This is a genomic window from Mycobacteroides sp. CBMA 271 (assembly GCF_009729205.1).
Classification (GTDB): Bacteria; Actinomycetota; Actinomycetes; order Mycobacteriales; family Mycobacteriaceae; genus Mycobacterium.
In genome coordinates this window covers 57,672-113,926 of sequence record NZ_VTHB01000005.1, presented here as the reverse complement: position 1 = coordinate 113,926, position 56,255 = coordinate 57,672, and the positions used below count along the sequence as shown (strand labels likewise).

58 protein-coding genes (2 of these 58 cut by a window edge) are annotated in these 56,255 nt (G+C 64.0%); 20 read left to right on the top strand and 38 right to left on the bottom strand.

The genetic code is table 11. The features are described from left to right. The 4 genes from FZI91_RS14310 to FZI91_RS14295 all read right to left on the bottom strand — a co-directional run. Positions 1–1,074: the 5' portion of a cytosine permease gene (locus tag FZI91_RS14310; protein WP_162526460.1), read on the bottom strand. 618 nt of this gene lie to the left of the window's left edge; the window shows 1,074 of its 1,692 coding nt (coding positions 1–1,074); its start codon is at positions 1,072–1,074; the stop codon falls past the left edge of the window. 56 nt (positions 1,075–1,130) lie between these two features. Next, positions 1,131–2,531 (bottom strand): bifunctional lysylphosphatidylglycerol flippase/synthetase MprF, encoded by a 1,401-nt coding sequence (locus tag FZI91_RS14305; protein ID WP_155939674.1) that lies wholly within the window; start codon positions 2,529–2,531, stop codon positions 1,131–1,133. Positions 2,532–2,593: 62 nt separating this feature from the next. Then, positions 2,594–2,779 carry a PLD nuclease N-terminal domain-containing protein gene (locus FZI91_RS14300; protein WP_155939673.1) on the bottom strand — a complete coding sequence of 62 codons (186 nt, stop codon included), beginning with the start codon at positions 2,777–2,779 and terminating at the stop codon, positions 2,594–2,596. Further along, the gene (locus tag FZI91_RS14295) at positions 2,776–3,606 is read right to left on the bottom strand and encodes an acyl-CoA thioesterase II (RefSeq protein WP_203448859.1); all 831 of its coding nucleotides are present in this window, start codon (positions 3,604–3,606) and stop codon (positions 2,776–2,778) included. Before FZI91_RS14295 ends, FZI91_RS14300 begins: the two co-directional genes overlap by 4 nt. Here FZI91_RS14295 and FZI91_RS23705 point away from each other — a divergent pair. Next, entirely contained in the window at positions 3,562–3,702 is a 141-nt protein-coding gene (locus FZI91_RS23705) for a hypothetical protein (RefSeq protein ID WP_162526458.1), read from the top strand. The two genes, FZI91_RS14295 and FZI91_RS23705, sit on opposite strands and share 45 nt — an antisense overlap. Here the strand turns inward: FZI91_RS23705 and pyk are convergent. From pyk to FZI91_RS14245, 10 genes are all read right to left on the bottom strand, one after another. Further along, entirely contained in the window at positions 3,699–5,117 is a 1,419-nt protein-coding gene (pyk, locus tag FZI91_RS14290; protein ID WP_162526461.1) for a pyruvate kinase, read from the bottom strand. The two genes, FZI91_RS23705 and pyk, sit on opposite strands and share 4 nt — an antisense overlap. 87 nt (positions 5,118–5,204) lie before the next feature. After that, on the bottom strand, positions 5,205–5,519 hold the full coding sequence (gene sugE / locus FZI91_RS14285; protein WP_155939672.1) for a quaternary ammonium compound efflux SMR transporter SugE: 315 nt from the start codon (positions 5,517–5,519) through the stop codon (positions 5,205–5,207). 107 nt (positions 5,520–5,626) lie between these two features. After that, the gene (locus tag FZI91_RS14280) at positions 5,627–5,998 is read right to left on the bottom strand and encodes an NINE protein (protein WP_155939671.1); all 372 of its coding nucleotides are present in this window, start codon (positions 5,996–5,998) and stop codon (positions 5,627–5,629) included. Positions 5,999–6,016: 18 nt separating this feature from the next. Further along, on the bottom strand, positions 6,017–7,099 hold the full coding sequence (gene lgt / locus FZI91_RS14275; protein WP_309224167.1) for a prolipoprotein diacylglyceryl transferase: 1,083 nt from the start codon (positions 7,097–7,099) through the stop codon (positions 6,017–6,019). Beyond that, a complete protein-coding gene (gene trpA / locus FZI91_RS14270; RefSeq protein ID WP_155939670.1) occupies positions 7,096–7,896 on the bottom strand; it encodes a tryptophan synthase subunit alpha in 801 nt (266 codons plus the stop codon). Before trpA ends, lgt begins: the two co-directional genes overlap by 4 nt. After that, entirely contained in the window at positions 7,896–9,152 is a 1,257-nt protein-coding gene (gene trpB / locus FZI91_RS14265) for a tryptophan synthase subunit beta (protein WP_155939669.1), read from the bottom strand. Before trpB ends, trpA begins: the two co-directional genes overlap by 1 nt. Before the next feature lie 39 nt (positions 9,153–9,191). After that, complete coding sequence (gene trpC, locus FZI91_RS14260; protein ID WP_155939668.1) at positions 9,192–10,010, bottom strand: indole-3-glycerol phosphate synthase TrpC; 819 nt, start codon at positions 10,008–10,010, stop codon at positions 9,192–9,194. 120 nt (positions 10,011–10,130) lie between these two features. After that, positions 10,131–10,724, bottom strand: a complete 594-nt coding sequence (locus tag FZI91_RS14255) for a TIGR02234 family membrane protein (protein ID WP_155939667.1) — start codon at positions 10,722–10,724, stop codon at positions 10,131–10,133. Beyond that, positions 10,717–12,252, bottom strand: coding sequence for an anthranilate synthase component I (locus FZI91_RS14250; protein WP_155939666.1), 1,536 nt, complete (start codon positions 12,250–12,252; stop codon positions 10,717–10,719). Before FZI91_RS14250 ends, FZI91_RS14255 begins: the two co-directional genes overlap by 8 nt. 71 nt (positions 12,253–12,323) lie before the next feature. Beyond that, entirely contained in the window at positions 12,324–12,815 is a 492-nt protein-coding gene (locus tag FZI91_RS14245) for a MarR family winged helix-turn-helix transcriptional regulator (RefSeq protein ID WP_155939665.1), read from the bottom strand. A gap of 393 nt (positions 12,816–13,208) precedes the next feature. On the opposite strand from FZI91_RS14245, the gene FZI91_RS14240 reads away from it, so the two are divergent. From FZI91_RS14240 to FZI91_RS14225, 4 genes are all read left to right on the top strand, one after another. Continuing rightward, positions 13,209–13,652, top strand: a complete 444-nt coding sequence (locus FZI91_RS14240; RefSeq protein WP_155939664.1) for an MmpS family transport accessory protein — start codon at positions 13,209–13,211, stop codon at positions 13,650–13,652. Further along, on the top strand, positions 13,649–16,462 hold the full coding sequence (locus FZI91_RS14235) for an RND family transporter (protein WP_155939663.1): 2,814 nt from the start codon (positions 13,649–13,651) through the stop codon (positions 16,460–16,462). The genes FZI91_RS14240 and FZI91_RS14235 overlap by 4 nt, the downstream gene beginning before the upstream one ends. A gap of 328 nt (positions 16,463–16,790) precedes the next feature. Next, on the top strand, positions 16,791–17,219 hold the full coding sequence (locus FZI91_RS14230; RefSeq protein WP_162526462.1) for an HIT family protein: 429 nt from the start codon (positions 16,791–16,793) through the stop codon (positions 17,217–17,219). Between the two features lie 10 nt (positions 17,220–17,229). Next, positions 17,230–17,688 carry a peroxiredoxin gene (locus FZI91_RS14225; RefSeq protein ID WP_155939662.1) on the top strand — a complete coding sequence of 153 codons (459 nt, stop codon included), beginning with the start codon at positions 17,230–17,232 and terminating at the stop codon, positions 17,686–17,688. Here the strand turns inward: FZI91_RS14225 and hisI are convergent. The 8 genes from hisI to hisD are packed head-to-tail and all read right to left on the bottom strand — an operon-like array spanning position 17,662 to position 24,058. Next, positions 17,662–18,018: a phosphoribosyl-AMP cyclohydrolase gene (gene hisI / locus FZI91_RS14220; RefSeq protein WP_155939661.1), complete on the bottom strand. Its 357-nt coding sequence runs from the start codon at positions 18,016–18,018 to the stop codon at positions 17,662–17,664. The genes FZI91_RS14225 and hisI overlap by 27 nt on opposite strands. Beyond that, the gene (hisF, locus tag FZI91_RS14215) at positions 18,015–18,788 is read right to left on the bottom strand and encodes an imidazole glycerol phosphate synthase subunit HisF (RefSeq protein ID WP_155939660.1); all 774 of its coding nucleotides are present in this window, start codon (positions 18,786–18,788) and stop codon (positions 18,015–18,017) included. The genes hisI and hisF overlap by 4 nt, the downstream gene beginning before the upstream one ends. Next, the gene (locus tag FZI91_RS14210; protein ID WP_155939659.1) at positions 18,785–19,600 is read right to left on the bottom strand and encodes an inositol monophosphatase; all 816 of its coding nucleotides are present in this window, start codon (positions 19,598–19,600) and stop codon (positions 18,785–18,787) included. Before FZI91_RS14210 ends, hisF begins: the two co-directional genes overlap by 4 nt. A gap of 1 nt (position 19,601) precedes the next feature. Then, positions 19,602–20,333, bottom strand: coding sequence for a bifunctional 1-(5-phosphoribosyl)-5-((5-phosphoribosylamino)methylideneamino)imidazole-4-carboxamide isomerase/phosphoribosylanthranilate isomerase PriA (gene priA / locus FZI91_RS14205; protein ID WP_155939658.1), 732 nt, complete (start codon positions 20,331–20,333; stop codon positions 19,602–19,604). Continuing rightward, the gene (gene hisH, locus FZI91_RS14200) at positions 20,330–20,980 is read right to left on the bottom strand and encodes an imidazole glycerol phosphate synthase subunit HisH (RefSeq protein WP_162526463.1); all 651 of its coding nucleotides are present in this window, start codon (positions 20,978–20,980) and stop codon (positions 20,330–20,332) included. Before hisH ends, priA begins: the two co-directional genes overlap by 4 nt. Beyond that, a complete protein-coding gene (gene hisB, locus FZI91_RS14195; RefSeq protein WP_155939657.1) occupies positions 20,977–21,588 on the bottom strand; it encodes an imidazoleglycerol-phosphate dehydratase HisB in 612 nt (203 codons plus the stop codon). The genes hisH and hisB overlap by 4 nt, the downstream gene beginning before the upstream one ends. Further along, positions 21,585–22,712 carry a histidinol-phosphate transaminase gene (locus FZI91_RS14190; protein ID WP_155939656.1) on the bottom strand — a complete coding sequence of 376 codons (1,128 nt, stop codon included), beginning with the start codon at positions 22,710–22,712 and terminating at the stop codon, positions 21,585–21,587. The genes hisB and FZI91_RS14190 overlap by 4 nt, the downstream gene beginning before the upstream one ends. Next, on the bottom strand, positions 22,709–24,058 hold the full coding sequence (gene hisD, locus FZI91_RS14185) for a histidinol dehydrogenase (protein WP_155939655.1): 1,350 nt from the start codon (positions 24,056–24,058) through the stop codon (positions 22,709–22,711). Before hisD ends, FZI91_RS14190 begins: the two co-directional genes overlap by 4 nt. Positions 24,059–24,201: 143 nt before the next feature. Here hisD and FZI91_RS14180 point away from each other — a divergent pair, with 143 nt between their 5' ends. Next, positions 24,202–24,576: a nitroreductase family deazaflavin-dependent oxidoreductase gene (locus tag FZI91_RS14180; RefSeq protein WP_155940076.1), complete on the top strand. Its 375-nt coding sequence runs from the start codon at positions 24,202–24,204 to the stop codon at positions 24,574–24,576. A 49-nt stretch (positions 24,577–24,625) separates the two neighbouring features. After that, positions 24,626–25,273, top strand: coding sequence for a nitroreductase (locus tag FZI91_RS14175; protein WP_155939654.1), 648 nt, complete (start codon positions 24,626–24,628; stop codon positions 25,271–25,273). On the opposite strand, the gene FZI91_RS14170 is transcribed toward FZI91_RS14175, so the two are convergent. Both FZI91_RS14170 and FZI91_RS14165 read right to left on the bottom strand, forming a co-directional pair. Further along, positions 25,257–25,925, bottom strand: a complete 669-nt coding sequence (locus FZI91_RS14170; RefSeq protein ID WP_155939653.1) for a response regulator — start codon at positions 25,923–25,925, stop codon at positions 25,257–25,259. The two genes, FZI91_RS14175 and FZI91_RS14170, sit on opposite strands and share 17 nt — an antisense overlap. Then, positions 25,918–27,603: a sensor histidine kinase gene (locus tag FZI91_RS14165; RefSeq protein WP_239001879.1), complete on the bottom strand. Its 1,686-nt coding sequence runs from the start codon at positions 27,601–27,603 to the stop codon at positions 25,918–25,920. Before FZI91_RS14165 ends, FZI91_RS14170 begins: the two co-directional genes overlap by 8 nt. 141 nt (positions 27,604–27,744) lie before the next feature. Here FZI91_RS14165 and FZI91_RS14160 point away from each other — a divergent pair, with 141 nt between their 5' ends. The 3 genes from FZI91_RS14160 to FZI91_RS14150 are packed head-to-tail and all read left to right on the top strand — an operon-like array spanning position 27,745 to position 30,456. Then, positions 27,745–28,554 (top strand): ABC transporter ATP-binding protein, encoded by an 810-nt coding sequence (locus FZI91_RS14160; protein WP_155939652.1) that lies wholly within the window; start codon positions 27,745–27,747, stop codon positions 28,552–28,554. Further along, the gene (locus tag FZI91_RS14155) at positions 28,544–29,419 is read left to right on the top strand and encodes an ABC transporter permease (RefSeq protein ID WP_155939651.1); all 876 of its coding nucleotides are present in this window, start codon (positions 28,544–28,546) and stop codon (positions 29,417–29,419) included. Before FZI91_RS14160 ends, FZI91_RS14155 begins: the two co-directional genes overlap by 11 nt. A gap of 2 nt (positions 29,420–29,421) precedes the next feature. Then, positions 29,422–30,456 carry an ABC transporter substrate-binding protein gene (locus tag FZI91_RS14150; RefSeq protein ID WP_155939650.1) on the top strand — a complete coding sequence of 345 codons (1,035 nt, stop codon included), beginning with the start codon at positions 29,422–29,424 and terminating at the stop codon, positions 30,454–30,456. Positions 30,457–30,458: 2 nt separating this feature from the next. On the opposite strand, the gene nadC is transcribed toward FZI91_RS14150, so the two are convergent. From nadC to nadA, 3 genes are read right to left on the bottom strand one after another with little or no spacing between them, the layout of a single operon-like run. Beyond that, positions 30,459–31,325, bottom strand: coding sequence for a carboxylating nicotinate-nucleotide diphosphorylase (nadC, locus tag FZI91_RS14145; protein WP_162526464.1), 867 nt, complete (start codon positions 31,323–31,325; stop codon positions 30,459–30,461). Beyond that, positions 31,319–32,890: an L-aspartate oxidase gene (locus FZI91_RS14140; protein WP_155939648.1), complete on the bottom strand. Its 1,572-nt coding sequence runs from the start codon at positions 32,888–32,890 to the stop codon at positions 31,319–31,321. Before FZI91_RS14140 ends, nadC begins: the two co-directional genes overlap by 7 nt. Before the next feature lie 7 nt (positions 32,891–32,897). Continuing rightward, positions 32,898–33,926: a quinolinate synthase NadA gene (gene nadA / locus FZI91_RS14135; RefSeq protein ID WP_155939647.1), complete on the bottom strand. Its 1,029-nt coding sequence runs from the start codon at positions 33,924–33,926 to the stop codon at positions 32,898–32,900. An 82-nt stretch (positions 33,927–34,008) separates the two neighbouring features. Here nadA and FZI91_RS14130 point away from each other — a divergent pair, with 82 nt between their 5' ends. Then, the gene (locus FZI91_RS14130) at positions 34,009–34,713 is read left to right on the top strand and encodes an NrtR DNA-binding winged helix domain-containing protein (protein ID WP_155939646.1); all 705 of its coding nucleotides are present in this window, start codon (positions 34,009–34,011) and stop codon (positions 34,711–34,713) included. Positions 34,714–34,768: 55 nt separating this feature from the next. After that, a complete protein-coding gene (locus FZI91_RS14125) occupies positions 34,769–36,091 on the top strand; it encodes a lipase family protein (protein WP_162526465.1) in 1,323 nt (440 codons plus the stop codon). A 7-nt stretch (positions 36,092–36,098) separates the two neighbouring features. Here FZI91_RS14125 and FZI91_RS14120 read toward each other — a convergent pair whose 3' ends face one another. Beyond that, positions 36,099–36,626, bottom strand: a complete 528-nt coding sequence (locus tag FZI91_RS14120) for a TetR/AcrR family transcriptional regulator (protein WP_155939644.1) — start codon at positions 36,624–36,626, stop codon at positions 36,099–36,101. Between the two features lie 81 nt (positions 36,627–36,707). On the opposite strand from FZI91_RS14120, the gene FZI91_RS14115 reads away from it, so the two are divergent. Together FZI91_RS14115 and FZI91_RS14110 are read left to right on the top strand one after the other, a co-directional pair. After that, positions 36,708–37,931: an FAD-dependent monooxygenase gene (locus FZI91_RS14115; RefSeq protein WP_155939643.1), complete on the top strand. Its 1,224-nt coding sequence runs from the start codon at positions 36,708–36,710 to the stop codon at positions 37,929–37,931. A gap of 159 nt (positions 37,932–38,090) precedes the next feature. Beyond that, the gene (locus FZI91_RS14110; RefSeq protein WP_155939642.1) at positions 38,091–39,740 is read left to right on the top strand and encodes a hypothetical protein; all 1,650 of its coding nucleotides are present in this window, start codon (positions 38,091–38,093) and stop codon (positions 39,738–39,740) included. On the opposite strand, the gene FZI91_RS14105 is transcribed toward FZI91_RS14110, so the two are convergent. Beyond that, positions 39,737–40,648 (bottom strand): LysR family transcriptional regulator, encoded by a 912-nt coding sequence (locus tag FZI91_RS14105; RefSeq protein ID WP_155939641.1) that lies wholly within the window; start codon positions 40,646–40,648, stop codon positions 39,737–39,739. The two genes, FZI91_RS14110 and FZI91_RS14105, sit on opposite strands and share 4 nt — an antisense overlap. 66 nt (positions 40,649–40,714) lie before the next feature. On the opposite strand from FZI91_RS14105, the gene FZI91_RS14100 reads away from it, so the two are divergent. Then, entirely contained in the window at positions 40,715–42,196 is a 1,482-nt protein-coding gene (locus FZI91_RS14100) for a malate:quinone oxidoreductase (protein ID WP_155939640.1), read from the top strand. On the opposite strand, the gene FZI91_RS14095 is transcribed toward FZI91_RS14100, so the two are convergent. The 3 genes from FZI91_RS14095 to bioB are packed head-to-tail and all read right to left on the bottom strand — an operon-like array spanning position 42,193 to position 44,170. Next, the gene (locus tag FZI91_RS14095) at positions 42,193–42,897 is read right to left on the bottom strand and encodes a DUF2567 domain-containing protein (protein ID WP_155939639.1); all 705 of its coding nucleotides are present in this window, start codon (positions 42,895–42,897) and stop codon (positions 42,193–42,195) included. The two genes, FZI91_RS14100 and FZI91_RS14095, sit on opposite strands and share 4 nt — an antisense overlap. Next, entirely contained in the window at positions 42,894–43,145 is a 252-nt protein-coding gene (locus FZI91_RS14090; protein ID WP_162526466.1) for a hypothetical protein, read from the bottom strand. The genes FZI91_RS14095 and FZI91_RS14090 overlap by 4 nt, the downstream gene beginning before the upstream one ends. Next, positions 43,142–44,170, bottom strand: coding sequence for a biotin synthase BioB (gene bioB, locus FZI91_RS14085; protein WP_162526467.1), 1,029 nt, complete (start codon positions 44,168–44,170; stop codon positions 43,142–43,144). Before bioB ends, FZI91_RS14090 begins: the two co-directional genes overlap by 4 nt. Positions 44,171–44,248: 78 nt before the next feature. On the opposite strand from bioB, the gene FZI91_RS14080 reads away from it, so the two are divergent. Then, on the top strand, positions 44,249–44,899 hold the full coding sequence (locus FZI91_RS14080; protein ID WP_155939638.1) for a TetR/AcrR family transcriptional regulator C-terminal domain-containing protein: 651 nt from the start codon (positions 44,249–44,251) through the stop codon (positions 44,897–44,899). Here FZI91_RS14080 and bioD read toward each other — a convergent pair. From bioD to FZI91_RS14065, 3 genes are read right to left on the bottom strand one after another with little or no spacing between them, the layout of a single operon-like run. Further along, entirely contained in the window at positions 44,892–45,575 is a 684-nt protein-coding gene (bioD, locus tag FZI91_RS14075; protein ID WP_162526468.1) for a dethiobiotin synthase, read from the bottom strand. The two genes, FZI91_RS14080 and bioD, sit on opposite strands and share 8 nt — an antisense overlap. Further along, positions 45,572–46,714, bottom strand: a complete 1,143-nt coding sequence (locus FZI91_RS14070; protein ID WP_162526469.1) for an 8-amino-7-oxononanoate synthase — start codon at positions 46,712–46,714, stop codon at positions 45,572–45,574. Before FZI91_RS14070 ends, bioD begins: the two co-directional genes overlap by 4 nt. Positions 46,715–46,744: 30 nt before the next feature. Then, entirely contained in the window at positions 46,745–48,055 is a 1,311-nt protein-coding gene (locus FZI91_RS14065) for an adenosylmethionine--8-amino-7-oxononanoate transaminase (RefSeq protein WP_203448860.1), read from the bottom strand. A 122-nt stretch (positions 48,056–48,177) separates the two neighbouring features. Between FZI91_RS14065 and FZI91_RS14060 the strand changes: the two genes are divergently transcribed. Beyond that, positions 48,178–50,358, top strand: a complete 2,181-nt coding sequence (locus FZI91_RS14060; protein ID WP_155940070.1) for an acyltransferase family protein — start codon at positions 48,178–48,180, stop codon at positions 50,356–50,358. A 38-nt stretch (positions 50,359–50,396) separates the two neighbouring features. Next, entirely contained in the window at positions 50,397–52,538 is a 2,142-nt protein-coding gene (gene glgX / locus FZI91_RS14055) for a glycogen debranching protein GlgX (protein ID WP_155939637.1), read from the top strand. Between the two features lie 110 nt (positions 52,539–52,648). On the opposite strand, the gene ilvA is transcribed toward glgX, so the two are convergent. The 3 genes from ilvA to FZI91_RS14040 are packed head-to-tail and all read right to left on the bottom strand — an operon-like array spanning position 52,649 to position 55,504. Beyond that, complete coding sequence (gene ilvA / locus FZI91_RS14050; protein ID WP_162526475.1) at positions 52,649–53,890, bottom strand: threonine ammonia-lyase IlvA; 1,242 nt, start codon at positions 53,888–53,890, stop codon at positions 52,649–52,651. 17 nt (positions 53,891–53,907) lie between these two features. Further along, a complete protein-coding gene (locus FZI91_RS14045) occupies positions 53,908–54,345 on the bottom strand; it encodes a nitroreductase family deazaflavin-dependent oxidoreductase (protein WP_155939635.1) in 438 nt (145 codons plus the stop codon). Positions 54,346–54,367: 22 nt separating this feature from the next. Continuing rightward, a complete protein-coding gene (locus FZI91_RS14040; protein ID WP_162526470.1) occupies positions 54,368–55,504 on the bottom strand; it encodes a hypothetical protein in 1,137 nt (378 codons plus the stop codon). Positions 55,505–55,588: 84 nt separating this feature from the next. On the opposite strand from FZI91_RS14040, the gene FZI91_RS14035 reads away from it, so the two are divergent. Together FZI91_RS14035 and FZI91_RS14030 are read left to right on the top strand one after the other, a co-directional pair. Continuing rightward, the gene (locus FZI91_RS14035) at positions 55,589–55,795 is read left to right on the top strand and encodes a hypothetical protein (protein ID WP_155939633.1); all 207 of its coding nucleotides are present in this window, start codon (positions 55,589–55,591) and stop codon (positions 55,793–55,795) included. A gap of 87 nt (positions 55,796–55,882) precedes the next feature. Next, positions 55,883–56,255, top strand: the 5' portion of a protein-coding gene (locus FZI91_RS14030; protein ID WP_239001884.1) for a hypothetical protein. It continues 317 nt past the right edge of the window; only the first 373 of its 690 coding nucleotides appear in the window; its start codon is at positions 55,883–55,885; the stop codon falls past the right edge of the window.

Here is a 56,255-nt window from a genome sequence, read left to right as displayed (position 1 = left end):
GGTTATACGCGTAAACGAGTTGGTCCAGGCCAGCGACCCCGAGTAGGCGTTAGTGACGTTGATCTTGACTTGGCTGATCACCACCAGAATCACCGCGAGAGTGATGGCGAGCCAGTGCGGCATCATGTTCTGGTAGATCTCCAGGAACTGATGCACCGGCTGGTTGGCGACCGCGGCGCCGCCGGCCACATTCGCGATGAGATACACCGCAAGGAAGAGTCCGAGCACCTGCTTGATGGCTCCGAAGAGCACCCAGCCCGGTCCGGCAAGCAGCATCGCGGTCCACCAGCGCCGACTGTTCTCTGGAGTCTTGGGCGGCATGAACCGCAGGTAGTCGATCTGCTCGGCGATCTGCGCGATCAGCGACAAACACACGCCCGCGGCCAGCATGATGGAACCCAGGTTTACTCCCTGCGCATCCTTGCCGCCATACGCGAAGAAGGTTCCGACTGAATCGGGATGGCGTACAACGAGATAGACGAATGGGATCACCATCATTACGAGCCACAACGGGGTCGTCCACACCTGGAGCACCGACAGCGCCTTCATCCCGTAGATGACCAGCGGGATGATCATGATGGTGGACACCGCATAACCGACGGGAAGCGGTACGCCGAGGCCTAGTTTGAGCCCCTGGGCCATGATCGAGCCCTCGAGTGCAAAGAATATGAACGTGAATGTCGCGTAGATGATGTTCGTGACGATGCTGCCGTAATACCCGAAGCCACTACCGCGCGTGATCAAGTCAAGATCAATGTTGTACCGGGCCGCATAGTAGGACACCGGGATTCCGGTAAGGATGACGATGATCGCGAAAACCCCGATACCCCACAAGGCGTTTCCGGTGCCGTACGAGATGCCGATGTTGGCGCCGATCGCGAAGTCCGCCAGGTAGGCAATGCCGCCCAGCGCGGTCACGCCCACGACGGCGGGACTCCACCTCCGAAACTGCCGGGGTGCGAACCGGAGGGTGTAGTCCTCCAATGTCTCCCGCAGTGCCGCACTCTCGGTGGCATCGTGGGCAGAAGAAGCAGGAATGCGCGTGGGAGCCGCCGTGTCGAGGGTGTCGGTCACGCCCACAGACTGGCGAGCGCCCAATTCGTGCGCGTTTTCCCGACGTTAATGTCCTGTTACGCCGCTGGTTCCTTCGGACGCAGCCGCGGCGTGAATTCCAGGCTCAGCAACGCGAACGCGACCAACGGCACAGTGGACATCTGCACGAGAACGTAGCGTCGATCGCCCAACGCGTGGAACTTGCGAAGGTACCGGTACAAGGACTCCAAGGCGATCAACGGGTCGAGCACGTGAATCGCCGAGTAACAGGCCTCCTGTACCCGGCTGCGGTCCCTTTCTGCAAAAATCTCCGGAAACGCTGCGAACGCCAGCGATAACCGTCGGGCGCCTTCGTTCTTGACCAGCGTGATCATGTCGATTGTCAGTCGCTCGTCGATGCCATTGGGCGCACCGGGGCGCCGCCACGGGACGTCGAGCGAGATGTCTGTCCCTCGCCCGGTGCTGGCGTAGCGGTGAAACCCTTGCACCACACCGGAATCATCCCGGGCAATGATGAGGCGGATGTCCGGATACCGACCGAGCAGAGCACCGTCGAGGATCATCGAGAATCCCCGCTCGAATCTGCCTCCGTGCGAAAGTTCCATCACCTGTTGAAGTTCTGCACGCACCGCCCCGTCCAAACCTCGCTCGTCGACGACCTCGGTGGACATCCCCGCGTTGCGGGTGCGCTGCACCCCCTGGCGCAGGTTCCGATACTTGCGCCCCACCATGTCGAAGGTCTGTACATCGATGACGACGTCGCGGCCGACCGCTATGGCGCGCAACGGATGACCGATGACGCGGGCGTCGCTCCACAAGGACAGACGGCGTTCACCACAGCCCAGGATCGCGATACGCCAACCATGCGAGCGGCACATGGCGGAAAAATTGCGTACCAACAATGGGTACTGGGATTGGTCGCCGACCGGATCACCGCCGACCACAGCGAAACCCGCACGCGTGCGATAGGCGATTGCCGCGGAGCGGTCCGCGTTGAAGTAGTAGGACTTCAACGAGTGCATGGCGAATGCCGCCAGTGGGTCGTCACCGGTGTTGGCGACGAGCGCGGCGACTTCTGCCAGCGCCTCGGGCTGCGCCGGCGCCGAGGTGGGCCACATCAGAATGAGTCCGGCAGCCACTACGAGCGCGTCACCGGTGCGCTCGAACTGCAGCACCCCTGCTCCGAGCGCGACCAGGACGGCCGTCCATGCCCACGCCGCATGACCGTAGGTCACCGGCCGGCCCAGGAAGATACCGCGAGCGATGAACCCGACACACAGCAGAACGGTGAGCGGCCAAAGGATTTCGTTGACTTCGGGCTGGGGCGGATAGCCGGAATGGGCGACCAGCATCACCAGCCATCCCGCCGACAGCAATACCGCGGCGGCGGTGATGAACCGCGCAAGCCGTGAATCACTCTGGATTGCAACGCGTTCGGCGATACGCACGTGAGCGGTGGCCGCTGGCGGTTCTAGCATTCAGCCACCTCCCGCAGCCGCTGAAACCTATCGTTGACCTCTATTGCAGGATACTCCCGCAACTACCAACGGTCGGCAGGACCGCTCTTCCCGATGGCAAACCACAAGATCGGTCCGAAGATCGGGAAAACCAGCACGATGACGGCCCACGGCAGCTTCTCGCCATTGGGCTTCGCCGGATCTTGGATGATGGAAATGATGGTGATCACGGTGAGAACCACCACCAGCAGAGAAAGAATGCGAATCATGACCGCCCCGGGAAGTATTTGACAATGCCTTCCTGGATAGTACTGGCCAGCAACCTTCCTTCGCGATCGAAATACCGTCCTGATCCCATGCCGCGCCCTGCCGAGGCAACCGGCGACTCGGTGGCGTAGAGCACCCAGTCATCGAAGCGCAGCGGACGGTGGAACCACACGCTGTGGTTGATGGTGGCGGCGAAGATTCGGTCGTAACCCCAGGACAATCCGTGGGTGGTGATAATCGAATCCAGCACCGTGGTGTCCGAGGAGTAGACCAGTGCGGCACTATGCAGCACCGGGTCGTCGGGCAAGGCCGCGTGCGTCTTCATCCAGACCCGATTATGTTCCAGCCGTTGAGATTTTGCCTTGAGCACCCATGCTGGGTCATTGTCATAGCGCCACTCAATGGGTTTGAGAGCGGCCACGAACATCGGCACGGTTTCCTCATAGCCGACGAGATGCTCGTCGATGGTCGGCAATGTCTCCGGATCGGCGACCGTTGGCGCCGCCGCCGCGTGTTCCAGCCCGGGGGAATCCTTGAGATACGACACCAGGGCCGAGGACAACAACAAGTCGCCCTGGACCGCATCCACTCGGCGATTGGCGAAGCTGCGCTCGTCCCGCAACCGCAGTACCCGGAATTCGATGTCCCGTTCCGGGTCGCCGCCGTTGATGAAATGGGTTGAGATGGCGGCCAGCGAGAGCTTCTCGGGCACGGTACGACCGGAGGCCACCACCGACTGTGCCATCAACTGGCCGCCGAAGGTACGCGGGGGGTTGACCGTGGGATGACCGCCGATGAACAGGTCGGTCTCGGGGTTCTTCAGCTCCAGGAGAGAGAGGAGCTGTTCAAAATCCGCCTGGCCCGATTCTCTTCGCGCAAGCGGCTCATCGATGCTGATGCTGAATCTCCTCGAGTGATCGTCTAGTGGTCGTCCTCGCCGATCCGATGCACGTGGATCAGATTGGTCGAGCCTACTGTTCCCGGAGGAGCGCCCGCGACGATCACCACGAGATCTCCCCGCTGGTAGCGCTCCATCGCTAGCAATGCCGTATCCACCTGTTGGATCATGCCGTCGGTGGTATCCATCACCGGGACGATGAACGTTTCCGTTCCCCACGTGAGCGCCAGCTGGCTACGAACCTCGGGCAGCGGAGTGAACGCCAGCACCGGTAGCGGGGTGTGCAGCCGGGCCAGGCGCCGCACCGTATCCCCGGACTGAGTGAAGGCGACGAGGGCCTTGGCGTTCAGGCGTTCACCGATATCACGGGCGGCATACGAAATGACACCGCGTTTCGTACGCGGCACGTGCGTCAATGGCGGCGCACTCACCGAATGGCTCTCTACCGCCGACACGATGCGGGCCATCGTCCGCACTGCTTCCATGGGGTGCTTGCCGACCGAGGTCTCCCCCGACAACATCACGGCATCCGCGCCATCGAGAACTGCGTTGGCGACGTCGGAGGCCTCGGCACGGGTGGGCCGCGAGTTCTCGATCATCGACTCGAGCATCTGGGTCGCCACGATGACCGGACGGGCGTTCTCTCGCGCGATCTGGATGGCCCGCTTCTGCACGATGGGCACATCTTCGAGCGGCAGCTCGACTCCGAGGTCACCACGGGCGACCATGATCGCGTCGAAGGCCAGCACAATGGCTTCAAGGTTGGCGACGGCCTCGGGCTTCTCCAGCTTGGCGATCACCGGCACGCGCCGTCCGACGCGGTCCATGATGGCGTGCACCAGTTCCACGTCGCTGGGTGAGCGCACGAAAGACAGCGCGATGAGGTCTACCCCGAGTCGCAGCGCGAATTCGAGGTCGGCGATGTCCTTCTCGGACAGCGCGGGCACCGAGACGTTCATCCCCGGCAACGACAAGCCCTTGTTGTTGCTGACGGGGCCGCCCTCGGTGACCCGGCAGACCACGTCGTTGTTCTCGACGGCCTCCACCGTGAGACCTACCTTGCCGTCGTCGACTAGGAGCCGGTCCCCTACGGACGCATCGGCGGCCAACTGCTTGTATGTGGTGGACACCCGGTCCGGGGTGCCCACCACATCGTCGACAGTGATCCTGATCTGCTCGCCCGTCGCCCACACGGTCGAGCCGGTGGCGAACCGGCCGAGCCGGATCTTGGGACCCTGCAGGTCCGCGAGGACACCAACCGCGCGCCCGGAGTCGTCGGATGCCTTGCGCACCCAGCGGTAGTTCTGCTCATGGTCGGCATGCTCACCGTGGCTGAAGTTGAGTCGTGCCACGTCCATGCCGGAATCGACGAGCTCACGCACCAACTCGGCAGAACCGGTCGCAGGGCCAAGAGTGCAAACAATCTTTCCGCGTCTCGTCACGACTTTTGAGCATAGTCGCGGTCACATCTACTCACGAGTCAGTGCGGGCACGATTCACCCATCGGTTACCTTCGCCGGTTTACGTTGTCAGGAAGCCAGTTTCAGACCGATGATGCCGGCGACGATTAGTACCAGGCTGAGCAGTCGCCAGATGTTGGCGGAATCCCCGAACAACACGATGCCCAGGATCGCCGTACCGACAGCGCCCACCCCCACCCAGATCGCATAGGCGGTGCCGACCGGCAGGCTCTTCATCGCGATGCCAAGCAGTCCGAGACTGATGATCATCGATCCGACGGTGCCCACGGTCGGCCACAGTCGAGTGAATCCTTCGGTGTATTTGAGGCCGATAGCCCAACCCACCTCCAGCAGACCCGCAAGGATGAGAAGCAGCCAAACCATGAGAGATACCTCCGAATTTCGGTGAGGCCGTCCCCTGGCGAAGAATTACCGGGCCGTCCCGGTCAACTCCATTCTCGCACACCCTTGGAAGGCGGATCAGTCACCGATCAGTCTCTAAGCTCCCTGCCGTCTTTGTCGCGGACCTTGCCGCCGAAAATCAGAATCGCATCGATGATCGCCCAGATGATTGCCCCCACCGTGAAGGTCGCCAATCCGACCACCAGCTGGATGACGCCGAGCAGGGTTTGCCCTAGGTAGATACGGCCGAATCCCACGAATCCAACCAGGCCTAGGAGTTGCAACAGGCCAGCGACAAGCTTCGATTTATCCGAGTAGGGCTGACCGGTGGCCGGGTTCCGTCCAAACGGGGCGGCAGGATCAACGGGAGGTCCTGCGTACCCGGGCGGCGGCGGGTAAGGGACTCCGGCCGGCGGCACGGGAGGAGGCGTTCCGAAGGGGGGCGGAGTGCTCGCGGTCATTTCTCCACCATGCCAGATCTACGAGAGGGTCGGGGAATCTGTTTCGGGCTTGGCTGGGACCTCGACGGCCTGGTCGGACTCGACGTCGTCGACGTCCTGGTCGGCCTCCATCGCGTCGGCACCCGATTCCACCGCAGCGGTGGGCTGGTCCGTGGCGGCATCGGCGACGTCTTCGGTCGCATTCGCGGTCTCTCCGCGCTCCGGGTCTGTCTCTACCTCCGCCGCCTCTGCCTGATTGCCGGCAAGAGATTCAGGATCCTCACGCCCCTTGGGGGCCAACAGGATGTAGGCGACAGCGCCCAGGAACACCAGCGTCGAGGTGAACGAATTCACGCGGATGCCACCGAATTGGGTCGCGGGGTCCACGCGCATCAGCTCTACGCAGAACCTGCCCACGCAGTACCCGGCCACGTACAACGCGAACAGTCGCCCGTGTCCGATCTTGAAGCGGCGATCCACAAAGATCAGTAGCGCGAAAATGAGGACGTTCCATAGCAATTCGTACAGGAAGGTTGGGTGAACGACTTGTGCCACTTCGCCGGTCGACACGCCGTTGAGATTCAGAATGTCAACCGCGCCGTCAGCGGAGCGCCGGTAGAACAGTTCCAGCCCCCACGGCAACGTGGTGGGTCCACCCGTGAGTTCCTGGTTGAAGTAGTTGCCCAACCGGCCGATTGCCTGGGCCAGCACGATGCCTGGGGCAATCGCGTCGCCGAATGCGGGAAGCGGAATTCCGCGACGGCGACACGCAATCCAGGCTCCGACGCCACCGAGGGCGACGGCGCCCCAGATGCCGAGACCGCCCTCCCAGACCGCAATTGCCTTCGCTATGCCCTTGCCGTGCGGTCCGAAGTAGGTCTGCCAATCGGTCATCACGTGGTAGAGACGCCCGCCGACCAGTCCGAAAGGTACTGCCCACAATGCGATGTCGTAGATGACGCCGCGCTCACCGCCGCGCTCTTCCCATCGCCGATCGCCGATAACCAGCGCGACGATGATGCCCGCGATGATGCACAGTGCATAGGCGCGGATCGGGATTGGCCCCAGATGCCAGACTCCTTGGGGCGGGCTGGGGATGTATGCCAGATTCACGACTGTCACGGTGTGGTTGTGCCCTTCCGGACTCCGACGGCCAATTCTTCAGCCAGGGTACGCACCGCCGCGGTGCCTTGTGGGGCCGCGGCCACTAATGCCGAGCCGACGATGACGCCGTCCGCGTACGCCGCAATCTCGGCGGCCTGCGGACCGGATCGCACGCCCAGGCCGACACCGACCGCGATATCGGAGACTTCGCGCACCCGGCTCACCAATGCCGGGGCCGCGTTCGACACCGCATCGCGCGCACCGGTGACGCCCATCGTGGATGCCGCGTACACGAATCCCCGGCATGCGCCGACGGTCATCTCCAGCCGTTCCGATGTGGAGGACGGCGCGACGAGGAAGACGCGATCCAGGTCGTACGCGTCGGAGGCGGCAATCCAGTCTTCGGCTTCATCCGGGATCAGGTCGGGGGTGATGATGCCGAGGCCTCCGGCGACCGCCAGATCGCGCGCGAAGGCGTCAACCCCATACCGCAGCACCGGGTTCCAATAGGACATGACGACGGCGTGCCCGCCAGCATCGGTGATGGCGCGCACCGTGGTGAAGACATCTGCCACCCGAACGCCGTTGGCGAGCGCGGTTTCCGCGGCCGCCGCGATCATCGGGCCGTCCATCATCGGGTCCGAGTACGCGATGCCCACCTCGACGATGTCGCACCCGCCCTGGACCAGGGTGGTCATGAGTTCGATCGAGGTGTCCAAGTCCGGGTAACCGTTGGGCAGATAGCCGATCAGTGCCGCGCGATCCTCGCTGCGGCACTTGTCGAAGACCTCGGTGAGACGGCCGGGCTGCGTCATCACTTGCCGCCGTTCTTGTCCAACAGGTCGAACCATTTGGCGGCGGTCTCGACATCTTTGTCACCGCGGCCCGACAGGTTCACCACGATGACCTTGCCCTCCCCCAACTCCGCCCCCAGTTTGAGTGCGCCCGCAACGGCGTGCGCCGATTCGATGGCCGGGATGATGCCCTCGGCGCGGGAGAGCAGCAGAAAGGCGTCCATGGCCTCGCTGTCGGTGATAGGCCGGTAGTCGGCTCGTCCGGATTCACGCAGCCAAGCGTGTTCGGGTCCCACCCCCGGGTAATCCAAACCCGCTGAGATCGAATGGGATTCGATGGTCTGGCCGTCTTCGTCCTGCAGTAGGTACGAGTAGGAGCCCTGGAACGCGCCGGGTGTCCCGCCGGTGAAAGTGGCTGCATGCCTACCGGTTTCGACACCGTCACCGGCGGCCTCGTACCCGACCAACCGCACTGCCGAATCGTCGATAAAGGCATGGAACAGACCGATCGCATTGGATCCGCCGCCGACGCAGGCGACGACCGCATCCGGCAACCTGCCCACCTGATCCAGCACCTGGACCCGCGCCTCCATGCCGATGATGCGCTGGAAATCGCGCACCATCACCGGGAAGGGGTGGGGGCCAGCGGCGGTACCGAAGCAGTAGTAGGTGTTGTGCGCATTGGTCACCCAGTCGCGCATGGCATCGTTGATGGCGTCCTTGAGGGTCTTCGACCCCGACTCCACCGACACGACGGTCGATCCCAGCAGTCGCATGCGGGCGACGTTGAGCGCCTGCCGCGCGGTATCGACGGCGCCCATATAGATCACGCATTCGATGCCCAGCAGCGCGCACGCGGTGGCGGTGGCGACTCCGTGCTGTCCCGCACCGGTTTCGGCAATGACCCGGGTCTTGCCCATTTGCTTGGCCAGGAGAACCTGACCGAGGACGTTGTTGATTTTGTGAGAACCGGTGTGGTTCAGATCTTCTCGTTTGAGCAGAATGCGTGCGCCACCGGCGTGGGCGCTGAGCCGTTCGGCCTCGTATAACGGTGATGGACGGCCCACATAGTGCGTCTGCAGCCGGTCAAGCTCATCGAGAAAGGAGCGATCGGATCTGACCTTCTCGTAAGCGGCGGTGACTTCTTCGATGACCGCCATGAGTGCCTCGGCAACGTAGCGGCCGCCATACGGGCCGAAATGTCCGCGGGCATCTGGTTCATGCGCGGTGGACTCGGCGACGGCAGCGCTCATCTGCGGTAGGCCGGTGTTCTTCATGATTGATGAGACGCTTGCGCGAGGACCTTCGGGCATCGTCTAGCGAGCCGGTTTGGGGCAGGACGGATGCGTACCCGCCGTCACCAAATCCGCGACGGCACTCCGGGGATCACCACTGGTGACCAGTCCCTCGCCAACCAGTACCGCGTCGGCCCCGGCGCCGGCGTACGCCAGCAGGTCGGCGGTTCCACGGATACCGGATTCGGCGATTCGGATCACGCCGCTGGGCAGTCCTGGCGCGATCCGGGAGAAGCAATCCCGATCGATCTCAAGAGTTTTCAGGTCACGCGCATTGACACCGATGACCGATGCACCGGCGGACAGCGCGCGATCGGCCTCTTCCTCGGTGTGCACTTCCACCAGCGCGGTCATGCCCAGTGACTCGGTGCGATCAAGCAGCGATACCAACGCGGTCTGTTCGAGCGCCGCGACGATCAGCAGGATGAGGTCTGCACCGTGCGCGCGCGCCTCGTGAATCTGATACGGGCCCACCACAAAGTCCTTGCGCAACACCGGAACTGAAACCGCGGCGCGCACCGAGTCGAGGTCGTCGAGGCTGCCGTTGAATCGGCGCCCCTCGGTGAGCACGCTGATGATCCGCGCTCCCCCGTCCTCGTACGCCTTCGCAAGCTTGGCGGGATCACTGATATCGGCGAGCGCACCACGCGACGGGCTCGCCCTCTTGACTTCGGCGATCACCGCGATGCCCGGTTCGCGCAGGGCAGCCATCACATCGAGCGGTTTGGGTGCCGCTTTAGCGGCCGCTTTGACGCTGGCGAGATCCACAATGGCTTCGCGGGCCGCGACATCAGCGCGCACACCATCGAGGATCGAATCGAGTACGGTTCCCGAACTCATGACCTCGACGATTCCCTTCTTGCGGCGCCCCCGCGCCTACGCATTCGAACTTCTCAGAAGGGTAGCCGTTCACGGGCTACACACATAAACCGGGTCAGGTAGGGCTCGAATGGGAGCTGACTAGGCCTCAGTAGGGCCGGCGGTGGGGTCGTGCCCGCCGTCCAGGCTGTCCCACATCACCCGCTCGCTCTGGCTCGTATCTGCGCTTTCAGAGCGTCTGGCGGCGGGGTTCTGGTACTTGGTGGCGACGGCTCCGCGTGCGGCGCGCAGCAGCGACATGGCGGCCACTACCGCCACCACTGCGGCGAGAACCGCGGCCGTCGCGCCGCCGGAGAGCCTATCGGCGCCCACCAGAGTGGATATCGGTATGTGCGTGACGTCCGCGGCACGCGGTCCGACGTCGCGGACCGCCCAGAGGCTGACGCCTAGGTAGGCCGCGCCGGCACCGATGACCGCCACTAGAACAGCCAAGATCCGTAAGGCCCAGCCGCGGATCGCGAGGGTGGCGATGGCGGACGCGATCAACGCCACCGCCAGCGGAACCAGGGCCGCCGACCAGTCGGCACCGGACACCAGGATCGTGCGGGGGTCACCAAGACCGTCGAAGGAGCGCACACGCACCCAGGTGAACTTCGAGGCCGCCCACAGCGCAGCCGCCGCGATCACGAGCAACCCGGCACCCGTAAGTAGTTTTCTGCGAGCGGGGTTAGACATCCGCAGCGCCGGTGAGGGTTTCGGCAGCGGCGATGGCATTGAGCACGGCGGTGGCCTTGTTCCGGGCCTCGTTGAACTCGTACTCTCCGGTGGAGTCGGCTACCACACCACCGCCGGCCTGAACATAGGCGCGACCGCCCTTGAACAGTGCCGTGCGGATCGCGATGGCGAAATCGGCGTTCCCGGCGAAGTCCAGGTAACCGAGCACTCCCCCGTACAGTCCCCGCCGGGTGAGTTCGACCTCTTCGATGAGTTCCATGGCGCGCACCTTCGGGGCCCCCGACAGCGTTCCGGCCGGGAAGCACGCGGTAATCGCGTCCAGCGCCGTCTTGCCGCCGGCAAGCGACCCGGAAACGGTAGACACCAGGTGCATCACGTGGCTGTAGCGCTCGATGTGGCTGTAATCGCTGACCTTCACGGTGCCCGGGGTACAGACCCGTCCGAGATCGTTGCGGCCGAGGTCGACCAGCATTAGGTGCTCCGAGAGTTCCTTCTCGTCGTTGAGTAGATCCTTGGCGAGCAGGCTGTCTTCCTCGTCAGTCGCCCCGCGCCAGCGGGTGCCCGCGATGGGATGGGTAGTGGCCACCCCGTCCTTGACGGTGACCAGCGCCTCCGGGCTCGATCCGACGATCGAAAAGGCCGTTCCACCATCGGAGTCCGGCGCATGCAGCAGGTACATGTACGGGCTGGGGTTGGTGACGCGCAGGATGCGGTAGACGTCGAGCGGGTCGACATCGGTCTCCATTTCGAAGCGCATGCTCGGCACCACCTGGAATGCCTCACCGGCCTCGATATCGCCGACCAGCTTGTCGACTATCGCGCTGTACTCCTGGACGGTGCGCTGGTTGCTGTACGTCGGTTTCGGACGGTCGAAGTGGGCGACCGCGGAGGGCAGCGGCTGGCTCAACGCCGCGGTCATCACTTCCAGCCGCGCCACGGCGTCGTCGTACGCCTCTGCAACCCGCTGCGGGGTGTCGTCCCAGTTGACGGCGTTGGCGATGAGCGTGATGGTGCCCTCGTGGTGATCAACGGCCGCCATATCGGTGGCGAGCAGCAGCAGCAGATCCGGCAGCCCGAGGTCATCGGTGGTCGTCTCGGGCAGCCGCTCCAGGCGTCGCACGATGTCGTACGCCAGGAAGCCGACCATCCCGCCGGACAGCGGCGGCAGATCCGTGAGCGACTCGCCGGCCAGCAGATCCATGGTGGCCCGCAGCGCAGCGAGAGGGTCGCCGCCGACTGGGGCGCCCTCCGGCGTCGCGCCCAGCCAGGCGGCTTGCCCGTCGCGGACGGTCAACGCCGACGGCGATCCGGCACCGATGAACGACCAGCGCGACCACGAGCGACCGTTCTCCGCCGATTCCAGCAGGAAGGTGCCCGGACGGTTGGCGCCCAACTTCCGGTACGCAGAGAGTGGGGTCTCGCTGTCTGCCAGGACTTTTCGCGTGACCGGCACCACCCGATGGATCGCCGCCAGGGCGTTGAACTGTTCCCTGGTTGTCGTGGCGGCGCCGCTGACGGTGCTATGCATGGCTGCCATTCTCCCAGACACACGCCAGCCGATTTGGCTATACCACCAGCAGCGGGGTGCCGACCGCGCGCCTAACCCTCATACGCCTTCAGGGCCTCGACAAGTCGCTTCAAACTCGCCACCACCGAGTCCCGCTCGTCCCCAAGCCCGGCAAGCGCCGCACTTTCCACACTCAACTTTTCGGGGAAGGACTCATCGACGACTCTGCGCCCGCTGGCGGTCATGCTGATGATGGCGGCCCGCCGGTCGTTGGCGTTCGCCTCCCGACGGACGTATCCGCGTTCTTCGAGCCGACGCAGCGTCCTGCTTATCCATGCCTGCGACACGCCGAGCTCTTCCGCGATGTGGCGTGCGATCACGGGACCCTTGCGGTGGCGCAGCACGACAAGAATGTCGTGTTCGGGCTCTGCGATGGGGATTGACGCATTGAGGGGCTCGACGACCCTCGCGAGCAGGCCCGATGCCCGCTTCAACAAGCCGATCATCTCCATCGAGGAGGTGTCGAGGTCCGGCCGGTGCTGCGTCCAGTCTCGTACGGTAATCGAGCTCTCGTGGACGGCCATTGTGCCCCTTCTTCGACCCTCTCGCACCGAGGGATACCAGGTAAAACGCGTGCTGGCCTCAGGCTATCGGACCTTTGACGCTGTCACCGAGAGCTCGGCCGTATCCCACGGCCGGAGCCGGCGCAGCTTAGCCGAATTCGCCGCCACTCCCCCTGAGATGAGGATCTCATTCGAGAGATAGACACCTAATACATAACTTGTATAGTATCTGTCACGCATAAGCTGCGATGTAGCCAGCGCATCCACGGGCGTCCGACGCAGATCGGGTATCGAGCTTGCGTACGTCATCGCTGACGACCATGTTTTCGCAGCACCTTCGGTGTGGCGACATGAACCGACTCCTCAACCCGCACGTGCGGGACGAGTGGGCCTAGAACATCGAAAGGTGTCGCTATGAGCGTTTCCAGGAGCCGTCGCGTGGTCAACAAGATCTGGTTGCCCACGCTGACCGTGGTTGTGCTGCTCACGGCGGGACTTGCTATCAAATTCGCGCACGGGATCTTCGGCTCGCAGGACATGACCCGCAGCCCCGGGGGCAATTTCGCCGTCGTGCAATTCAATCCCAAGAACATCGTGTACGAGGTGTTCGGTGACTACGGCGGCTGGGCGCGGGTGAGCTACTGGGACACCAACAACAGACCGGTCGACGTCCAGCCCACCGCATTGCCCTGGACGCACACCGAGACAACCGTCCTGACCACCGCGACGGGTGACATCACGGCGCAGGTGGCAGGCCAGAATGTCGGCTGCCGCATCACGGTGGACGGATTGGTCCGTTCAGAGCACACGGCAACCGGCGAGCACGCCGGCGTCTGGTGCCAGGTGCTGTCCGCATGAGCACGCACGCGGCCCGAAAGCCATTCTTCGCGAAGGCAATTCGCACGTTTTCCCCGCTGGTGATCCTGGCCTGGCTCGCACTGGCCGTCCTGGTCAACGTCATCGTCCCGCAGCTGGAGCCCGTGACCGACGCCAATCAGGGTCCGCTGGTGCCGCTGGACGCACCGTCGTCCACCGCACTGATACATATCGGCGAATCGTTCAAAGAATCCGATAGCAACAGCCTGGTGATGGTGATTCTCGAGGGTGACCACAAGCTGAACGACGCCGATCACAAGTTCTACGACGTGCTGGCGAGCAAGCTGGAGAACGACAAGAAGCACGTCCAGTACGTCATGAACCTCTGGGGTCAGGGCACGACTGCCGCGGGTGTGCAGAGCGCCGACGGAATGGCGGCATACACGCTCGTGCGCGTTGCCGGCGACCAGGGCTCGACGGTCTCCGATGACTCGATCCGAGCCGTGCGCGAGTTGATCTCCGAGGTTCAACCACCCCAGGGCCTCAAGGTTTACGTTTCCGGCTCCGCACCGCTGTCCTCGGACATGCTCAAAGTGGGCAACGAAAGCATGATCACGATGATGTACGTGACGATCGCCATCATCGCGGTGATGCTGCTGATCGTCTACCGGTCGATCTCCACAGCATTGCTGACGCTGCTCGTGGTCATGGTCGAGCTGACGTGCGGTCGCGGCGTCGTGGCGTTCCTGGCCTATCACAAGCTGATTGGCATCTCCGTCTTCGCGTCCAACATCCTCGTTGCGCTGATCCTCGGCGCCGGAACCGACTATGCGATCTTCCTGATCGGCCGGTATCAAGAGGCCCGTCATGCGGGCGAGGACCGCGAGGCGGCCTATTACTCGGCTGTCCGGGGCGTATCCCACGTCATCCTGGGATCGGGCCTGGCGATCGCCGGCGCGACATTCTGCCTTCAGTTCACCCGCCTCAACTACTTCAACACGATGGGGATCCCGTGCGCGGTAGCAACGCTCATGGCTGTCGCGGCATCCCTCACATTCGGGCCGGCCGTGCTGGCATTGGGCAGTCGCTTCGGCGCCTTCGAGCCGAAAGTCAAAGCAAGCGCGGGCATTTGGCGAAAGGTCGGCACGGTGGTCGTACGCTGGCCCGGTCGCATCCTGGTGGTAAGCAGCGTCGTGGTGCTCATAGGGTCGATCACCCTTCCGACCTATCGGCCGAACTACAATGACCGGATATACGTGTCGGCAGATACTCCCGCCAATCAGGGATATGCGGCCGCGGATCGACACTTCCCAGTAAGCAAGCTCAACAGCGACATGTTGATGGTCGAATCCGATCACGACATGCGCAATTCGACGGACATGATCGCACTGGACAAGGTGGCGCGCGAGGTGTTTCACACCCCCGGCGTCGCGATGATCCAAAGTGTCACCAGACCATTGGGCACGCCGTTGGAGCATTCATCGTTCACCTACACGATGGGGACGATGGGAACCAAGATCAACGAATTGATCCCGTTCCTCACCGATCTCACCGACCGATTCACCCAGATGGCCGATATCACCGATCGAATGGCCACCCTGATGCGCCAACAGCAGGAACTCACCGGCCAGCAGGCCGGTGCGGCACGTATTTCCGTCAAGGGCGCGCAGGAGATGAAGGACACCACCGTCGCCATGCGCGACACACTGGCCAATTTCGACGACCAGTTCCGGCCGCTGCGAAACTACTTCTACTGGGAGCCGCACTGCGCCGACATCCCGATGTGCTGGGCGCTGAGGTCACTGTTCGACATGACCGATCAGGTCGACTCGATGACCGATGCGGCGGACGACACCCTCAAGGCAGCGCTCATACAGGACGCGGTCACACCGCAGCTTGTCGATGTGATCGGTAAGAGCGCCGCCGAATTGGACAACATGAGGAAGGTGGTGCTGACCGAGCAGAGCACCATGCGGCCGATGCTGACCCAGATGAAGGAGTTGGGCCGCCAAATGATGGATCTCGGGTACGCCTTCGACAGTTCCAAGAACGATGAGTTCTTCTATTTGCCGCCGGAGGCCTTCGACAATCCGTACTTCCAGATCGACCTCAAATACTTCATCTCGCCGGACGGCAAATCGGCCCGCTACATGATTTACCACGATGGCGAGGCACTCAGCCCCGAAGGCGTAGCCCAAGCAAAGGCCTATCTGCCTGCCGCCAAGGAGGCGCTCAAGGGCACGACGCTGGCCGGGTCACGGGTCTATTTGGGAGGTGCGGCGGCGACGTACTGGGACATCCAGGACGCCACCAAGATTGATCTGTTGATCGCTGCCATCGCGGCATTCGCCTTGATTTTCCTGGTGATGCTACTGATCACCAGGAGCGTGGTGGCGGCGCTCGTCATCGTCGGCACCGTCGCGTTCTCCTACTCCGGAGCATTCGGCTTATCGGTGTTGGTCTGGCAGCACTTCCTAGGCATACCGCTGAGCTGGCTGAACCTGCCCATCACCTTCATCATCCTGGTGGCGGTCGGATCGGACTACAACCTTCTGCTGATCTCCCGCTACCTCGAGGAAAGCAAGGCCGGACTCAACACCGGCCTGATCAGAGCGGTGGCCAACTCCGGCAAGGTGGTCACCACCGCGGGCATCGTGTTCGCGACCACGATGATGGCGATGCTCTCCAGTGACCTGCTGTCCGTGGGCCAGTTGGGCTCCATCATCGGACTTGGTCTACTGCTCGACACGCTCATCGTGCGTTCGTTCATCACTCCGGCGATAGCTCGGCTGCTCGGGCCGCTGTTCTGGTGGCCGCGACTGATCCGGTCCCGCCCGCTACCCGCCCGCTGATGTATCGGCACGCCCGGGATCGCATATGAGTCTCGGGCGTGCCCGGCCGTTGTGACGACGGGCCGGCCCGGGAACCCGCACTGCAGCTCCCGGCACTCGGGTGTTCGCATGAGGAAGATCGCCGAGAGTGCCGCGGAAACATAGCGCGCCAGCGCAATTCGCAGTGAAACTCCCACACCGCACCGCCGGGCAGAAACACCGTCACGTTCGTCGATGGCACGTCGCACCTCATCATGTCGAGCCGATATGCGGGCCTGTTCGGCCACATCTCACGAGTCTCATGCTATGGAATGTATGTTCGACAGATCAATGCCTTTAGCGTAGGGCCGTGGCCGATGACTGCTTGTTTTGCGGAATCGTTTCCGGTGCAGTACCCGGTGTACGCGTCGCTGAGGACGCCAAAACGTACGCCTTCATGGATATCAACCCCGGCTCAGACGGACACCTCCTGGTGGTTCCGAAGCAGCACAGCAAGGATCTGCTCGAGATACCGACCGATGATCTGAGCGCCGTCACGTTGACCGCCCAGCGGATAGCCAAAGCAGTCGTTACTGAACTCGGGGCCGATGGAGTGAACCTCCTGAACTGCTGCGGCGCGCACGCATGGCAGACGGAGTTTCATTTTCACCTCCACGTGATTCCCCGGTATGTCAACAAGACCAAAGACCGGCTGGGACTGCCGTGGGCACCCGGTGTCCGTGGTGACATGCAGACAATCACCGCCCTGGGAAACCGACTGTCTCACGCCCTGGCGTAGCGTGCGACTCATGAAACCTGGTGATCGTGTCGCCGACTTCGAACTTCCGGACCAGACCGGAACCACTCGCAGCCTCTCCACGCTCCTGGCTGACGGACCGGTCGTGCTGTTTTTCTACCCGGCGGCCAACACCCCCGGCTGCACTGCCGAGGCTTGCCATTTCCGTGATCTGGCAAGCGAATTCAAGGAAGTGGGCGCCGCCCGCGTCGGTATCAGCGTCGACTCGGTGGAGAAGCAGGCCGACTTCGCCGACAAGCGCAAGTTTGACTACCCGCTGCTCTCGGATACCGGCGGCAAGGTCTCAAGTGCATTCGGCGTCAAGCGCGGACTACTGGGCAAGCTGGCTCCGGTCAAGCGGACCACGTTCATCATCGACACCGACAAGACGGTCCTCGAGGTGTTCTCCAGCGAGCTCAACATGAACGCGCATGCGGACAAGGCGCTAGAGTTCCTCCGCGCGCGCAAGTAACTCATCGCGATCGAAGCAACTGTGCGCCCCAGTGTGGCAGGCCGGCCCGGTCTGTTCGACTTCGAGGACGAGCGTGTCACCGTCGCAATCCAGCCGCACCGAGTGCACGTATTGGGTGTGGCCCGACGTCTCACCCTTGACCCATAGGCGCTGACGCGACCGCGAGAAGTAGGTGCCGCGCCGCGTCGCCAGGGTCTGCGCCAAGGCTTCGTCATTCATCCACGCCACCATCAGGACCGTGCCGGTGCCGTGTTCCTGCACCACGGCCGTCACCAGGCCGGCGGCGTCACGCTTCAATCGGCTGGCGATCGCCGGATCCAGCTCGGTCATCGCACCGTGATCCCTGCTGCCGCCATGGCCGCCTTCACCTGGCCGATGGTGAGTTCCCGGAAGTGAAAGACACTGGCCGCCAACACCGCATCCGCACCGGCCTGCACGGCGGGCGCGAAATGTTCGATGGCGCCGGCTCCGCCGCTGGCGATGACGGGCACGTCCACCGCCGCGCGGGCGGCCGCGATCATCGGAAGGTCGAATCCGGCCTTGGTGCCGTCGGCGTCCATGGAGTTAAGCAAGATCTCCCCTACCCCCAACTCTGCACCGCGCTGGGTCCATTCGATCGCGTCGATGCCGGTGCCCTTGCGCCCGCCGTGGGTGGTGACTTCCCATCCGGACGCGGTGGGCGCATCGGATTCACGGACCCGGCGCGCGTCGACGCTCAGCACGATGCACTGCGATCCGAACCGCTGTGCCAGCTCGGCCAGCAGGTCCGGGCGTGCAATAGCCGCGGTGTTGACGCCCACCTTGTCGGCCCCGGCCCGCAGCAGCACGTCTACGTCTTCCACCGCGCGCACGCCGCCACCGACGGTCAGTGGAATGAAGACCTGCTCAGCGGTCCGGCGCACCACATCCAGCATGGTGGCCCGGCCCGACGAGGATGCGGTGACGTCAAGGAAGGTGAGTTCGTCCACGCCCTCGGCGTCGTACGCGGCGGCCAATTCGACCGGATCGCCAGCGTCACGCAGGTTTTCGAAGTTCACACCCTTAACCACGCGACCGTCGTCGACGTCAAGGCAGGCGATGACACGGGTGGCAACACTCATCGGTAGTCCTCCGGATCCCCGACCTCGGCCAGCACTTCCAGGATCTGTTCATGCACGCCGGGCGCCGCCACCAGCAACGACGGCGAATCGGGCGTCCAGGGATCACCACGCAGATCGGTCGCGTGCCCGCCCGCCGACTGCACCAACGCGATACCGGCGGCATGATCCCACACGTGCGCACCGAAACTCACTGCACCGCCCAGTATTCCGCCTGCGGTGAACGCCAAGTCGATACCGGTGCTCCCGTGCATCCGCAGCCGGGAGGTGATCCGGCTCAGCTTCTCCAGGACGGTCAGCCGGTAGCGGCCCGGCACGCGTCCCTTCCAGTCGACGTTGAAGGTGCCCAAACCGACGGCGACATCGGCCAGATCGGTTACTGGCAACGGGGGCATCGCAACGCCGTTGCGCAGTAACGGGCCCCCAGTAACGGCGGTGTACTTCTCCCGCATGAAGGGCAGCCAGGTCAAGCCGGCGACCGGTACTCCGTCCAGGAGCAGCCCCAAGAGGATCGCGGCCATGGGGGAACCCGCCGCGTAGTTCACGGTGCCGTCGATGGGGTCCACCACCCACACCAGCCCGGAATCCACGGCCGGGCCGCCGAATTCCTCACCGTGCACGGCGATCCCGGTGCGCTCGGTAAGTGCCTCGACCACCATCCGTTCGATGGCCAGATCCTCTTCGGTGGCGAAATCCTTGCCGCCTTTGAACACCACGCCATCGGCGCCGTGTCCGGCCACAAAGCGCTGCGCCGCCACGTCCAGGATCGTGGACGCCTCTGAAACTAGCGCTACCAGCTCCGCGGTTGTGGGCATGTCAGGAAACGGCAGCCAATGCGTCGGGCAAAGTGAAACGGCCTGCGTAGAGAGCCTTTCCGACGATCGCACCCTCAATGCCTGCGCCGGTCAACTCCGCGATGGCACGCAGATCGTCCAGGCTCGACACTCCCCCGGAGGCGATGACGGGAGCATTCGCGACGCCCGCGACCTGCGCCAGCAGTTCCAGGTTCGGGCCGGTGAGAGTGCCGTCCTTCGTCACGTCGGTGACGACGTAACGCGTACACCCTTGGGAACGCAGCCGTTCCAGTACCTCCCACAGGTCGCCGCCGTCGCTGACCCAGCCGCGACCGCGCAGACGGTGCTCACCGTCGATGATCTCCACATCGAGGCCGACGGCCACCCGCTCGCCGTGCCGGGCGATCGCCGAGGCACACCAATCGGGATCCTCCAGCGCAGCGGTGCCGAGATTGACTCGGGCGCAACCGGTTGCGAGCGCAGCCGTCAGCGAATCGTCATCTCGGATGCCGCCGGAAAGCTCCACCTTGACATCGAGTTCACCAACCACCTGCGCGAGCAGCTCGCGATTGGAACCGCGACCGAAGGCCGCGTCCAGATCCACCAGGTGCACCCATTCGGCACCGTCGTTCTGCCACGTCAGCGCCGCATCTCGCGGTGAGCCATAAGTGGTTTCGCTGCCTGCCTTGCCCTGCACGAGGCGGACCGCCTGCCCATCGGCGACGTCAACCGCCGGTAATAGAACGAGACTCAAGAGATTCCCTTCACCCAATTGCTCAACAACACGGCCCCCGCATCGCCACTCTTCTCCGGATGGAACTGGGTGGCCGCCAGTGGCCCATTCTCCACCGCGGCGATGAACGGCACATGATGGGTCGCCCAGGTCACCAATGGCTTGGCGATTGGTGACTCGCTGGGCGTTTCCAGCTCCCACTTCTGCACCGCATATGAGTGCACAAAGTAGAAGCGTGTATCGGCGTCCAGCCCGGCGAACAGCGTTGACCCCGGCGCGGAATCGACGGTGTTCCAACCCATATGCGGGATCACCGGGGCGTCGAGGCGGCTGACCACACCTGGCCATTGACCGCAGCCCTCGGTGTCGACGCCGAATTCGACTCCGTGACTGAACAAGATCTGCATGCCCACGCACACACCCAGCACTGGGCGTCCGCCGGACAGCCGCACGTCGATGATGCGCTCACCGTCGATCCTTCGTAGGCCCTCCATGCAGGCCGCGAAAGCACCCACTCCGGGGACCACCAAGCCGTCGGCATTGAGCGCCGCCTCGGCGTCGGCGGTTACCGTGACCTCGGCGCCGACCCGCTCCAGTGCCCGTTGAGCCGACCGGAGGTTGCCCGAACCGTAGTCGAGAACAACGACTTTTGGACCGCCACCGGTCACAGGCTGCCCTTCGTTGACGGCACCCCGGTCACCCGGGGGTCCGGCTCGACAGCCTGGCGCAGCGCCCTGGCCACGGCCTTGTACTGGGCTTCGGTGATGTGGTGCGGGTCGCGACCGTACAGGGTGCGTACATGCAGTGCGATCCGCGCATTGAGAGCCAGCGACTCAAACACGTGCGCGTTGATGACAGTGTGATAGGGCACCGAACTGCCGGCAATCGTCGTGTGCAGCAGGTGCTCCGGCTCTCCGGTGTGAACACAGTACGGACGGCCCGAGACATCGACTGCGGCGTGGGCGAGGGTCTCATCCATGGGAATGAACGCATCACCGAACCGGCGAATGCCCTTCTTGTCCCCCAGTGCCTCGGCAAGTGCCTGCCCCAGGGTGATGGCGGTGTCCTCCACTGTGTGGTGTGCCTCGATCTCGGTGTCACCCTTGGCAGTTATCGTCAGATCGAAACTGGCATGCGTGCCCAGGGCATTGAGCATGTGGTCGAAGAACGGCACGCCGGTGTCGATGTGCACCTGTCCGGTGCCGTCCAGGTTCAGTTCCACCACGATGTCGGACTCACGGGTGGCCCGAGCCACCCGTGCAATGCGATCACTCATGACTCTCCTTCGAGATCCGTCGCAGCCAGGCTCTCGCTGACTTTCAAGAACATGTCATTCTCACTCGCCAACCCGATGGTGACGCGCAGATATCCAGGGATGCCGACATCCCGGATCAGTACTCCGGCATCCAGATACCGCTGCCAGCTCGCCACCGAATCAGCGAACCGGCCGAATAGGATAAAGTTGGCGTCACTGGGTATCACTCGAAATCCACTGGCAGACAATGCCTTTGATACACGAATGCGTTCCGCAACCAACGTCGCAACACTGCCGAGTGTCTCCGCACGGTGTTTGATTGCGGCGCGGGCAGCGGCCTGAGTGAGCACCGACAGGTGATACGGCAGCCGCACCAACAGCAGCGCGTCAATAACCGCCGGCGCGGCCACTAGATATCCGAGCCGTCCACCCGCGAACGCGAAGGCCTTACTCATGGTGCGGCTGACGATCAGCTTCGTCGGGAACTCGTCGACCAGGCTGATCCCGCTGGCGGCCGCCGAGAATTCGCCATAGGCCTCGTCCAGGATCACCACTCCCGGCGCCACATCAAGGATCCGACGCAGATCCTCCAGCGGAACCGATTGCCCCGTCGGATTGTTGGGACTCGTCACGAAAATGACGTCGGGACGGCGATTACGGACCGCCGCGACGGCAGCCTCCACGTCCAGCGAGAAGTCGTCCAAACGCTGGGCCTGCATCCATTCGGTCTGCGTGCCGTCGGAGATGATGGGGTGCATCGAATAGGAGGGTGTGAACCCCAACGCGGTGCGCCCGGGCCCACCGAATGCTTGCAGCAGCTGCTGCAGCACCTCATTAGAACCGTTTGCCGCCCACACGTTCTCCGCGACGACGGGCACACCCGACTGCTCCGTCAGGTACGCGGCCAGATCGGTGCGCAAGGCCACCGCGTCCCGATCCGGGTATCGGTGCAGCTCCGCGGCCACCTCACGAACGGCCGCGGCCACATCGTTAACGAGACCCGCCGAGGGCTCGTGTGGGTTCTCGTTGGTATTCAGCCGCACCGGGACGGTCAATTGCGGTGCACCATAAGGGCTCTTACCGCGCAGGCCGTCCCGCAGTGGCAGATCCTCAAGCCGGGCCGAACCGCCGATCGGATTGCTCATGATCGCTCGAACCTGCGTCGGACCGCCTCCCCGTGCGCGGGCAGGTTCTCGGCGTTGGCGAGGGTGATCACGTGTCCGGACACCTCTTTGAGAGCCGACTCGGTGTAGTCCACGATGTGGATTCCGCGCAGGAATGTCTGCACGGACAGCCCGCTGGAGTGCCGCGCACATCCCGCGGTGGGCAGCACGTGGTTGGACCCGGCGCAGTAGTCACCCAGACTCACCGGTGACCACGGGCCCAGGAAGATCGCGCCGGCACTGCGCACACGCGCCGCGACCGGCACCGGGTCGGCCGTCTGAATTTCTAAGTGCTCGGCCGCATAGGCGTTCACGACCTTGAGTCCCGCGGTGAGATCATCGACGAGGACAATCCCGGACTGAGTGCCGGTCAACGCGGCGGTGACCCTGTCGACATGGACGGTTGTTTTCAATTGTGCTGCAGTCTCTTTCACCACTGCGTCGGCCAACGCCTCGCTCGTGGTGACGAGCACGCTGGCGGCCAGCACGTCATGTTCAGCCTGGCTGATCAAGTCGGCGGCCACATGCACCGGATCGGCCGTCTCATCGGCGAGGATCGCGATCTCGGTGGGACCGGCCTCGGCATCGATGCCCACCAGCGAGCGGCACATCCGCTTTGCCGCAGTCACGTAGATATTGCCGGGCCCGGTGATCATGTCCACCGGGGCGAGCTCGGCGCCATCCGTATCGGTACCGCCGTGCGCCAACAGCGCGACACCCTGCGCACCGCCGACAGCCCAGATCTCCTCCACGCCCAAGAGCTTCGCGGCCGCAAGAATCGTCGGGTGGGGCAGCCCGCCGAACTGGGCCTGGGGCGGAGACGCAATAGCGAGCGATCCCACCCCGGCCGTCTGCGCCGGGACGACGTTCATGATCACGCTCGACGGGTAGACGGCATTGCCACCCGGGACGTACAAACCCACCCGCTCGACGGGCACCCACCGCTCGGTGACGGTGGCACCGTCCGCTACGGAGGTCACGGTGTCCTGACGACGCTGGTCTGCGTGCACGATGCGCGCCCGCAGAATGGCTACCTCAAGCGCATCACGGACCGCGGGATCCAATTCGACGAGGGCGCGATCCAGCTCGGCCGCGGGAACCCGCACCGTCTGGGGCCGGACGCCGTCGAACTGGGCGCAGAATTCCAGTGCGGCCTCCGCGCCGCGGTCCCGGACGGCTTCCACGACGGGCCGCACCGTGGGCAGTACTGCATCCACGTCGGTCCCGCCGCGCGGGAGCGCAGAGCGCAGATGGGCCGGGGACAAGCTCGCACCACGCATGTCGATACGGCGAAGCAGACCTGGTGCGGCGTCATTCACATTTGCCATTGTCCCAGAGCTGTTCAAGGCCATTTACCGCGCAGTCTCCGGTTGCGTGTGACGCCAGTCTCATTAGACTCGCGTCTATTAGATCCCCTTGTTACGCGAAGATCGGAAATCCCATGTCAGCAAATGATCGGCCCGGCGTGCCCATGCTCATGCCCGATTGGCTCGAGCGAGTTCAGATCAAGTACATGAACCCCCTGATGGCACCCATTGCGCGCTTTTTGCCGTCATTCGCAACGGTGACGCACTACGGCCGCACGTCGGGTGCCAAGTACGAGACGACCGTCAACGCGTTTCGCAAGGGCGGCGCCATCTCGATAGGTCTGATCCATGGCAAAACCAACTGGACCAAGAACGTGATCGCCGCCGGCGGCGCCGACATCACGCTGTTCCGCGGCAAGCAGATCCACGTGATCAACCCACGCATCGTGGAACAGGGCCAGGGCGATCCGTCGCTGACCAGATCAACGCGCCAGGTGAACAAGCTCGCGGGCGTCTTCGTCGCCGATATCGCGGAGTAGTTATTCATCAGGTGTTGAAATTATGGGCCGATGGTGCCCATACTGATGCGTGACTGATTTCGACCAGCTGGTCCGCGACCGTTCCTCGATCCGCGACTTCTTGCCGACGCCGGTTCCCCGAGACGTTTTGGTATCTGCACTGGAGACCGCTCAGCGCGCGCCGTCCAACTCGAATATCCAGCCGTGGCGGGTTGTCATCGCGGAGGGAGCAACACGGGAGCGCCTCGTCGAGTCCCTGGTGACATGCGTGCAGACCAACGGCCTGGGCCGCATGGAACTACCCGAGGAGTACAACGCCCATCGGTTCGCGGTGGGCGTCCAGGTCTACGGCGCACTCGGCGTCCGGCGCGACGACCCCGAGACGCGTTTCGAGGCTGGTCTACGAAACTTTAGATTCTTCGGCGCACCCACCGCGGCCATCGTCGGCGTGGACTCGCGCCTGGGCCTTGCCGATGTTGCCGGCGTGGGAATGTATCTGCAGACTCTTGCCCTGGCGTTGCAGTCGCACGGGATCGGTTCCTGCATGCAGGTAGCTCCTGCCATGTTTCCCGAAGCGATCCGCCCGGTGCTCAACCTGCCGGAGAGTCTGAACCTGGTCTGCGCAGTATCGATCGGCTATGCGAACCCCGACGCACCGGTCAATTCGGTACGCGCACCGCGCGACCCGGTCAGTGAGAACGTCACGTTCCTGGAATGAGGAACTCTTGCTCGGGGCGCCCGGTGGTTCCGTACCGCAAGCGCATCTCCAACTCCGAGTTACCCACCAGCGAGGCGAGATAGCGTTGCGCCGTTGCGCGGGAGATGCCCACCGTTACCGCCACTTCCGCAGAAGACATGGGTGCGGACGCATCTCGGACGGCCCGCATGATGGTCTGCTTGGTCGGCGACGTAGCAACCGCCTGGCGTGTCGCACTCACGACCGGCCGCAAGGAATCCAATGCGGCGTCCACCTCGGCGGTGCTGAGCCCGTCGCCGCGAAGTATCTTGCGGTAGCGCGCGTATGCGGTCAGTCGGGACACCAAGGCAACATTCACGAAAGGCTTCACCAAATAGCTGACCGCACCGGCAGCCAATGCCTGCCGGATAACCTTTCCGTCCGCCGCCGCCGATAGGACCATTGCGTCGCAACGCAATTCGCGAATGAAGTCGATCCCGGAACCATCGGGTAGATACACATCGACCAACGCCAGATCGATGTTCGTCGATGCCGACGCGTCACGCGCCACACCCAGGCTGTTCGCGGTCGCCGCCACGGTGAAACCCGGTACCGCCTCAACAATTCCGGCGTGCAAGTTGGCCACCCGGAAGTCGTCATCGACGATCAGAACCAAAAGGTCGGGTTCACTCATCGGGCTTGTTCCCTTCATCTTCCGCCATCACCGTCGGCATCCGCGCGATGAATTCCGCTCCCCGCAGCCCCGGCGCTGCCTCCGACACCGCAGACAACCAGACGTCGCCGCCAAGACCACGAGCGACTTGACGAGCCAACGCCAGACCCACTCCTCGGCCACCCGGAACCCCGCCGACTTCCTTGGTCGAGACGCCTTCTGCGAAAAGCGTTTCGGTCATGGATTCGCCGATACCGTCGCCACTGTCGGCGACAGTGATATGCAGTGTCGTGCCGTCCTGCACCAGCCCGACCTCAACCCGCCGCTGAGGATCTACACCGGTGCGCGCCGCGTCGATGGCGTTGTCGATCAGGTTTCCTAATACCGTCGTGACGTCCACCAGATGCACGAGAGCACCTGATACCCAGGTGTTATCCCCCACTACCAGCGTGACGCCCGCCTCTCGCGCATTGGCCATCTTCGCCGCGACGAAGGCCTGCACATACGGATCACGAAGTGTCTCGATCTCCGGGAGCGCAGCCCCAAGCGGGCCGGTGCCAAGCAGCTCGTCCAGATAGTGCGCGGCCTCGCGGTTCCGGTTTCCGTGTACCAACCCACTCAACAGATGCAGGCGATTCGCGAATTCATGGCGTTGCGCCCGCAGCACAGTACTCATCGACTGCACCGCATCGAGCTGTCGGGTCAATGACTCAACATCTGTTCGATCGCGCACGGTGAGCACCGCGCCCAACGCACGCCCGTCGCGGGTCACCGGGCGTGCGGTCGCCACCACGACTCGCTCACCCACCGTCGCCAGCACCGGCACCGCCGACATCTCGCGAAGCACCGACAGAACCCTTGGGGTCAGGCCAATGCCGTCGACCGGCCGCCCCGCCACTTCGCCCAAACCCAGCAGCCGCCCGGCTTCACCGTTGACGACGGTGGTCTTTCCCTCGGCATCGATCGCCAGCACGCCCTCCCCGATTCCATGCAGGACGGCGGCCTGTTGGCGCACCAGCTCCGCCAGTTCATCGGGCTCCAGCCCAAGGGTGAGGTTGCGCCACCGACGAGCAAGCAGCACCGAGCCCGCGATTCCGAACAAGAACGCCACCCCTACAACCCATCCCGCAACCCACAGGTCAGAGATCAGACGCTCGCGCACCGCCGCTATCGAGACTCCGACGCTAACCTCGCCGACCACGTTCGATGAATCAGGTTGCTGTACTGGAACTTTGGCACGCACCGAGTCGCCCAGCGTGCCTCTTTCCTCTACGACCACATCGCGTCCGGCCAATGCGTCAGACGGGCTGGTACTCACCGGGTGCCCGAGTCTCTCCTCGGTGGGATGGGCCAATCGGACGCCATGTTCATCGGTGATAACCACGAACAAAGCATCACTGCGCTGCTGCACCGCGGTAGCGACGTGTTGCAACTGCCCGTCCGCAAGTTGGTCGGTTAAGCCGGCGCCCGGGGTGAGGGTGCCGCGGGCGTACTCGGCCACCCTGGCACGCACTTCCGGCATGGCCGCGACCGTTCGTGCGATCGCCAGCGCTCGCTGTCCATGTTCCGAGGAAAGCCGCCGATCACCCACCACAGCCAGGACGCCGAAAGCGACACCCAGCGCGAGGAACACAACCGCAACCTGCAAGAGGAGCACCTGGGTGCGCAGTCGCAGCGCAGCACGCTTCCCGGAGCCCATGAGCCAGAGCCTAAGCAGCGCATGCGCAGAATGCGCAAAACTGGGGAAATCGGCGATTTGCGCGGGTAGTGCGCACAAGCAGATAACTGTGACACCCACCACTTATCTTCAGTCCCCAGCGGCTAACGAAGGAGACGTGCGATGGCGCATCCACTCATCGAACTTCGGGGAGCAACCAAACGGTTCCCCTCCAACCGGGACAACGGCATCCATACCGCGGTCCGGGATCTGGACATCAACATCGATGCGGGTGAATTCGTCGCCGTCGTTGGTCCCACCGGGTGCGGAAAATCCACCACCCTGTCGCTGGTCTCCGGTCTGGAGCCCCCGTCGGCAGGTCGTGTCCTGGTACGCGGCAAGGACGTGTCCGGCATCCCATCCGGCATCGGATACATGTTCCAGCAGGACGCGGTGTTGCCGTGGAAGAACGTCATCGACAACGTAGCCCTCGGGCCGATCTATCGTGGTGACGACAGGAAAGACGCCCACGAGAAGGCCGCCCGCTGGGTGCGGACTGTCGGACTAGCGGGGTTCGAGAAGTACTACCCGCATCAACTCTCCGGCGGTATGCGCAAGCGCGTCTCATTGGCGCAGACGCTCGTCAACGAACCCGAAATCCTGCTCATGGACGAGCCGTTCAGCGCCCTCGACGTACAGACCCGACAACTCATGCAGGACGAGTTGCTGCGAGTATGGTCGGGCACCGGTGCCGCCGTCATATTTGTCACCCACGATCTCGAGGAAGCGATAGCGCTGGCCGACCGTGTCCTGGTGATGACCGCCAGCCCTGCGACTGTCTGTGGAGACTTTCCAGTGAAACTCTCAAGACCGCGGGACGTTGAAGAGGTCCGGCTCACGGACGAATTCCGCGCCATCTACCGCGAAATCTGGGAAACCCTGCGCGATCAGGTCGAGGCTGCCCGCGCGAAGGGAGAGTCCAATGTCGCGTGATCTGCTGGATCAGCCGATTCGACCTTTCCCCGAAACCGACGAGCAGATTCTACGGCGGGCGCAGAAGAATCTGCGCCGCAACAAAATCCGAATCTGGGGTCTGCGCACGCTCCTTGTCGTGGTCTGGCTGGCGTCGTGGGAGTTCGCGGCAACGGTATGGCTCGACCCCTTCTTCTACTCCAAGCCCTCCCTGATCTGGGACCGACTCGTCGAGTGGTTCACCATCGGCACCCAGTTCGGCACGGTGTGGCTGCAGATATTCACCACCGTGCAGGAAGCCGTCCTGGGCTTCCTCATCGGAACGGTCGCCGGGGTGACGCTCGGTGTGCTCCTGGGACGCAGCAGGTACTGGTCCGAGGTGCTGGCACCATTCATCAAGGCGCTCAACGCGGTTCCCCGCATTGTGCTGGCTTCCCTATTCATCATCTGGTTCGGCTTGGGGCTGAGCTCCAAGGTCGCCACCGTCGTGGTGCTGGTTTTCTTCGCGGTCTTCTTCAACGCCTTCACCGGCGCACGTGAGGTCGACGGCAATGTGATCAACAATGCCCGAATCCTCGGCGCCAGCCCCACCCGCATCCTGACCTCAATCGTGCTGCCCAGCGCAACCAGCTGGATTCTGTCGAGTCTGCACACTGCGTTCGGGTTCGCCCTCATCGGTGCCGTGGTCGGCGAATACGCCGGCGCGAGCAAGGGATTGGGTCTGCTGATCAGCAATGCCCAGGGCACCTTCGATTCGGCGGGTATTTATGCCGGCATGATCATCATCACGGTGGTCGCCCTGCTCGCCGAGTGGCTGATCGGAATCGCCGAATCTCGGCTGCTGAAATGGCGCCCGTCGCAGGCCGGCTCGGGCCACGGGGTGTGACGATGAGAAAGCTCGCGCTCGCACTCACTCTCGTCCTTGCGATGTTCATCGGCGCCGGATGCCGCGACTCGCGCCACATCCCGATGACCAACGGCAGACCGCAAGTCACCATCATGGTGGGCGGTTTGGAGAAGATCATCTATCTACCGGCCATGCTCACGCAGCAGCTTGGGTACTTCAAGGACAACGACATCGACGTCACCCTCCTCAGCGAGCAGTCCGGTGCCACAGCGGAAACCGCGCTGTTGACCGGTGATGTGCAGGCAGTCGTCGGCTTCTACGACCACACGATCGACCTACAGGCCAAGGAACAGTGCCTCACCTCAGTGGTTCAGATGGCGGACGTTCCGGGCGAGGTGGAGCTCGTGTCCGCCCAGGATGCCGCGGACATCGTCTCCCCCGCCGACTTCCGCGGTAAGAACCTCGGAGTCACCTCCCTCGGTTCTTCCACCGACTTCCTGACGCAGGCCCTGGCAGGACAGGCCGGACTAAATACGGCCGACTACAACCGTGTGAAGGTCGGCGCCGGACAGACATTCATCGCTGGGATGAATCATGACGGCATCGATGCGGGAATGACCACCGATCCCACGGTGGCGCAAATGGTGAACTCCGGTAAAGCGAAGGTCCTCGTCGACATGCGCACCGAATCAGGAACCCGCGAGGCACTGGGCGGTCTGTACCCATCGACTTCCCTCTATATGCGGTGCGACACCGTCACGGCGCATCCGGACATCGTGCACAAGCTCGTCGCCTCCTTCGTGCGGACACTGCAGTGGATCAAGCAACATTCGCCCGATGAGATCGCCGCCAAGATGCCGACCCAGTACTCCGGTGGGAACAAGGAGCTGTATCTCCAGTCAATCGCCGATTCCATTGGGATGTTCAACGGAGACGGAAAGATGAAACCCGAAGGCGCTCAGAATGCGCTGCGCATTCTCGGGATGTACTCCAAGAACGTGGCACCAGTAAAGAATCGGATCGACATCAATGCGACCTACACGACGAAATTCGTGGAAGCCGCGCAGCGAGACTGACGCTACATATCCAAACCGACATCGAGGACCCGCGCAGAGTGGGTCAACGCACCCACCGCGAGGTAGTCGACACCCGTCTTGGCGTATGCAGCAGCGGTTTCCAGCGACAGTCCGCCGGAGGCCTCCAACTTGAGCTGCGGTGCGCGGGCATCGCGGCGCTGCACCGCGACCTGGGTCTGCCAGACGGGGAAGTTGTCGAGGAGCACCAACTCGGCACCTTCGGCCATCACCTCCTCGAGCTGTTCGAGTGAGTCGACCTCGACCTCGCACTCGATGTCCGGTGCGATCTCGCGCACGGCTCGCAGCGCTGCCACCACCGAGCCGGCGGCCACCACGTGGTTGTCCTTGATCAGTGCGGCATCACCGAGGCCGAGGCGATGATTCACCCCGCCGCCCGCGCGGACGGCATATTTCTGTAGCAGACGCAGGCCCGGAAGCGTTTTGCGGGTATCCCGGATCTTCGCGCTCGAACCATCCACCGCGTCAACCCACGCCGCGGTGGTCGTGGCGATCCCCGAAAGATGGCACACCAGGTTGAGCATGGTGCGCTCGGCGGTCAGCAGATCACGTGTAGGCGCGGAAACGGTGAGCAGCGCGGCTCCGGTGCCCACCCGAGCACCGTCGGCGAGACGATTCTCCACGCGGTAATTGCCAGCTCCTACAACCTCATCGAGCACGATGAGCGCGATATCGACTCCGGCGATCACCCCGCCGGCGCGCGTTACCATCGAGGCGGTGCATTCGGCATCGGCGGGCACGGTCGCCTGGCTCGTGATATCCGGCCCATACCGTAGATCTTCCGCGAGGGCGCGCTGCACTACCGAACGTGCCTCGGCGAGTTCGGTTTCCGTCAAAGTTCCAGTCAACATGGCACTCCCGACGGTAGCGCAACTTCGCATCCGTCAGCGTCACGCCGCACCGAAAGACTTACCGCAAAAGCAGGATCGGATTCGGGCCAGTCCGAACGGGCGTGACATCCTCGAGATTCGGTACGCGCCGATGCTGCGGCGACCACGGCCTGGGCAGTGAGGGTCAGCGCGGCATCCTCTACTTCGCGCGGTGTCATCCGATCGGAATGGGCCGGCGCCGCGGTGCACGAACGCAGTTCAGCATCAAGCATGCTGAGCCCGTCGGCGTCGCGAAGTACCGATGCCCACCGGGTCATTGCCGCTTGCAGGGGCTGACGGTCGAGTCGCGGTTGCGCGGGGGGGCGCTCGTCGGTGATGACCGGTCGCTCGGTCACCTGCGCGGCGGCCTCCCCCGCGCGCCTACCCACCACGAGACCCTCCAACAAACTGTTGGAGGCCAACCTGTTTGCGCCGTGCATGCCGGTCCGCGCGACCTCGCCGGCCGCGAACAGGCCGGGCACCGCGGTGCGGCCGTACGCATCGGTGACGACCCCGCCGCAGCTGTAGTGCGCACCCGGCACCACGGGGATGAGCGCTGCCGTCGGATCAATTCCGGCTGCCGCACATGCGGCGGTGATGGTCGGGAATCTGCTGGCGAAGCTGCCGATGGTGCGCGCGTCGAGATAGACACAACGATCTCCGGTCTCGCGCAGCCGCCGGGCGATCGCCCCAGCCACCACATCACGTGGCGCCAAATCACCCATCGGATGTACCCCGTCGGTCACCGAATCCCCATGCGCATCAACCAGAATGGCACCCTCCCCGCGGACCGCCTCACTGATGAGCGGCCTGCATCCCGTGGCCTGCGGCGCATACAGCATGGTCGGGTGAAACTGGATGAACTCGATATCGGCGACCGGCACATTGGCACGCAATGCCAGGGCGATGCCGTCCCCGGTCGACCCCTCCGGATTGGTGGTGGCCGAGTACAGGTGCCCGAGCCCGCCGGTAGCAAGCACCACCGCTCCCGTGTGGATCAGACCTAGACCGTCTGAATTTCCGACAACTACACCACCCACGCCGTCGGGACCAGTAAGGATGTCGTACACGACGTGATTGCGCCGGATGTCCAGCGTTGCCGCGGCGTGATCAAGCGCCCGTTGCACTTCGGCACCGGTTGCATCGCCGCCCGCATGAATGATCCGGCGGGTGCCGTGTCCACCTTCGCGTGTCAACTCCCATTGCCCCGCACGTGTTTCGTCGAATCGGGCGCCATCGGCCACCAGGTCGCGTACCGCCCGATAGCCATCCGACACGATCGACCGCACCGCATCTGCGTCGCACAGACCAGCGCCCGCCGTCAGCGTGTCGCGAACATGGGCCTGGACCGAGTCGTCGGTATCGGGCAGCACCACCGCGATACCGCCTTGCGCAAAATGCGTGGCGGTCGCACCGATCTTGCTCAGCACCACGACCTTCCGGCCGCGTCGATGCGCCGCGAGTGCGGCCGCCAGTCCGGCGACACCCGCACCGACGACGACCACATCTGCATCAAAGCTCCAGCCGGATTCCGCCGACCCTGTCATTTGCCGGTCATTCTCCGCCGCCGGGCTGTCCGATCTCGATCATCCGCTGCACACTGCGCCGCGCCAGTCGCGCGGTGTCCGGGTCTACGTGCACCTCATCGCGCCCCTCAACGAGGCAGCGCAGCATCGCCGCCGGGGTGATCATCTTCATATAGGTGCAGGAGGCCCGGTCGTTGACCGCCAGAAAATTCACGTCGGGTGCGGCCTTGCGCAGCTGGTGCAGCATGCCAACCTCGGTGGCCACCAGCACTTCCCGCGCACGCGTTTCGCGGGCAGCATCGAGCATTCCGCCCGTCGAGAGGATCTTCACCCGGTCATCAGGTACAGCCCCCTCTCCGGCGAGGTACAGGGCCGATGTCGCACAACCGCATTCGGGGTGCACGAACAGCTCGGCATCCGGATGTGAACGAGCCTGATCCGCAAGTTCTTCACCGTTGATTCCGGCGTGCACGTGACACTCGCCCGCCCAGATCTGCAGGTTCTTTCGGCCCGTGACCCGCTTGACATGTGCGCCGAGGAACTGGTCGGGGCAGAACAGCACCTCACGGTCCGGGTCGATCGACGCAACGACCTCGACGGCATTCGAGGATGTGCAGCAGATATCGGTGAGCGCCTTCACGGCCGCGGTGGTGTTGACGTACGAAACCACGACGGCGTCGGGAAACTCGGCCTTCCAGTCCCGCAGGTCCTCGGCGGTGATGGAATCGGCGAGCGAGCACCCGGCGCGCTGATCGGGAATGAGCACGGTCTTGTCCGGGCTGAGAATCTTGGCGGTCTCCGCCATGAAGTGGACACCGCAGAACACAATGGTGTCCTCGGGCGCCTCGGCGGCGATGCGGGACAGCGCCAGGGAGTCGCCGACATGGTCAGCCACGTCCTGGATCTCGGGAAGCTGGTAGTTATGCGCGAGCAGCGTGGCACCGCGTTGATCAGCCAGTCGGCGCACCTGCTCGGCCCAGCGGGCGTCACCCTCGATACCGGTGTATCCGCCGGGGCCGTCGATCATGCCATCCAGTACCACGTCAGCTGCCGTCATGGCCGCCTCCTCGAGCCCTCGGGTCTCGGTCAGCCCTCGGGCTGGTTTGGTCGACCGAGGTTTTCGACTTATGATCGAAAACATGGCCCATACTAGCACCGAACACGAGGTGTTAGCCGTGGTGTTCCAAGTACGTCACTTTGGTGACAGTCAGATGCCCGAACTTGCAGTGTTGCTATGGCAACACGCCCTGGGCCCGCATCGTGGCGCGTGGGCCCTCCCCGGCGGCCAGGTTCGCACCGATGAAGACCTCCCCTCGTCCATCCGGCGACAGCTGGCCGAGAAGGTGGACGTACGTGAGCTGGCACACCTTGAGCAGCTAGCCGTGTTTTCCGAACCGAATCGCGTGCCCGGGCCTCGTACCATCGCCTCGACATTCCTTGGGCTCGTCCCCTTCCCCGCCACTCCCGAACTTCCCGCCGACACCCAGTGGCACCGGATAGGCGATCTGCCCGCAATGGCCTTCGACCACCAGGTAATGGTGGCGCACGCCCATACTCGGCTGGTGGCCAAGATGTCCTACACGAATATTGGATTCGCCTTGGCGCCACAGCAATTCACGCTGTCGACGCTTCGCGACATCTACTGCGCGGCGCTGGGCTACCCGGTGGATGCCACGAACCTGCAACGCGTGTTGGTGCGGCGCGGGGTTCTCACTCCCACCGGAACCACCGCGCGATCGGGCCGCAGCGGAGGCCGCCCCGGCGCCCTGTACCGATTCACCGATGACCGGTACCGCGTCACCGACGAGTTTGCGGCGTTGCGCCCACCCGGCTCACCCCACTAGCCCCTTAGAGTCTTCTTAGGGTATGAATGCCGGGGACCTTGAAGGGAGCGCAGGCATGGCACCCCACGACCTGGCGGCATCTGATGACGTCAAGTGGATCGGCGAGCCGACCCACCAGGCAATCGAGCGCGGCGCGCGCCCTCTCCTGCCCACCGACGACCCGTTCTATCTCCCGCCGCTCGGATTCGAGCATGCCGTACCGGGCACGCTACTGCGGACCCGCGAGGTCGAAATGGCGTTCCTTGGGGTGATTCCCCAGCGATTCACCGCCACACAGCTGCTGTACCGCAGCAACAACCTCAATCGGCAGGCCGATGCCGCGGTGACGACCGTGCTCCTGCCCGAAGGCGTCGATCAGACGGCCCCGATACCCATCGTGTCGTATCAGTGCGCCATCGACGCCGTCACCGACCGCTGCTTCCCCTCCTACGCCCTGCGGCGCGGCGCGCGCGCACTCGGTTCCTTCGCTCAGTTCGAATTGCTGCTGATCGCCGCGCTACTTGCGCAGGGGTGGGCGGTATCCGTACCCGACCATGAGGGCGTTGACGGGATATGGGGCGCTCCAGACGAACCCGGATACCGGACCCTCGACGGAATTCGGGCGGCCCTGAACTGCGAACGGCTCGGACTTTCCCGACAGGCCCCCATCGGGCTGTGGGGCTACTCCGGTGGGGGGCTCGCCACGGCCTGGACTGCGGAAGCCAGCGCCGAGTATGCACCGGAGCTCGAGATCGCGGGTGCCGTCCTCGGTTCTCCCGTGGGCGATCTAGGACATACCTTCCGACGTCTCAATGGTGGGCTATTCGCCGCGCTGCCCGGTCTCGTCGTCGCTGCGCTATCGCACGTCTATCCGGGCCTTGAGCGAGTCATCGAGGAGCATGCGACGCCCAAGGGCAAGGAGTTCCTCGGACGACTCGAAGAGATGCCCACCTTGAGGGCCATCGTGGCCATGGCATTCAAGGATATGGACGATTTGGTGGACCGGCCGCTGGAGCAGCTCCTCGCGACGCCCGAGGTGCAGCACGTCTTCGAGAGCATCAAGCTCGGCAAGACGGTGCCCACCCCACCGATGCTCATCATTCAGGCGGCACACGACGAGATCATCTCGGCGTCGTGCATCGACGAACTCGCCGACACCTACTGCGGGGGTGGTGCCGACGTCACCTATCACCGAGATCTGCTCAACGAACACCTGCTGCTGCACCCCATGTCCGCGCCCATGGCGCTGACTTGGCTGCGCGCGCGGTTCGCCGGCGAACCGCTCCCGACGGGACCGCGGCGGACGAGCTGGCCGCTGGCATTCAGGCTCTCCACCTACTCGGGCTTGCTCAAGCTCGGCTGGATCAGCGCGAAGGTCGTGGGCGGGCGTTCGCTCTAGCGCCCGTTCAGCTGTCCAGTGCTGCGATAGCCGCGTCAACCGCAGCCTTCTTGACTTGCCGCTGCGACCGGTCCGCATACTCGATGGCGCAGTCCGACAGGCCGCCGAGTGCCACCGTGGCCCGGACCATCTGCACCACCGACGGCTTGGCGCCCGCCAGCAGTGCGATCAGCCGGCGTCGCCATTCGATCATCCACCCGCCCAGCTCGAGCTGCCCCAGGGTAGCTAGATCTCGAATGATGATGCTCAGGACGACCCTGTGCGCCCACAAGACGTCGAAGTAGTCCTCAAGCAATTGGCGCCTGTCGCCCGGGGTGCGGGCGGCCAAGAATTCCTCTAAATCGTCCACCATGGGCCGCACGATGCTCCGCACCAGGTCGTCACGAGACGAAAAATGGTAGTACAGAGCCGGTTTGGTGATCTCCAGGCGGGCGGCGATATCCTGCAGGCTGGTGTTGCGTAACCCGCGCTCGGCAAACAGATCTCGCGCGACGTCTTGGATGCGCTCTCTGGTTTTGGTCGCCGCTGGGGCCATCTGGCGATAATAGCCCCTTACTTTCCGGTCGGTAAGCAGTATGCTCGATTTTACTTACCGATCGTTAAGTAAGGGGACATCATGCGGGTACTCATTTCGGGGGCAAGTGTGGCCGGCCCAACGCTTGCCTATTGGTTGGCGCGCTATGGATTTGATGTGACGGTCGTCGAACGCTCGCCGGCCCCGCGCAAATCGGGCGGTCACGCCGTAGACCTGTTTAAGCCGGCAATGGACATCGTCGAGGCGATGGGTGTCCTCGAAGCGATCGAGGCGCACGACGCCGGCACCGACGTCATCTCAATCCATCGTGAGGGCAAGCCCGGCCTCGTAGACCTCCCCCAGGCGCTGATCACCTCGGCCGTGTCGCAACGCCATATAGAGATCATGCGGGACGACCTCAGCGAGATCCTGTACGCGGCCAGTTCCCCCACTGCAGAGTACATTTTCGGCGACTCCATCGCGGCGCTCACGGAGGCGGACGCGGGCGTACGCGTTGCCTTTGAGGCCGGCCCCGAGCGTCGATTCGATCTCGTCATCGGAGCCGACGGGCTGCACTCACATGTCCGAAATCTGGTGTTCGGCCCGGAATCTGGCTATTCACATTGGCTCGGCGAGTATCTCGCGGTCGCATCCATACCGAACTATCTTGATCTCAAGGGCCGCTCGCTGATGTTCCCGCAAGTCAACCGGTTGGCAGGCATGTACAGCGCCACCCAGGTACCGGATGCTCGGGCGTTCTTCCTCTTCCGCACGCGCGAGCCCCTTGAGTACCACCACCGCGACGTGGACAGGCAAAAGGCGTTACTGCGGGAGGTATATGAGGACGTCGGCTGGGAGGTGCCGCGGCTGCTCGCAGAGGTCAGCACAACCGATGCCTTCTACATGGATTCCATTACCCAACTGCGGATGGAAACCTGGTCCAAGGGGCGGATCACCCTAGTCGGCGACGCGGGATACTGCCCCGGCCCGGCGGTCGGCGGAAGTACCAGTCTGGCGGTAGTCGGAGCGTATGTGCTTGCCGGGGAAATCGCATCCGCGGCAGGCGATCACACGCGCGCATACCCCGCCTGCGAAGCTGCCATGCGCGATTACGTACATCGCAGTCGCCAACTGGCACTCACCGCGTCCGACACTCTGGTGCCCAAGACTCGGCTCGGCCTCGGGGCTCTGATTCACGGCGCGCGAATCCTCGGGCATTTGCCGCCGCCCTTTGCGCGCACCGCGTCCCGGCTCGTCGCGGCACGTCGTCTGAATATCCACGACGTCTTCACCGTCCGCGACTACCAGGGACTGATCCGCCGCTAGCACACTCGTGGCAATCCGGATCAAACAGCGCCAGAACATTATTGGAGACAACCGTTGCTCCGTTGCTGGATGACACTTCCCCGTTTTGGGTGGCACATTCCTCAGTGAATACCCCGTAACCTGACATCCGGGTCGCCTTGGGACGGATAGAGGAGTGAGATGGACCGGATCGTCAATCCATTGTTCAAGGCGGGTCTGGCCGCCATCACCGCGACCACTTTGGTGGTCACACCAACGGTAGTTCCGGCCGCGCCGCAGACAACCTCATTGCCCGATCTCCGAACGACTCCCGTTCGTCTGAGCTCGTTGGCGTTCACGCCGCAGGTCCCCGATGCCGCGCGCACCGTCCTGACAGCACTGAGATCCCCGTTGCCGCTGACGGCACCTGAGGCGGCGAGCGGGCTCGGTCCAATTGTCCGACCCGCGCCCTCGATGCTGCCGCGCGTGGCAGTAGTCCAGTCCCCCGCGACAGTCCAGTCCCCCGCGACCGCCGGCGCACCATCGCGATCCGGCATTTCTGCCGCCGCGACCGGACCCGCCGTCGCGAACTCCATCACCAACGGCATCGATCAGGCCTACCAGGCCATCCAGTACTGGGTTGACTACGGCGTAGACGTCGCACAATGGGCTGCCGGGTATGTCCCCGTCATTGGCGGACTGGTCAGTGCGCAAATCGGCATCGTGTACGACAATCTGGTTCGCCCCATCGCGAACAGTTTCGTCTACAACCTTGTCGACCCCATCATCAACGACCCCAGCTTCTCCAACATCGTGAACTCATTCGGGCGTTTCGGCGGCGACATCGTTAGATCCGTCATCAACTTCGCCTGGGCAGAGGCTCGGTCGTTCCTGCCGCCACTGCCCCCGCTCCCCGGCTTCGCCGTGAAGACCACGACGGAAACCGTCGGCACCCTACCCACCTCCATACATGAGGCATTGACGCCCTTCACGAAGACCATCAAGGATGCCGAGGCACATATCGCCGACGCGCTAGGTCTGACCAAGGTCGACCACAAACTCGTGAGCATCGAAAAATCCAGCACCACAGCAGAAACCGCCACGGCATCCGACAAGGTTTCGGCCAAGGAAGACGGCAAGGGCACCGCAGCGAATGTCGTCGCGGACACGAAAGAATCCAAAGACAAGCAAACCGACAAGGCATCCGCCGAGAGCCAGTCGCCTACCAAGGACAAAGACAAAGACAAAGACAAGGCGACCGGCGGTACCACCAAGGAGCAGGCGACCAAGGACAAGGCCAAAGAAGACGGCAAGGTAACCACCACGGACGGCACCAAAGACTCACCGAAGGAGACCGCGCCTTCCGCGGCGGTGACCGATCCCGAGGGAACCTCCACCGCAACGGCCACGGGTACCACGCCGGCGAAAGACACAGAGAACGCCAAGGATTCAGAGAAGGACGGTAAGTCCCCCACCGGCGCCGTAACCAAGAACAAGCCCAAGGTCCCCGCCGCCAGCACCACCGAGCACGGCGCCGTCAGTGCGCAGGGCACCGTGCGAGGTTCGACGTCTCAGTCCACCACCGGAAAATCGATCACGGACAAGAGCGACTCGACAGGGACCACATCGTCTGGCGCATCCACGTCGGGCACCAAGACGTCAGATACCAAGCCGTCAGATACCAAGACATCGGACACCAAGACGCCCGATAAGACCAAGGTTTCGGATACCAAGTCTTCGGACACGAAGCCTTCGGGCGCTACCTCAACACACGACTCGGCGAGCAAGTCCACCAGCACATCCAAATCCGGTGGCGAGGGTTCGAAGGCCGGAAGCAGCAGCCACGACTAACCGGCGTGCGCGTTGTTGACGGCGCCGGGCGAGAAGTGTTGGAGCAGAAAGTCGTTGAGGCGCCGTGTGGGTGCCGCGTGGGTTGTTGCGCCCCATGTCAGCGCGATCGAGCGGTGATAGCGGGCCGCGAGCGGTATTTCGATGATGCCGGGTGGGGTGCGGTCATCATGGGGCAATAGCGCGATGCCCAGTCCGCGACTGATCAATTCGCGGATCGTGCTGAATTCAGTGACCTCGATGGCGATGTTGGGGGTGTACCCCGCTTCGCGGCACCATGTTTCGGTGAGTTGCCGAAGGTTGTAGCTCGGCGGATTGGCGATGAATGTCTCACCCGCCAAGTCGCCCAGATGAAGCTCGGCGGCAGCAGCGAGGCTGTGGTCCGCGGGCACCGCGACGTGAATGTGCTGGCTGCCGATCGTGGTGTGGTGGAGACGCTCGGGCGCGGGGATCACGACGGCCAGATCGAGGTGGCCAGTCAACAGCTCTGCACCCAGTTCGGTGCCATGTGCCTGCTTGAGGAGTACCCGGATCCCGGGGTGTCGATGACGGAAGGCGGCGAGAAGGTCCGGTATGTGACCCGATCCCATGGTGAGGGGGAACCCGAAGCGCACGGTGCCGTGCTCCGGATCGGCGTCGCCGGTGACCTCGGCGAGTGTTTGGTCTAGTTCGGTCAGTGGCTCCCGTGCTCGAGTAGCCAGACGTTGAGCCTCCGGAGTGAGACGCACAGTGCGGCCGTCGTGAATGAGCAACGGCACACCCAGCGCTGTCTGCAGAGCGTGAATCCGTCGGCTCATCGACGACTGCGGAATATCGAGCGCGAGCGCTGCTTGGGTCATATGTCCGTCGTGGGCGGCCAGCTCGACCAAGGCCCGCAACTGCGGGGCGAGCTGGGATGTCCATCGTTCCATTTTCGGATGGTACTCCTTCAATCATTCATTGGACGGAATGATTGATTGGGGTGAATGGTGAATTTCATGACCATGTTCCCCACGGCTGCCGACACCTCCCGCGTGGACGCAGATGTGCTGCTGATTGGCGGCGGCATCATGTCCGCAACACTAAGCTCGATGCTGGCGATACTCGAGCCCGAGTGGCGAATTGTGCTGTTGGAGAGGGCCGATGCGCTGGCCACCGAAAGCAGCGACCCCTGGAACAACGCCGGAACCGGGCACACCGGATTCTGCGAGCTCAACTACATGCCCGACCCCGACGACGGTGAGAAGCCCGCCACCATCGCCCGCCAATTCCACTTGAGCCGCCAATGGTGGTCCTACCTCGCCAACAACGATCTGCTCGATCCGGATACGTTCATTCACTCCGCCGCCCATATGAATGTGGTGTTTGGGCACCGAGATATCGACTACCTGCGGCACCGGTACAAGACACTGTCCGTTGAGCCGATGTTCGCTCGACTGGAGTTCAGCGAGGACCGTGACACCATCGAACGCTGGGCGCCGCTGGTGATGAGCGGACGCGATCACAGTGAACCCGTCGCCGCCACCCGGCACCCAAGCGGCACCGATATCGATTTCGGCGCCCTCACCCGGGGCCTGACCCGCATCATCACCGACCGCGGCGGTCAGGTGCGCCCGGGCCACCAGGTCCGCGCCCTCACCCAGGCCCGGGACGGTTCGTGGACGGCGAGTGGACGAAACCGCAACGGCGACTTCACGGTACGCGGGCGCACGATCTTTGTCGGAGCCGGCGGCCACGCGCTGCATTTACTGCAACGCGCAGGCCTTCCCGAGGTACGCGGATACGCGGTATTGCCCGTTGGCGCGGCATTCCTACGGTGCGGAAATCCCGTGGTGACGAACCGGCACGAGACGAAGGTATACGGGCAAGCTCCCGTCGGCGCCCCACCGATGTCGGTGCCGCACCTGGACAAACGCGTTGTCGACGGCTCGCCGTACGTCATGTTCGGGCCGTATGCGACGTTGAGCACCAAGCTGCTCAAACATGGTCGGTGGACCGACTTCTTCACCACCGTGCGCTGGCACAACATGCATGTGATCGCCGCAGCACTTATTCAGAATCTGGCTCTTGTCAGATATCTGATCACCCAACACGCTGCGGGCTCCCGACGACGATTCGCGCAACTGCGGCGCTACTACCCTGCCGCCAACCCCGAGGATTGGGAACTTGTCCCGGCAGGTCAACGGGCGCAGCTGATTGTCCCCGACCCTCGCCGCATGGGTGTGATCCAGCAGGGCACCGAACTCGTCATTAGCGCCGACGGCACCATCGCGGGACTGCTCGGCGCGTCTCCGGGCGCGTCCACTGCCGTGCCCATCATGCTTGAGGCCCTTCAGCGGTGTTTTCCGGGCCGATGGCGCGCCACCTGGCAGAAGACCATGATCGACGCCATTCCCGGCGCCGGAGATGTCGACTGGAATGCGGCGACAGTTGCCCACTCGCCTGAAGAGACCGCACGCTCACTACATCTCGACAACTAGGCCGTTGAGTTGACGTCTTCCACGGGCGGCACGGTAACCGGCGGCCGGTAAACGGGAACCGGTGCGGGTGGCCAGGCCTCGAGATCGTCACGGACACAAGCGACCGCAGAAAACATGTAGGTCACCGCCGCCAGGCATGGCGCCAGCGCCAGCGTGACGGCAATCTGGGTATTCGTGTGACCGTAGAACACCGCGGGAGCTTCCACGACGTACTTGATCCGATGCCCCTCATCGAGCTGAGCTGCCGCGATATCCAGTACGCCATAACGCAATCGGGCCAGTACGGCTCCGACTCCCGCCGCCACCGCCGAAGACGCCAGGGCACCCAACGTGAGCGCGCAGACCATGATCGGGCCGCGATGCGCCTTCCACTGCCACGCGGCGGCCGACGCGATCACGGCCACCACCGCGGCCATCCCCGCCAGCAGCGTGGTTGCGATGAAGAAATTGTCGGCCTGATTGCCCAGATGTACGAACACCCGGCCGTTGTCCCGGGTATCGGCGATGGCTCCGTGCACGCCCGGTGCAATAACGCTCCAGAGCGCCCCCACCAACGCCCCCGCAGCGGTAAGTCCGGCGAAAACGAATCCTGCCGCGCGAACATGCGAAAAGCGTGGAGCGACAGTCGGATCCACGCTCATGACTACCTGAGGCTCTTCGCTCGCGCTCATCGCTACCTGAGGCTCTTCGCTCGCGCTCATCGCTGCTCGAGCTGCTTGGAGTCCACCTCGCCGTGACGCGAGCACTTCGCATGCCAGCCGTCCGGACGCACCTGCACGATCATCCGTCGCCCACATGCCGCACAGAACCGGGGAGGCTCTAGGCCAAGCTGGGCAGCCGTCGGTACAGCCGAACCCGCGGCACCACCGTCGATTTCGATCCCGGTGTACACGTTGTACTTGCCGGCGGCCACCGGCTCGGAACCTGTCACGTAAAGAGTATTGATCACAGGCTGCTGTTGAGCGCCTTGATCGGCATCTGCAGATCGTCGAGCAGTTCGAGATCGGCCTCGGCCGGCCGGCCGAGCGTCGTGAGGTAGTTACCAACGATGACGGCGTTAATCCCGCCCAGGATGCCCTGCTTGGCGCCAAGGTCACCGAGGGTGATCTCACGCCCACCGGCGAACCGCAGCATGGTGCGCGGCAGGGCCAGACGGAACGCGGCAACGGCACGTAGTGCGTCCGCGGCCGGCAGCACCTCCAGATCACCGAAAGGCGTTCCGGGGCGCGGGTTCAGGAAGTTCAGCGGAACCTCGTCGGGCTCCAGTTCGGCCAGGTTCGCGGCAAATTCTGCGCGCTGCTCCAACGTCTCCCCCATGCCAAGAATGCCACCGCAGCAGACCTCCATGCCCGCCTCGCGCACCATCCGTAGGGTGTCCCAACGCTCTTCCCAGCTGTGCGTGGTCACCACATTCGGGAAATGCGACTTGGCGGTTTCGAGGTTGTGGTTGTAGCGGTGCACGCCCATCGCCGAGAGGCGGTCGACCTGCTCCTGGGTCAGCATGCCCAGCGAGCACGCAATCTGGATGTCGACCTCGTTGCGAATGGCCTCGATACCGGCCGCCACCTGAGCCAACAACCGCTCATCGGGCCCACGGACGGCCGCCACGATGCAGAACTCGGTGGCGCCAGACTTCGCGGTCTGCTTGGCAGCCTCGACCAGGCTCGGGATGTCCAGCCAGGCACTGCGGACGGGCGAAGCGAACAAACCGGACTGCGAACAGAAATGGCAGTCCTCGGGGCATCCACCGGTCTTGAGGCTGATGATGCCCTCAACCTCGACCTCGGGGCCGCACCAGCGCATCCGGACCTCGTGTGCGAGCGCGAGCAGCTCTTCCAGGCGGTCGTCGGGGAGCTGAAGCACCCGCAGCACCTGGTCCTGCGTCAGCGCCACGCCCTGTTCGAGCACCTGCTCGCGGGCGACGGCCAATACGTCGGTGGCGCTTTTGGTGTCTGCCTCGGCTGCCTGAGTCACGCAGCGCTCCTCACATGTGTCTTGTCTCTGCGTCTTGTCGCTGACGGTCTCAATCCTGAACGGTGTTCAGGTTAGAGTATGGCCATCACTGAGCCAAACAAGGGGCGCGCTGCTCCCCTCAACCGAAGCGACCTGGTGCGCCGGGCCACCGCGATTCTCGATGACTACGGGATTGCGGATTTGACGATGCGCCGCTTGGCCCGCGAGCTCGATATCGCGCCTAGCGCCCTGTACTGGCACTTCGCCAACAAGCAGCAGCTGCTGGGCGCGGTCGCCGATCATGTGCTGGCGCCATTGGCCGAAACGGATCCTCGCGGCGTGGCCTGGCAGCTGCGTATCGAGTTTCTGTGTACCGCCCTGCGCAACGCACTACTGTCCCATAAGGATGGCGCAGAACTCGTGTCGGCGAGTTTCGCCTCCGGACAGACATCCCACATGATCACGGTGCTCGATCGCCTCGCCGACGCGGCCGTCAACGCTGGACTTCACGCGGTGCCCGCCGGGCTCGCCGCCCGCAGCATCGTTTACTACGTCCTGGGCTACGTCGCCGATGAACAGTCCCGGCTGCAATGGGACTCGGCCGGGGCGCTCGGCGATAGTCAGTCACTCGTCGGGGGGGACACAGCCGCGACGGGACTGACCGACCCCACCGCGCAATTCGGTTTCGGTGTACGTCTTCTCGTCGACGGGATCGGCCAGCTCGCGCGTCAGGCCAGCCCGGTCAGCTAGGAATCGCTAGCTCAGCCACCCACTGGGGCTCGAAGAGCCCGACGCTCAGCTCGGCGAACACCGCCGGCGTCAGCCGTGCGGCCCCCTCCGGAATCACCGCACGCATCGGCGTCTTGAAGTGAACCGCCAGGTCCTCTCGGTTGAGCCGTTGCGCCAAGTCCGGTTCCGCCGGGAAGCTCCCCACCACCAGCCCAGCGCAGGGAACTGATTGCGCGGCAAGAGCTTCCATCGTCAAGGCGGTGTGGTTGAGCGTTCCGAGATCGGCCGTAGTGACCACCAGCACTGGCGCTTCGAGCGAGATCGCCAGATCGCGCAGGGTCACCCCGTCGGCGCCCAGCTCGACCAACAGTCCCCCGGCGCCCTCCACGAGGGTCAGTGCGCCCGGACGATCCAGCCCGTCGATGGCTTGCGTCATCTCCGCGCGATCCAGCAGCCGCATACCGGCGCGGTTCGCGGACGCCACCGGCGAGAGCGGCTCCGGGTAGGACGCGAACGTCTCCACCCTCGCCACACCGGACAGACGGGCCACCTCGTCGGCGTCGCGGTCATCGCCGGTCTGTACCGGCTTGCACACCGTCACCTCGATGCCCTGGCTGACGGCCGCCGCGGCCAGCGCCGCCGTCGCCACGGTCTTCCCCACTCCGGTCGATGTTCCGGTGACCAGCAGCACCGTCACCGACGGGCCAGTGCCAATACGTCGGAGAGCACCTCGCGCACACGCTCCATATCGGCGTCGGTCAGGGAGGCGCGGGCCGTCAGGCGCAGCAGCGACTGCCCGTCAGGAACCGACGGCGGACGAAAACAGCCCACTCGAACGCCCTGCTCCAGGCATGCCTTGGCGGCGTTGAACGCAACCTGCGGATCTCCAAGGATCACCGGGACCACGGCCGATTCCGGGCGGTGCGCCAATCCGCACCAATCGCCCAGCGTCGCAGCGTGATCGAGAACTGCCTGCACTCGGTCTGGTTCGGCGGCCATCAGGCGCAGTGCCGCCAACGCCGATCCGACCGCGGCGGGAGCCAGCCCGGTATCGAAGATGAATGGACGTGCCGCATCGATGAGGTGGGCGCGAATCGACTCGGACCCCAGTACGGCCCCACCCTGGCTGCCGAGGGCCTTGGAAAGAGTGACGGTCACGACGAGATCGTCGAGGCCGGCGAGACCGACTTCCGAGACCAGTCCGCGCCCGCCGGTTCCGCGCACACCCAGCCCGTGCGCCTCGTCGGCCAAGAGCAGCGCGCCATGGCTACGGCAGACCGCATGCAGGTCGGCCAATGGTGCGAGCGCTCCGTCCGCGCTGAAGACGGAGTCGGTGAGCACCAACGCGCGCTCTTCCGGGCGTTGCGCCAAAGCTTGTGCGACCGCTTGCGTGTCGCGATACGGGGTGACGACCACCCGAGCCCGGGACAACCGGCACGCGTCGATCAGTGAGGCGTGGGTGCGGGCATCGGAGACGATCAGTGAACCGGGGCCGGAAAGCGCTACCACCGCACCGAGATTGGCGGTGTATCCCGAGGAGAAAACCAATGCTGACTCGGCGCCCATGAAGGTCGCCAGTTCGCGCTCAAGCTCCTCATGCAGCTCGGTGTTGCCGGTAACCAGGCGTGAACCCGTGGACCCGGCGCCCCACAACCGCAACGCATCGACGCCGGCGTCGATGACCTGCGGGTGGCATGCCAGGCCCAGATAATCGTTGGACGCCAGGTCGATTTCGGGTTCGGCAGCGCTGCGAGTGCGGAGCCGTCGACGCAATCCGGCGGCTTCGCGCTGGCGCTCGACCTCGCCTAACCAGGCAAGCGGTGATACTGCACTCACCTGCGCCTCCTCTCCTGAACGGTGTTCAGGTTAGCGCATGTGCCCAACGGCCGTCACCGCGCGCACCATCGCGTCGGCGATCCGGCGTATTTCGTCATCGCCGCAGATGTAGGGCGGCATCGTGTAGATCAGGGTCCGGAACGGACGCAGCCACACCCCGGCATCGAGCGCCGCATCCGTGGCCGTCCGCATGCCGCGCGTGCCCAACGGATGCTCCATGTCGATGACGCCGATCGCTCCACAGACCCGCACATCGGCGACGCCTTCCAGATCGGCGGCGGGTGCCAAACCGTCGCGCAGTGCCGCCGAGATCTCGGCCACCCGCGACTTCCAGTCCCCGGACATCAGCAGTTCAATCGATGCGATGGCCACCGCGCACGCGAGCGGGTTGGCCATAAAGGTCGGGCCGTGCATGAGGGCGCCCGCGGGGCCCTCGCTGATGGTGCGCGCGACCTTCGCGGTGCACAACGTGGCAGCCAACGTCAGATAGCCGCCGGTCATCGCCTTCCCGACACACATGATGTCGGGGCTGACCCCGGCATGATCGGCGGCGAACAGCTCACCGGTGCGCCCGAACCCCGTCGCGATCTCGTCGAAGATCAGCAGCACGCCGTGCCTGTCGCAGATGGCCCGCAGCTCGGCCAGATAGCGCGGGTCGTGGAACCGCATACCGCCGGCGCCTTGCACTATCGGCTCGACGATGACGGCCGCGAGCTCGCCGGCGTGCTCTGACAACTCCGCTTCGAAGCGAAGCATGTACTCGTCGTCGTACCCAGTGGACGGAACCCGCTCGGCGAAAATCTGTTCGGCTAAGACGTCTGTCCACAACGAGTGCATGCCACCGTCCGGGTCGCACACGCTCATCGGGGTGAAGGTGTCGCCGTGGTAACCCCCACGCCAGGTCATCAGGCGATGTTTGGCGTGCAGCCCCAGGCTGCGCCAGTACTGCAGCGCCATCTTGATCGCCACCTCAACCGACACCGATCCGGAGTCGCTGAAAAACACCGTTTCCAGGCCCGGCGGCGTCAGCTCCACCAGCAGTTGGGCCAGCCGAGCCGCGGGCTCGTGGGTGAGTCCTCCGAACATGACATGGCTCATCGACGCCACCTGTTCGGTAACGGCACGGTCCAACACGGGGTGACCGTGGCCGTGGATACAGGCCCACCACGAACTCATCCCGTCGATCACTTCTACAGGTTTGCCGTCGCGCACCACGGTGATGTTGGGCCCGCTAGCGCCGGTCACCACCAGCGGCCGCTGGGCCGTGTCAGGATCACCGATCCTGCTGTACGGGTGCCACACGTGGGCGGCATCGACGGCTCCGACCTCTTCCGGCGTCAATCTCGGCACGGTCATCGAGCCTGTCATAGGCGCCCAACGCATGGCGATTCGCCTCATCTGTACACGCCGTCGGCGCGCAACTGACAAGACTCTCGGCAACCATGGGTACATTGGGGGCGAAAATGTTCTTCGTCTCAGCAACCAAACCCGTGACCGAGCCCGAGGTGCCTTCCGCCGCGGCGATGGACGCCACCCCAAAACCAAAGACCGACAAGGGGTTTCATCGCTACGATCTTGATGGCCTGCGCGGGGTGGCAATCTTTCTCGTCGCGGTATTTCATGTGTGGTTCGGCCGCGTATCAGGCGGAGTTGACGTTTTCTTAACCCTCTCGGGCTTTTTCTACGGCAGCAAGCTACTTCGCACAGCGACCACACAGGGAACATCGCTCAATCCGCTGCCGGTATTGAAACGACTGGTCCGGCGCCTACTCCCCGCGCTGATCCTGGTGTTGGCAGCCTGTGCGGTGTTCACCGTTCTGGTGCAGCCAGAAACCAGGTGGGAGACATTCGCCGAACAGAGCCTGGCCAGCCTGGGCTACTACCAGAACTGGGAGTTGGCCAACACCGCCGCCGACTACCTGGCCGCCAGCGAGTCGGTGAGCCCACTGCAGCATCTGTGGTCGATGTCGGTGCAGGGACAGTTCTACGTCGGCTTCTTAGCGCTGGTCTATCTGCTGGCCGTCATTCTGCGCAAACCGCTCGGTCGGTACATGCGCCCCGTGCTGATTACCGTGATTACCGGCCTGACCATCGCTTCCTTTGTGTACGCGATCTACGCCCATCTCGACTTCCAGTCCATCGCGTACTACGACACCTTCGCGCGGGCCTGGGAGCTGTTGCTGGGCGTGCTGGTGGGGGCGTTCGTGGCGCGCACCCGGTGGCCGATGTGGCTCCGTCAGGTGCTCAGCATCGTGGCCCTCGCGGCCATTCTGTCCTGCGGCGCGCTCATCAACGGGGTGCGCGAGTTCCCGGGCCCACTGGCACTGGTGCCCGTCCTGGCCACGCTGATCCTCATCCTGTCGGCCGCGCACCTGCCCGCGGACACTGCCCCGCCGGTGGTCAATCGGTTCCTCGCCACCCGGCCGCCGGTCGAGCTGGGGGCGTTGGCCTACTCGCTGTACCTGTGGCACTGGCCGCTGTTGGTGTATTGGCTCGTCTTCAGCGGCCAGCCCAAGGTCACGCTATGGGAGGGCGCCGCCATTCTCGGAGTGTCGCTGGCGCTGGCATACCTGACGAACAAATACGTCGAGACTCCCCTGCGCTATCCGAGGGTCTCGCCCAAGTCCGCCACCATGTGGGTCAGGCTGCGGCGCCCCACGCTGGCACTGGGTACGGCAATCGTCTTGATGGCGGTCGCGTTGACCGCCACCTCGTTCACCTGGCTTGAACACGTCACCGTGCAGCGCTCCAACGGTAAGGAATTGTCCGGTCTGCGCCCGCGCGACTACCCGGGTGCCGGAGCACTGCTGTACGGCGACCGGGTACCAGACCTGCCGATGCGGCCCACGACCCTGGAAGCCTCCGACGATCTGCCGATCACCACCGAACAGGACTGCATCAGCGATTTCCGGAACCGCGCGGTGATCAGCTGTACGTACGGCAATCCGCATGCCAAGCGCACCATCGCCCTGGCCGGTGGGTCACATGCCGAACATTGGATCACTGCGCTAGACGTACTGGGGCGTCAGCACAACTTCAAGATCACCACCTATTTGAAGATGGGCTGCCCGCTCAGCACCGAAGAGGTCCCCCGCATTGCCGGGTCCAACGACCCCTACCCGGACTGCAAGAAGTGGGTCGATGAGGTCATGTCGCGGATCATCACAGAACACCCCGACTACGTCTTCACCACGACCACCCGTCCGCGCTCGGCCTTCGGTAACGGTGATGTGATGCCGGACAGCTATCTGGGAATCTGGACCGCCTTCGACGAGGCAGGGATCCCCGTGCTGGGGATGCGCGACACCCCCTGGCTCATCGACAAGGACGGCACCACCTACACCGCGGCCGATTGCATCTCCGCGGGCGGAAACTCCGATTCGTGCGCCATGGATCGCAACCGCGCGCTCGATGACGTGAATCCCACGCTGGCCATCGCAAACCAGTTCCCGTTGCTGAAGATCCTCGATATGACCCGCGCGGTGTGCCGGCCCGACAAGTGCCGCGCGGTCGAAGGAAATGTATTGGTGTATCACGATTCTCACCACATCTCGGCGACATACATGCGCACCATGACCAAGGAGCTGGGGCGGCAGATCGCCGTGGCCACCGGATGGTGGCGTCCCGTTCCCCCGGGCCAGTGATGCGCGCGATCGCGGCGATTGACCGATAGGGTCTATGCATGACCCTGCCACCACTTCAGGTATGGCCGGGAAGCCCTTATCCGCTCGGTGCAACCTATGACGGAGCGGGCACCAACTTCTCGTTGTTCTCCGAAGTCGCCACCGCCGTCGAGCTGTGCCTAATCGCCAAGGACGGTACCGAAACCCGGGTGCCACTCGACGAGGTCGACGGTTACGTCTGGCACTGCTACCTGCCGACCATCTCCCCTGGCCAACGCTACGGATTCCGGGTCCACGGCCCGTGGGATCCAGAGAATGGGCACCGCTGCGACCCGAGCAAGGTGCTCCTCGACCCATACGGCAAGGCCTTCCACGGCGACTTCGACTATGGATCCGGCGATGCCCCGCCGCTGCTCTCCTACCAGATCGATCCGCTAGACACCGAGTTGCTCGTCGCTCGAAACTCTCTGGGACACACCATGACCACCGTCGTCATCAACCCGTACTTCGACTGGGGCTCGGATCGCCAGCCACGCACCCCGTATCACGAAACGGTGATCTACGAGGCCCACGTCAAGGGCATGACGCAGACACATCCCGGCGTTCCCGAGGAGCTCCGGGGCACCTATGCCGGCTTGGCGCATCCGGTGGTGATCGACCATCTTCATTCGCTGGGCGTCACCGCCATCGAACTGATGCCCGTGCACCAGTTCTTCCACGACATCCGACTGGTGGGTCTCGGACTGCGAAATTATTGGGGGTACAACACTTTCGGATACCTGGCTCCACATGCCGGGTACGCATCCTCACCGCATGCCGGCGGCGCCGTCGCCGAGTTCAAGGCGATGGTGCGCGCCCTGCACGAGGCGGGCATCGAGGTCATCCTGGACGTCGTCTACAACCACACCGCCGAAGGCGATCACCTTGGTCCGACGCTGGGCTTCCGCGGTATCGACAACCGCGCCTACTACAAGCTCAACGACGAGAACCTCGCCCGATACACCGACTACACCGGCACCGGGAACAGTCTCAACGCCCGTAACCCGCACACGCTGCAGCTCATCATGGACTCGCTGCGCTACTGGGTCACCGAAATGCATGTGGACGGGTTCCGCTTCGACTTGGCCTCCACCCTGGCCCGTGAACTACACGATGTCGATCGACTCTCGGCGTTCTTCGACCTGGTGCAGCAGGATCCGATCGTCAGCCAGGTCAAGCTGATCGCCGAGCCTTGGGATATCGGCGAGGGCGGGTACCAGGTCGGCAACTTCCCCGGGCTCTGGACCGAGTGGAACGGCAAGTACCGCGACACCGTCCGCGACTACTGGCGCGGGCAGCCCGCCACACTCGGGGAGTTCGCATCCCGGCTCACCGGCTCCTCCGACCTGTACGAGGCCACCGGACGTCGACCCAGTGCGAGCATCAACTTCGTCACCGCACACGACGGCTTCACCCTGCGAGACCTGGTCTCGTACGACGAAAAGCACAACGAGGCCAACGGCGAGAACAACCAGGACGGCGAGAGCTACAACCGCTCCTGGAACTGCGGAGTGGAAGGTCCCACCGAGGACCCGGAGATTCTTGCGCTGCGGGCACGTCAAACTCGCAACATTCTGGCGACCCTGGTGTTGAGCCAGGGCACGCCCATGCTGTCGCACGGCGACGAGATCGGTCGGACCCAGCTGGGCAACAACAACGTCTACTGCCAGGATTCACCGCTGTCCTGGATGGACTGGGAACACGCCCAGACCAACACAGACCTGCTGCAGTTCGCAAGAACCGTGATCGCACTGCGCAAGAAGCACCCAGTGTTTCGGCGCCGCCGGTTCTTCGCAGGACGTCCGATCCGCGAGGGCGAGGAGGTCCGCGACATTGCCTGGCTGACACCCGCCGGAGAAGAGATGACCACCGCGGACTGGGACAGCGGGTTCGGCAAAAGCCTGGCAGTCTTCCTCAACGGCGATGCGATCCCCGAGCCCAATGCGCGCGGTGAGCGCGTGTCCGGCGACTCGTTCCTATTGTGTTTCAACGCCTATGACGAACCGCTGGACTTCGTGACACCCGATGGTGACTACGCGACCCAGTGGACCGCGGTGCTCGACACCGCCGAGCCGACCGGCAGTTGCTCGGCGATTGTCGATGCAGGCAAGAGCGTGCGGGTGCAGGACCGAGCGCTCGTCGTACTGCGCAAGAGCGGTTAGTAGTCCGGTTTCCTGACGCCGAGCGTGCGGATTTCGGTGGTTTTTAGCGATTTCTCACCGTAAACCGCACTCTCGGCACGTTATCGGTGGTTGGCGGCACGCCGCGCGATCTACGTCAGGTACCGGAAGGCCGCCGAATCCGGTTCCAGCCGTTCGATATCCAGGTCGGAATCGTTCATTCGCTCCACCAAACCGTCCAGGTCGTCGGCGTAGCTGAGCTCGATGCCCACCAGCGCGGCACCCATCTCACGGTTGTTCCGCTTGACGTACTCAAACAGCGTGATGTCGTCGTTCGGCCCCAGGATGTCGCCGAGGAATCGGCGCAGCGCGCCGGGTTCCTGCGGGAAGTCCACCAGGAAATAGTGCTTGAGCCCGAGATGCACCAGCGAGCGTTCCAGGATCTCGCCGTATCGCGAAACATCGTTATTACCACCGGAAATCAGACACACCACGGTCGATCCCGGTTCGATCTGCATCTGCGACAGCGCGGCGACCGACAGCGCACCAGCGGGCTCGGCGATGATGCCCTCGTTCTGGTACAGCTCCAGCATCGTGGTGCATACGGCGCCCTCGGAGACCGTCATCATGCTGACGGCATCTCCCGCGGCCGCCAGCACCTGGTGGGTCAATGTCCCGGCAACCCGCACGGATGCGCCGTCCACGAAATGGTCGACATGGTCCAGTGGCACCGGCTTTCCGGCCTTCAGTGCCGCGGCCATGCATGCGGCCCCCGCAGGTTCCACGCCGACGATCCGCACCGATGGCGCACGCTCTTGCAGGTATGTGGTGATCCCGGCGGCACATCCACCGCCTCCGACGGGTACCACCACTACGTCCGGCACCGTGTCGAGTTGATCCAGGATCTCGGCGGCGATGGTGCCCTGCCCCGCGATGGTCCGCACGTCATCAAACGGTGGGACCAACGTGGCACCGGTGCGTTCGACATCATTGATCGCAGCCTCGGCTGCTTCATCGTATCCGTGGCCCACAGCGATCAGCTCCACAAATCCATTGCCGTGGTAGGTGATTCGTTGCCGCTTCTGCTTCGGCGTCTTACTGGGAATGTAGACCCGGCCGTGCACACCCATCGACTTGCAGGCCAGCGCGAAACCCTGTGCGTGGTTGCCGGCGCTGGAGCACACCACGCCGGCGGCCTTTTCCTCGTCGCTGAGTTGCATCAGCAGATTGAAGGCTCCGCGCAGCTTGTACGACCGAACCGATTGCAGGTCTTCGCGTTTGAGGTACACATTGGCACCGGTGAGCGCCGAGAGCCGGTCGGCATGCTGCACAGGGGTCGGATGGATTACCTCATCGATGCGCTTGGCCGCGGCGTCGATATCGGCGGCGGTCACCACCGTCTGGCCGGTACTCAAGAGACAGGCGTCAGTACGAAAACCGGGATCTGACGGTCGGTCTTGGTCTGGTATTCCGCATACGGCGGGTAGGCCTCGACGGCGCGATCCCACCACTGCGTCTTCTCGTCGCCAACCACCTCACGCGCTTGGTAATCCTTGGTGACACTGCCGTCCTGCAGCTCGACGAGCGGGTTTTCCTTCACGTTGTAGTACCAGACGGGGTGCTTGGGCGCGCCGCCGAGCGAGGCCACGATGGCGTACTCGCCGTCGTGCTCGACTCGCATCAGGGCGATCTTGCGCAGCTTGCCGGACTTGGCACCCAGCGAGGTCAACAGGATGACCGGCATGTCCGCGATGGTGGTGCCGTCGGTGGTCCCACTCTCGATAATCGTGGCCACCTGCTTCTGGGACCAATCGACTCCGCTGGGTTCGTATTCACCGGTTAATGGCATGCCGACAACTGTATCGCTCCGCCTACCTGGGATTCACCCCGATTACGCCGAACACCGGTGAGGCGATCTGCGCTCGTGTCTTGTGGAAGATCAGATACAGGCTGCCCCAGGTGTATTTCTCGACGGGCTCGAGCACCAGGCTCATATCGGGATCCAATGGTGCGACATAAATCGCCGGTCCCGAATCGAGGTCGTGCCATGTGCCGTCGTGCTGGCGCTGCCAGATATCCATTGAGCGGTCGCGGAACGGAACGGTCGATGACTGCTTGGGGTATTCACGAATCCGGAACGCGATCGTCAGCGTGCCGTGGGTGTCCCACCACAGAGTGCGAATGGACGCCGCAATGGTGTGGTCTGCGTCGGGCGCTGGTTGCGGCGGTCCCGATTTGTCGATACGGCCGGTGTCCAGGTCGATGACCGTGACGTCGACCTCCGAATCGAAGTCGAACCGGCCGAACTTCACGAAGCTTTGGAAGGCGAGCTTGTTTCCGTCCGGGCTCGGTGTTGGCATCTGGCCCGGGAACAGCGTGGCGGAGGCCACCTGGCGCGCCGGTCCGTCGCCTTCCACTGCGAGAATGGAGTAGCCAGTCAGTATCGGATGCGACGTCTGTGGGATGCGCTGCGTTGGGCGCTTCAGCAAGATTTGAGGTCCGCGTACCCCGATCACTGCGGTGTCCGTTCCCCACTCCCCGGCCTCAAGGACGGGCAGGTCCACCTGCCGCTGCACCGCGGGTTGGGCGTCGGGGTCTGCGAGATCCAGCGCCATGATCCGGTTTGGCTCGTCAAACCAGGTCACGTTGCTACCGAAGCCCGGCCGAACCAAAGCGCAGCCGCACCGCACGGCACGGGTAGCTCCGGACTGGATATCGATCGCCGCCAGGTTCTCGCCCGCCTGGGTGTAGACAAACCGGGCATCGCTCGTCAATGCGGGCGCTGACGGTGGACTAGACCACCAGTCCCTGATCTGAATCGGCGCGCGAGCGACGGCGCCTCCGGCGCGCTCTAACACCAGCTCCTTGTCCGTGACGTATGCGAACGTCGGCGGCCCCGACGGGACTGGCGTCGTCGAGGTCTGCGTGTCGCGGTGTCCACAGGACACCAACAGCGCTAGGACCAGGCAAATGTTCAGAACTCGTCGCAACAGGCTCCCCTCCTGCACCAAAAGTACCAAGAGGCTTGTTCTGTTGCCCGCGATCTGAGTGTTCGGTTGACCGAACTTCCCTGTAAGGCCTATCCTGCTTTTATGACGACCTTCGAGCGCGCGGCACATGAGGTGCGGTCGGTGGACGTCGCCGGGGCGGCGTGGCCCGTCTACAAGCTCTCCGCGTTGGGTGCCGGTGCGGCGGTGTTTGTGATTGCGCTGCTGCTGGTGGCCTCGATGTCAACGGCCGTGCTCGCGGCTGCCGCCGTGGCCAGCTTCGTCTGGCTCACAGGCTCGCTCATTCACTGAGCGAAACCCCACCCCGGGGTGTAATAAATCCCCATGTCTTCTGACGGATCACACAGCGGTCACCGCGTGGAGCGACTTGCTCATGAGATGACCGAGGATGTCCTGGCGGCCGAGAAGCATCTTCCGTCATGGCTGCGTCCGGGAGCGCCCGAGAGCCGGATACCGGTTCTCCTCGCACTCATCGCCGCTATTGGCCTCCAGCTGGCCATCCCCGCACAGTTCAATCTGACACCGCGGTGGCCACTGCCCGTCCTTGAGTCCGCGCTGTTGATTGTGCTGGTGGTCCTCAATCCGATCAGGCTCACTCGCTCGACCACCCTCGGACGATGGGCCACTTATCTCCTGATCGCCGCGATCACCGTGGACAACACCACCTCGGCGGCATTGCTGGATTACCGAATCGTGTCTGGCCAAATGGGCGACAACCCACGGGTACTTCTCGGCAGCGGATTGGCGATCT

Bases quoted from the DNA above. Each gene is read 5' to 3' on its own strand.
- FZI91_RS14305 (WP_155939674.1), bottom strand. From the start codon at position 2,531: ATGCTAGAACCGCCAGCGGCCACCGCTCACGTGCGTATCGCCGAACGC.
- FZI91_RS14300 (WP_155939673.1), bottom strand. From the start codon at position 2,779: ATGATTCGCATTCTTTCTCTGCTGGTGGTGGTTCTCACCGTGATCACC.
- FZI91_RS23705 (WP_162526458.1), top strand. From the start codon at position 3,562: ATGACCGCCGATGAACAGGTCGGTCTCGGGGTTCTTCAGCTCCAGGAG.
- sugE (WP_155939672.1), bottom strand. From the start codon at position 5,519: ATGGTTTGGCTGCTTCTCATCCTTGCGGGTCTGCTGGAGGTGGGTTGG.
- FZI91_RS14280 (WP_155939671.1), bottom strand. From the start codon at position 5,998: ATGACCGCGAGCACTCCGCCCCCCTTCGGAACGCCTCCTCCCGTGCCG.
- trpA (WP_155939670.1), bottom strand. From the start codon at position 7,896: ATGACGCAGCCCGGCCGTCTCACCGAGGTCTTCGACAAGTGCCGCAGC.
- trpB (WP_155939669.1), bottom strand. From the start codon at position 9,152: ATGAAGAACACCGGCCTACCGCAGATGAGCGCTGCCGTCGCCGAGTCC.
- trpC (WP_155939668.1), bottom strand. From the start codon at position 10,010: ATGAGTTCGGGAACCGTACTCGATTCGATCCTCGATGGTGTGCGCGCT.
- FZI91_RS14255 (WP_155939667.1), bottom strand. From the start codon at position 10,724: ATGTCTAACCCCGCTCGCAGAAAACTACTTACGGGTGCCGGGTTGCTC.
- FZI91_RS14250 (WP_155939666.1), bottom strand. From the start codon at position 12,252: ATGCATAGCACCGTCAGCGGCGCCGCCACGACAACCAGGGAACAGTTC.
- FZI91_RS14245 (WP_155939665.1), bottom strand. From the start codon at position 12,815: ATGGCCGTCCACGAGAGCTCGATTACCGTACGAGACTGGACGCAGCAC.
- FZI91_RS14240 (WP_155939664.1), top strand. From the start codon at position 13,209: ATGAGCGTTTCCAGGAGCCGTCGCGTGGTCAACAAGATCTGGTTGCCC.
- FZI91_RS14235 (WP_155939663.1), top strand. From the start codon at position 13,649: ATGAGCACGCACGCGGCCCGAAAGCCATTCTTCGCGAAGGCAATTCGC.
- FZI91_RS14225 (WP_155939662.1), top strand. From the start codon at position 17,230: ATGAAACCTGGTGATCGTGTCGCCGACTTCGAACTTCCGGACCAGACC.
- hisI (WP_155939661.1), bottom strand. From the start codon at position 18,018: ATGACCGAGCTGGATCCGGCGATCGCCAGCCGATTGAAGCGTGACGCC.
- hisF (WP_155939660.1), bottom strand. From the start codon at position 18,788: ATGAGTGTTGCCACCCGTGTCATCGCCTGCCTTGACGTCGACGACGGT.
- FZI91_RS14210 (WP_155939659.1), bottom strand. From the start codon at position 19,600: ATGCCCACAACCGCGGAGCTGGTAGCGCTAGTTTCAGAGGCGTCCACG.
- hisB (WP_155939657.1), bottom strand. From the start codon at position 21,588: ATGAGTGATCGCATTGCACGGGTGGCTCGGGCCACCCGTGAGTCCGAC.
- FZI91_RS14190 (WP_155939656.1), bottom strand. From the start codon at position 22,712: ATGAGCAATCCGATCGGCGGTTCGGCCCGGCTTGAGGATCTGCCACTG.
- hisD (WP_155939655.1), bottom strand. From the start codon at position 24,058: ATGGCAAATGTGAATGACGCCGCACCAGGTCTGCTTCGCCGTATCGAC.
- FZI91_RS14180 (WP_155940076.1), top strand. From the start codon at position 24,202: ATGCTCATGCCCGATTGGCTCGAGCGAGTTCAGATCAAGTACATGAAC.
- FZI91_RS14170 (WP_155939653.1), bottom strand. From the start codon at position 25,925: ATGAGTGAACCCGACCTTTTGGTTCTGATCGTCGATGACGACTTCCGG.
- FZI91_RS14165 (WP_239001879.1), bottom strand. From the start codon at position 27,603: ATGGGCTCCGGGAAGCGTGCTGCGCTGCGACTGCGCACCCAGGTGCTC.
- FZI91_RS14160 (WP_155939652.1), top strand. From the start codon at position 27,745: ATGGCGCATCCACTCATCGAACTTCGGGGAGCAACCAAACGGTTCCCC.
- FZI91_RS14155 (WP_155939651.1), top strand. From the start codon at position 28,544: ATGTCGCGTGATCTGCTGGATCAGCCGATTCGACCTTTCCCCGAAACC.
- FZI91_RS14150 (WP_155939650.1), top strand. From the start codon at position 29,422: ATGAGAAAGCTCGCGCTCGCACTCACTCTCGTCCTTGCGATGTTCATC.
- nadC (WP_162526464.1), bottom strand. From the start codon at position 31,325: ATGTTGACTGGAACTTTGACGGAAACCGAACTCGCCGAGGCACGTTCG.
- FZI91_RS14140 (WP_155939648.1), bottom strand. From the start codon at position 32,890: ATGACAGGGTCGGCGGAATCCGGCTGGAGCTTTGATGCAGATGTGGTC.
- nadA (WP_155939647.1), bottom strand. From the start codon at position 33,926: ATGACGGCAGCTGACGTGGTACTGGATGGCATGATCGACGGCCCCGGC.
- FZI91_RS14130 (WP_155939646.1), top strand. From the start codon at position 34,009: ATGGCCCATACTAGCACCGAACACGAGGTGTTAGCCGTGGTGTTCCAA.
- FZI91_RS14125 (WP_162526465.1), top strand. From the start codon at position 34,769: ATGGCACCCCACGACCTGGCGGCATCTGATGACGTCAAGTGGATCGGC.
- FZI91_RS14120 (WP_155939644.1), bottom strand. From the start codon at position 36,626: ATGGCCCCAGCGGCGACCAAAACCAGAGAGCGCATCCAAGACGTCGCG.
- FZI91_RS14115 (WP_155939643.1), top strand. From the start codon at position 36,708: ATGCGGGTACTCATTTCGGGGGCAAGTGTGGCCGGCCCAACGCTTGCC.
- FZI91_RS14110 (WP_155939642.1), top strand. From the start codon at position 38,091: ATGGACCGGATCGTCAATCCATTGTTCAAGGCGGGTCTGGCCGCCATC.
- FZI91_RS14105 (WP_155939641.1), bottom strand. From the start codon at position 40,648: ATGGAACGATGGACATCCCAGCTCGCCCCGCAGTTGCGGGCCTTGGTC.
- FZI91_RS14100 (WP_155939640.1), top strand. From the start codon at position 40,715: ATGACCATGTTCCCCACGGCTGCCGACACCTCCCGCGTGGACGCAGAT.
- FZI91_RS14095 (WP_155939639.1), bottom strand. From the start codon at position 42,897: ATGAGCGCGAGCGAAGAGCCTCAGGTAGCGATGAGCGCGAGCGAAGAG.
- FZI91_RS14080 (WP_155939638.1), top strand. From the start codon at position 44,249: ATGGCCATCACTGAGCCAAACAAGGGGCGCGCTGCTCCCCTCAACCGA.
- FZI91_RS14060 (WP_155940070.1), top strand. From the start codon at position 48,178: ATGTTCTTCGTCTCAGCAACCAAACCCGTGACCGAGCCCGAGGTGCCT.
- glgX (WP_155939637.1), top strand. From the start codon at position 50,397: ATGACCCTGCCACCACTTCAGGTATGGCCGGGAAGCCCTTATCCGCTC.
- FZI91_RS14045 (WP_155939635.1), bottom strand. From the start codon at position 54,345: ATGCCATTAACCGGTGAATACGAACCCAGCGGAGTCGATTGGTCCCAG.
- FZI91_RS14035 (WP_155939633.1), top strand. From the start codon at position 55,589: ATGACGACCTTCGAGCGCGCGGCACATGAGGTGCGGTCGGTGGACGTC.